Annotated in this window: 52 protein-coding genes (2 of these 52 running past the window's edge); 41 read left to right on the plus strand and 11 right to left on the minus strand. The window is 66.6% G+C overall.

The window, feature by feature from the left end:
* From alaS to nusB, 10 genes are all read left to right on the plus strand, one after another.
* A protein-coding gene (gene alaS / locus ASG86_RS16375; protein WP_056336619.1) for an alanine--tRNA ligase crosses the window boundary here: on the plus strand, positions 1-1,061 show its 3' portion. It extends 1,618 nt beyond the left edge of the window; only the last 1,061 of its 2,679 coding nucleotides appear in the window; its start codon lies beyond the left edge, outside the window; its stop codon occupies positions 1,059-1,061.
* 7 nt (positions 1,062-1,068) lie between these two features.
* Complete coding sequence (gene ruvX / locus ASG86_RS16380; protein ID WP_056336622.1) at positions 1,069-1,668, plus strand: Holliday junction resolvase RuvX; 600 nt, start codon at positions 1,069-1,071, stop codon at positions 1,666-1,668.
* Positions 1,665-3,317 carry an endolytic transglycosylase MltG gene (gene mltG, locus ASG86_RS16385; protein WP_056336625.1) on the plus strand — a complete coding sequence of 551 codons (1,653 nt, stop codon included), beginning with the start codon at positions 1,665-1,667 and terminating at the stop codon, positions 3,315-3,317. The genes ruvX and mltG overlap by 4 nt, the downstream gene beginning before the upstream one ends.
* A complete protein-coding gene (locus ASG86_RS16390; RefSeq protein WP_056336628.1) occupies positions 3,314-4,174 on the plus strand; it encodes a shikimate dehydrogenase in 861 nt (286 codons plus the stop codon). The genes mltG and ASG86_RS16390 overlap by 4 nt, the downstream gene beginning before the upstream one ends.
* A gap of 23 nt (positions 4,175-4,197) precedes the next feature.
* Positions 4,198-5,397 carry a chorismate synthase gene (aroC, locus tag ASG86_RS16395; RefSeq protein ID WP_056336909.1) on the plus strand — a complete coding sequence of 400 codons (1,200 nt, stop codon included), beginning with the start codon at positions 4,198-4,200 and terminating at the stop codon, positions 5,395-5,397.
* Entirely contained in the window at positions 5,397-5,966 is a 570-nt protein-coding gene (locus ASG86_RS16400; RefSeq protein ID WP_056336632.1) for a shikimate kinase, read from the plus strand. The genes aroC and ASG86_RS16400 overlap by 1 nt, the downstream gene beginning before the upstream one ends.
* Positions 5,963-7,054, plus strand: coding sequence for a 3-dehydroquinate synthase (gene aroB, locus ASG86_RS16405; RefSeq protein ID WP_056336636.1), 1,092 nt, complete (start codon positions 5,963-5,965; stop codon positions 7,052-7,054). The genes ASG86_RS16400 and aroB overlap by 4 nt, the downstream gene beginning before the upstream one ends.
* Complete coding sequence (locus ASG86_RS16410) at positions 7,054-7,572, plus strand: hypothetical protein (protein WP_056336639.1); 519 nt, start codon at positions 7,054-7,056, stop codon at positions 7,570-7,572. Before aroB ends, ASG86_RS16410 begins: the two co-directional genes overlap by 1 nt.
* A 171-nt stretch (positions 7,573-7,743) precedes the next feature.
* Entirely contained in the window at positions 7,744-8,307 is a 564-nt protein-coding gene (gene efp, locus ASG86_RS16415; protein ID WP_018769313.1) for an elongation factor P, read from the plus strand.
* The gene (gene nusB / locus ASG86_RS16420; protein WP_056336642.1) at positions 8,307-8,717 is read left to right on the plus strand and encodes a transcription antitermination factor NusB; all 411 of its coding nucleotides are present in this window, start codon (positions 8,307-8,309) and stop codon (positions 8,715-8,717) included. Before efp ends, nusB begins: the two co-directional genes overlap by 1 nt.
* A 67-nt stretch (positions 8,718-8,784) precedes the next feature.
* On the opposite strand, the gene ASG86_RS16425 is transcribed toward nusB, so the two are convergent.
* On the minus strand, positions 8,785-10,062 hold the full coding sequence (locus ASG86_RS16425; protein WP_056336644.1) for a PrsW family intramembrane metalloprotease: 1,278 nt from the start codon (positions 10,060-10,062) through the stop codon (positions 8,785-8,787).
* 178 nt (positions 10,063-10,240) lie between these two features.
* Between ASG86_RS16425 and pyrR the strand changes: the two genes are divergently transcribed.
* The 13 genes from pyrR (at position 10,241) to ASG86_RS16490 (ending at position 25,354) form a co-directional block, all read left to right on the plus strand.
* Positions 10,241-10,828, plus strand: a complete 588-nt coding sequence (gene pyrR / locus ASG86_RS16430; RefSeq protein WP_056336647.1) for a bifunctional pyr operon transcriptional regulator/uracil phosphoribosyltransferase PyrR — start codon at positions 10,241-10,243, stop codon at positions 10,826-10,828.
* Positions 10,825-11,850, plus strand: a complete 1,026-nt coding sequence (locus ASG86_RS16435) for an aspartate carbamoyltransferase catalytic subunit (RefSeq protein ID WP_056336651.1) — start codon at positions 10,825-10,827, stop codon at positions 11,848-11,850. The genes pyrR and ASG86_RS16435 overlap by 4 nt, the downstream gene beginning before the upstream one ends.
* A complete protein-coding gene (locus ASG86_RS16440; protein ID WP_056336655.1) occupies positions 11,850-13,190 on the plus strand; it encodes a dihydroorotase in 1,341 nt (446 codons plus the stop codon). The genes ASG86_RS16435 and ASG86_RS16440 overlap by 1 nt, the downstream gene beginning before the upstream one ends.
* Entirely contained in the window at positions 13,190-13,708 is a 519-nt protein-coding gene (locus ASG86_RS16445; protein WP_056336658.1) for a PH-like domain-containing protein, read from the plus strand. Before ASG86_RS16440 ends, ASG86_RS16445 begins: the two co-directional genes overlap by 1 nt.
* The gene (gene carA, locus ASG86_RS16450; protein ID WP_056336662.1) at positions 13,689-14,990 is read left to right on the plus strand and encodes a glutamine-hydrolyzing carbamoyl-phosphate synthase small subunit; all 1,302 of its coding nucleotides are present in this window, start codon (positions 13,689-13,691) and stop codon (positions 14,988-14,990) included. The genes ASG86_RS16445 and carA overlap by 20 nt, the downstream gene beginning before the upstream one ends.
* Positions 14,990-18,304, plus strand: coding sequence for a carbamoyl-phosphate synthase large subunit (gene carB / locus ASG86_RS16455; RefSeq protein ID WP_056336665.1), 3,315 nt, complete (start codon positions 14,990-14,992; stop codon positions 18,302-18,304). The genes carA and carB overlap by 1 nt, the downstream gene beginning before the upstream one ends.
* Positions 18,297-19,175, plus strand: a complete 879-nt coding sequence (gene pyrF / locus ASG86_RS16460) for an orotidine-5'-phosphate decarboxylase (RefSeq protein WP_056336668.1) — start codon at positions 18,297-18,299, stop codon at positions 19,173-19,175. The genes carB and pyrF overlap by 8 nt, the downstream gene beginning before the upstream one ends.
* 110 nt (positions 19,176-19,285) lie before the next feature.
* The gene (gene mihF, locus ASG86_RS16465) at positions 19,286-19,603 is read left to right on the plus strand and encodes an integration host factor, actinobacterial type (RefSeq protein ID WP_200831400.1); all 318 of its coding nucleotides are present in this window, start codon (positions 19,286-19,288) and stop codon (positions 19,601-19,603) included.
* A 44-nt stretch (positions 19,604-19,647) separates the two neighbouring features.
* Complete coding sequence (gene gmk / locus ASG86_RS16470) at positions 19,648-20,241, plus strand: guanylate kinase (protein ID WP_056336674.1); 594 nt, start codon at positions 19,648-19,650, stop codon at positions 20,239-20,241.
* Positions 20,242-20,256: 15 nt separating this feature from the next.
* Positions 20,257-20,517, plus strand: coding sequence for a DNA-directed RNA polymerase subunit omega (gene rpoZ / locus ASG86_RS16475; protein WP_003800778.1), 261 nt, complete (start codon positions 20,257-20,259; stop codon positions 20,515-20,517).
* 38 nt (positions 20,518-20,555) lie between these two features.
* On the plus strand, positions 20,556-21,788 hold the full coding sequence (gene coaBC, locus ASG86_RS16480) for a bifunctional phosphopantothenoylcysteine decarboxylase/phosphopantothenate--cysteine ligase CoaBC (protein ID WP_056336676.1): 1,233 nt from the start codon (positions 20,556-20,558) through the stop codon (positions 21,786-21,788).
* Between the two features lie 135 nt (positions 21,789-21,923).
* On the plus strand, positions 21,924-23,159 hold the full coding sequence (gene metK / locus ASG86_RS16485) for a methionine adenosyltransferase (RefSeq protein WP_056336680.1): 1,236 nt from the start codon (positions 21,924-21,926) through the stop codon (positions 23,157-23,159).
* Between the two features lie 110 nt (positions 23,160-23,269).
* Positions 23,270-25,354, plus strand: a complete 2,085-nt coding sequence (locus tag ASG86_RS16490; RefSeq protein ID WP_056336683.1) for a primosomal protein N' — start codon at positions 23,270-23,272, stop codon at positions 25,352-25,354.
* Between the two features lie 29 nt (positions 25,355-25,383).
* On the opposite strand, the gene ASG86_RS16495 is transcribed toward ASG86_RS16490, so the two are convergent.
* The 4 genes from ASG86_RS16495 to ASG86_RS16510 are packed head-to-tail and all read right to left on the minus strand — an operon-like array spanning position 25,384 to position 29,249.
* Entirely contained in the window at positions 25,384-26,460 is a 1,077-nt protein-coding gene (locus ASG86_RS16495; RefSeq protein ID WP_056336686.1) for a glycosyltransferase family 4 protein, read from the minus strand.
* Positions 26,457-27,386 carry an alpha/beta fold hydrolase gene (locus tag ASG86_RS16500; protein WP_056336689.1) on the minus strand — a complete coding sequence of 310 codons (930 nt, stop codon included), beginning with the start codon at positions 27,384-27,386 and terminating at the stop codon, positions 26,457-26,459. The genes ASG86_RS16495 and ASG86_RS16500 overlap by 4 nt, the downstream gene beginning before the upstream one ends.
* 8 nt (positions 27,387-27,394) lie before the next feature.
* A complete protein-coding gene (locus ASG86_RS16505) occupies positions 27,395-28,264 on the minus strand; it encodes an aldo/keto reductase (protein ID WP_056336692.1) in 870 nt (289 codons plus the stop codon).
* Between the two features lie 19 nt (positions 28,265-28,283).
* Entirely contained in the window at positions 28,284-29,249 is a 966-nt protein-coding gene (locus ASG86_RS16510) for a sugar-binding transcriptional regulator (RefSeq protein WP_056336912.1), read from the minus strand.
* A 126-nt stretch (positions 29,250-29,375) separates the two neighbouring features.
* On the opposite strand from ASG86_RS16510, the gene ASG86_RS16515 reads away from it, so the two are divergent.
* The 3 genes from ASG86_RS16515 (at position 29,376) to glpK (ending at position 33,590) form a co-directional block, all read left to right on the plus strand.
* Complete coding sequence (locus ASG86_RS16515; protein ID WP_056336695.1) at positions 29,376-31,199, plus strand: glycerol-3-phosphate dehydrogenase/oxidase; 1,824 nt, start codon at positions 29,376-29,378, stop codon at positions 31,197-31,199.
* A gap of 130 nt (positions 31,200-31,329) precedes the next feature.
* Entirely contained in the window at positions 31,330-32,034 is a 705-nt protein-coding gene (locus tag ASG86_RS16520) for an MIP/aquaporin family protein (RefSeq protein ID WP_056336698.1), read from the plus strand.
* Positions 32,035-32,075: 41 nt separating this feature from the next.
* A complete protein-coding gene (glpK, locus tag ASG86_RS16525; protein WP_056336701.1) occupies positions 32,076-33,590 on the plus strand; it encodes a glycerol kinase GlpK in 1,515 nt (504 codons plus the stop codon).
* Between the two features lie 113 nt (positions 33,591-33,703).
* On the opposite strand, the gene ASG86_RS16530 is transcribed toward glpK, so the two are convergent.
* Positions 33,704-35,242, minus strand: a complete 1,539-nt coding sequence (locus ASG86_RS16530) for an FAD-dependent oxidoreductase (RefSeq protein ID WP_056336704.1) — start codon at positions 35,240-35,242, stop codon at positions 33,704-33,706.
* Positions 35,243-35,533: 291 nt separating this feature from the next.
* On the opposite strand from ASG86_RS16530, the gene leuS reads away from it, so the two are divergent.
* The 5 genes from leuS (at position 35,534) to holA (ending at position 43,205) form a co-directional block, all read left to right on the plus strand.
* Entirely contained in the window at positions 35,534-38,059 is a 2,526-nt protein-coding gene (leuS, locus tag ASG86_RS16535; RefSeq protein ID WP_056336707.1) for a leucine--tRNA ligase, read from the plus strand.
* An 86-nt stretch (positions 38,060-38,145) separates the two neighbouring features.
* Complete coding sequence (locus tag ASG86_RS16540) at positions 38,146-39,147, plus strand: DegV family protein (protein WP_056336710.1); 1,002 nt, start codon at positions 38,146-38,148, stop codon at positions 39,145-39,147.
* 48 nt (positions 39,148-39,195) lie between these two features.
* Positions 39,196-40,125, plus strand: coding sequence for a ComEA family DNA-binding protein (locus ASG86_RS16545; protein WP_056336714.1), 930 nt, complete (start codon positions 39,196-39,198; stop codon positions 40,123-40,125).
* A gap of 294 nt (positions 40,126-40,419) precedes the next feature.
* Positions 40,420-42,255 carry a ComEC/Rec2 family competence protein gene (locus ASG86_RS16550; protein WP_235565212.1) on the plus strand — a complete coding sequence of 612 codons (1,836 nt, stop codon included), beginning with the start codon at positions 40,420-40,422 and terminating at the stop codon, positions 42,253-42,255.
* Complete coding sequence (gene holA / locus ASG86_RS16555; protein ID WP_056336716.1) at positions 42,189-43,205, plus strand: DNA polymerase III subunit delta; 1,017 nt, start codon at positions 42,189-42,191, stop codon at positions 43,203-43,205. Before ASG86_RS16550 ends, holA begins: the two co-directional genes overlap by 67 nt.
* A gap of 88 nt (positions 43,206-43,293) precedes the next feature.
* Here holA and rpsT read toward each other — a convergent pair whose 3' ends face one another.
* Together rpsT and ASG86_RS16565 are read right to left on the minus strand one after the other, a co-directional pair.
* The gene (gene rpsT, locus ASG86_RS16560) at positions 43,294-43,554 is read right to left on the minus strand and encodes a 30S ribosomal protein S20 (protein WP_043454339.1); all 261 of its coding nucleotides are present in this window, start codon (positions 43,552-43,554) and stop codon (positions 43,294-43,296) included.
* Between the two features lie 169 nt (positions 43,555-43,723).
* On the minus strand, positions 43,724-44,269 hold the full coding sequence (locus tag ASG86_RS16565) for a type II toxin-antitoxin system PemK/MazF family toxin (protein WP_056336720.1): 546 nt from the start codon (positions 44,267-44,269) through the stop codon (positions 43,724-43,726).
* A gap of 172 nt (positions 44,270-44,441) precedes the next feature.
* Here ASG86_RS16565 and lepA point away from each other — a divergent pair, with 172 nt between their 5' ends.
* The gene (gene lepA / locus ASG86_RS16570; RefSeq protein ID WP_200830534.1) at positions 44,442-46,298 is read left to right on the plus strand and encodes a translation elongation factor 4; all 1,857 of its coding nucleotides are present in this window, start codon (positions 44,442-44,444) and stop codon (positions 46,296-46,298) included.
* 25 nt (positions 46,299-46,323) lie between these two features.
* Positions 46,324-47,553, plus strand: a complete 1,230-nt coding sequence (gene hemW, locus ASG86_RS16575; protein WP_056336727.1) for a radical SAM family heme chaperone HemW — start codon at positions 46,324-46,326, stop codon at positions 47,551-47,553.
* Here the strand turns inward: hemW and ASG86_RS16580 are convergent, their stop codons facing one another.
* Both ASG86_RS16580 and ASG86_RS16585 read right to left on the minus strand, forming a co-directional pair.
* A complete protein-coding gene (locus tag ASG86_RS16580) occupies positions 47,554-47,964 on the minus strand; it encodes a DUF4870 domain-containing protein (RefSeq protein ID WP_056336732.1) in 411 nt (136 codons plus the stop codon).
* Positions 47,965-48,116: 152 nt separating this feature from the next.
* Positions 48,117-48,968, minus strand: a complete 852-nt coding sequence (locus ASG86_RS16585) for a DUF3097 domain-containing protein (protein ID WP_056336734.1) — start codon at positions 48,966-48,968, stop codon at positions 48,117-48,119.
* Positions 48,969-49,139: 171 nt separating this feature from the next.
* Here ASG86_RS16585 and hrcA point away from each other — a divergent pair, with 171 nt between their 5' ends.
* The 3 genes from hrcA (at position 49,140) to ASG86_RS16600 (ending at position 52,153) form a co-directional block, all read left to right on the plus strand.
* Positions 49,140-50,153: a heat-inducible transcriptional repressor HrcA gene (hrcA, locus tag ASG86_RS16590; RefSeq protein ID WP_056336737.1), complete on the plus strand. Its 1,014-nt coding sequence runs from the start codon at positions 49,140-49,142 to the stop codon at positions 50,151-50,153.
* A gap of 87 nt (positions 50,154-50,240) precedes the next feature.
* The gene (gene dnaJ / locus ASG86_RS16595) at positions 50,241-51,368 is read left to right on the plus strand and encodes a molecular chaperone DnaJ (protein WP_056336740.1); all 1,128 of its coding nucleotides are present in this window, start codon (positions 50,241-50,243) and stop codon (positions 51,366-51,368) included.
* A gap of 2 nt (positions 51,369-51,370) precedes the next feature.
* Positions 51,371-52,153, plus strand: a complete 783-nt coding sequence (locus ASG86_RS16600; RefSeq protein WP_056336742.1) for a 16S rRNA (uracil(1498)-N(3))-methyltransferase — start codon at positions 51,371-51,373, stop codon at positions 52,151-52,153.
* Here ASG86_RS16600 and ASG86_RS16605 read toward each other — a convergent pair.
* Positions 52,140-53,057 (minus strand): GerMN domain-containing protein, encoded by a 918-nt coding sequence (locus tag ASG86_RS16605; RefSeq protein ID WP_056336745.1) that lies wholly within the window; start codon positions 53,055-53,057, stop codon positions 52,140-52,142. The genes ASG86_RS16600 and ASG86_RS16605 overlap by 14 nt on opposite strands.
* Positions 53,058-53,453: 396 nt before the next feature.
* Here ASG86_RS16605 and ASG86_RS16610 point away from each other — a divergent pair, with 396 nt between their 5' ends.
* From ASG86_RS16610 to ASG86_RS16630, 5 genes are all read left to right on the plus strand, one after another.
* A complete protein-coding gene (locus ASG86_RS16610) occupies positions 53,454-54,542 on the plus strand; it encodes a PhoH family protein (RefSeq protein ID WP_056336918.1) in 1,089 nt (362 codons plus the stop codon).
* Positions 54,539-55,012, plus strand: coding sequence for an rRNA maturation RNase YbeY (gene ybeY, locus ASG86_RS16615; protein ID WP_056336747.1), 474 nt, complete (start codon positions 54,539-54,541; stop codon positions 55,010-55,012). Before ASG86_RS16610 ends, ybeY begins: the two co-directional genes overlap by 4 nt.
* On the plus strand, positions 55,009-56,340 hold the full coding sequence (locus tag ASG86_RS16620) for a hemolysin family protein (protein WP_056336751.1): 1,332 nt from the start codon (positions 55,009-55,011) through the stop codon (positions 56,338-56,340). The genes ybeY and ASG86_RS16620 overlap by 4 nt, the downstream gene beginning before the upstream one ends.
* On the plus strand, positions 56,324-57,283 hold the full coding sequence (era, locus tag ASG86_RS16625; protein WP_056336755.1) for a GTPase Era: 960 nt from the start codon (positions 56,324-56,326) through the stop codon (positions 57,281-57,283). Before ASG86_RS16620 ends, era begins: the two co-directional genes overlap by 17 nt.
* Before the next feature lie 220 nt (positions 57,284-57,503).
* Positions 57,504-57,671, plus strand: the beginning of a protein-coding gene (locus ASG86_RS16630) for an LCP family protein (protein WP_235565216.1). The gene runs 1,299 nt beyond the window's last position; the window shows 168 of its 1,467 coding nt (coding positions 1-168); its start codon is at positions 57,504-57,506; its stop codon lies off the right edge, out of view.

Here is a 57,671-nt window from a genome sequence, read left to right on the forward strand (position 1 = left end):
TGAAGGGCCTGAGCGTCCACAAAGCGATCGTCCGCGAAGGCGAAATCGGCGCTGACTCGCTGGTGCGCGCCGCCGTCGACCGCGAACGCCGCCACGCCGCCGAGCAGGCACACACCGGTACGCACATCGTGCACGCCGCCCTGCACCAGATCCTTGGCCCGGAGGCCACCCAGCGCGGATCCTTCAACAAGGCAGGCTACCTGCGCTTCGACTTCGCCTGGGGTGAGGGCCTGAGCACCGCCACCCGGTCCGAGATCGAGGAAGTCTCCAACCTTGCCATCCGCAACAACTACGCGGTGGAAACGAAGATCATGGGGCTGGCCGAAGCCAGGGCCATGGGTGCCATGGCCCTCTTCGGCGAGAACTACGGCAGCGAGGTGCGCGTGGTGGAGATCGACGGCGCCTGGTCGCGCGAATTGTGCGGCGGCACCCACGTTGCCAACACCTCGCTCATCGGAAGCCTCTCCCTCCTGGGTGAGCAGTCCGTGGGCTCAGGAAACCGCCGCGTGGAAGCATTCGTCGGCATGGAGGCCTTCCGCCACCTTGCTGCCGAGCGCGCCCTGGTGACGGAGCTGACGGACCTGCTGAAGGTGCCGTCCGGCCAGCTCGCCGACAGGATTTCCGCGACGCTTGCCAAGCTGAAGGCCACCGAGAAGGAACTGGACCGGCTCCGCAAGGAACAGCTGGCTGCTTCCGCCGCGCAGCTGGTCAACAGCGCCCAGGATGCCGGCGGCGTCAAGGTGCTGGCCCACGACGCGGGCACCGTCAGCGGTGCAGACGACCTCCGCGGCCTGGCCCTCGACCTTCGCAACCGGCTCGGCTCGGCGGCCTCCGCCGTGGCCGTGGCCGGCGTCGCCAACGACCGCCCGCTGATCCTGGTGGCCACCAACGAGGCAGCCAGGGAAGCCGGCGTCAAGGCCGGGGCCCTGGTCCGCGTCGCTGCCGGAGTGCTCGGCGGTGGCGGTGGCGGCAAGGACGACGTCGCCCAGGGTGGCGGAACCGATGCCGGAAAGGTCGGCGCTGCCCTGGCAGCCGTCGTCGACGCCATTTCCAGGCGCTAATCCAGTCATGACCAATCCTGTTGCTGCCGGCGGCTACCCCCTGGGCGTCAAACTGGGGGTGGACGTCGGCACCGTCCGGGTGGGGGTGGCGGTCTGCGACCGCGACTCCATCCTGGCCACGCCGTACAAGACCCTTGACCGGAACGCGAAGAAGAACTCGGACGTGCGCGTCATCGCCGGCCTGGCGGAGGAACTTGGCGCGGTGCAGGTCATTGTCGGCCTGCCCAGGACCATGAAGGGCGAGGAACATGCCTCCGCAAGGATGGCCACGGACTATGCGCTGCTCCTCGCGGCCGAGTTTTCACGACGCGGGCTTGCCGTCCCGGTGAACCTCGTGGACGAACGCCTCAGCAGTGTCACGGCCCACCGGAACCTGCATGAAGCTGGCATGAGCAGCAGGGACCACCGTAAAGTAGTTGATCAGGTCGCGGCGGCAGGTATTCTTCAGCACGCCATCGACATGCAAAAAGCCAGGGGAGCGGATGTCGGCTCACGCGTGACAGCGCCATCCCCGTCCGTGGCCCAGGGGACCGGTGGGGTGGACGAATCCGTCCGCGCCACCCCCGCAGACACGGCACAATCTTCAGATAATGGAAGGCAACAGTGAGCCCTGCCAACATTGACGACACCTCCGGCCCGCTGGATACCGGGGGCGGGAGGCCGTTGACCCGCAAGGAACTGCGGGCACGGGAGAAGACCCACACCGGTGGGCAGGACACCGTGCCCGAGCACGCCTACGAAACCGGCGACGTCCCGCCGCCCCCCGCCGCGCCGCCGGCCGCCGCGTCTCCCGCAGCGGAGCCGTCGTTTGCCCCGCTGGCCCGCACCGGCGACGTTCCGGCGGCTCCGGTTACGCCGCCGTCCATCCAGGATGAACAGCCTGCCGGGCCTCCCCATGGACACGATGCAGCCGCCGATAGACCTGCCGCGCTTGACCACCACGACGACGTGGCGCACCAGGACGACGTCCCGCACGACGACAACGTGGCGTACCAGGAGGCGGAAGTCCAGTACGCCGGCGTACACCACGAAGCGGACCTCCACCACGGAGCCGGCGCGCACGACTACCGGGAAGTGCACGACGACCATGGCCACCACGCCGCTGCATACGACGAATACCACCACGACGAACACCACCAGGACGCGGACCACGGACTGCTTCCCGGCTCATCGGCAGCCCAGGTAGTGCCGCGCCCATCGAAGAAGGTCCGGCGCCGCCGCAGGCTGCTGGCCCTGTTCCTGACGCTCATCGTCTTCGTGGCCGCCGTGGCCGTGGGAGCCCAGTTCCTCAAGCCCCTTCTCGGTAACGGCAAGCCGTCAGACTTCCCTGGTCCCGGCACGGGTGAGGTCCAAGTAACGGTGGAAAGCGGCGAGGGAACCCGTTCAGTAGCCACCGACCTGGAAAACAAGCGTGTTGTTGCCAACGCCGACACCTTCATGCAGGCGTTCCATGCATCCGGTGCCACCCTTGCGCCGGGCGACTACATCTTCAAGACCGAGATGAAGAATGCGGATGCGGTGAATGTGCTGGCGGGCAAGGACAGGACGAAAGTCATCTACTTCGCCCTCAGCGCGGGCCTGAGGATCAGTGAATCCCTGCAGTCGATCTCGGAGGGATCCGGAATCTCCGTACAGCAGCTGCAGGCCCTCAGCAACCAGCCGGCTCAGTTTGGCCTTCCCGCCAACGCCAAGAACCTCGAAGGCTACCTGGCACCCGGGGAATACCGTTTCCCGCTGGGAACCCAGGCCAAGGACATCCTGCAGGCGCTGGTGAAGGCCACCACGGATGAACTCGTGTCCCAGGGCATTACGGACCCGGCCAAGCAGTACCAGGCCGTCATCGTGGCCAGCATCGTCCAGGCCGAGGGCGGCCAGGCCGACTACGGCGACGTAGCCGGTGCCATTTACAACCGGCTCAAGCCCAATGACCAGACAGGCGGCTTCCTCCAGGTTGACTCCGCTGTCACCTACGGCCTTGGTACCCGCAGCTTCAACTTCACGGATGAACAGCGCCAGGACAAGTCCAACCCCTACAACACGTACGCTAATCCGGGGCTGCCCCCGGGCCCCATCGGTTCCCCCGGCAAGACCGCCATCGATGCAGCCGCCCGGCCCAAGTCCAATGATTACCTGTACTGGGTGACCATCAACTTGGACACCAAGGAAACCAAGTTCGCCAAGACCCTGGCTGAGCACAACGCATACGTGGAGCAGTACAACGCCTGGTGCCAGGCCAACGCTGGCCGCTGCACATGAGCCTGCGGGCTGCCGTCCTGGGCCACCCGATCAGCCACTCGAAATCCCCGGCGCTGCATCTGTCGGCGTACGGACAACTGGGTGCAGGGATCAGCTATACGGCCATCGACGTCACCGAGGAGTTGCTGCCGTCTTTCATGCGCCAGATCCGGCACCAGCCTGGCTGGCGCGGGCTCTCGGTCACGATGCCGCTGAAGACGGCAATGCTCGGCTTGGTGGACGAGGTGCGGGGAGTTGCCCGGACCCTGGGTGTGGTGAACACCGTTACCTTCGAGGAGTCAGCCGGCGGAACCAGGCTGGTGGGCTCCAATACGGACGTCACCGGCATCGTCAACGCCCTTTGCCACGCCGGGACCCCGGCGGCACCTTCGGCAGTCATCCTGGGAGGCGGAGGGACGGCTGCGTCGGCGGTTGCTGCCCTGAAGGAACTCGGAACCGGAACCGTACAGCTGTTCGTCCGCGATGCCTCGCGGACAGCGGACGTCCGCGCGGCCGCGGACAGCCTGGGGGTTGCCCTGGAGGTCCATTCCCTGACGGAAGCCGCCCGCCCCACCTCGGAAGCCGACGTCGTGATTTCCACCCTGCCGCCCCATGCGGCAGACGGACTCGCAGCGGAACTCGCCGCCCTGAAGACAACCACGCCGGGCGTGCTGCTGGATGTTGCCTACGATCCCTGGCCCAGCCTGATTGCCTCGGTATGGCAGGCCGGCGGCGGCCGTGTGGTGCCTGGCCTGGAGATGCTGCTGTACCAGGCCGTGGAGCAGGTGCGGCTCTTCACCCGTCGCGGGGAAGACGTTAACGCAGCTGTCATAGATGTGATGTGTGACGCAGTCGGCCTTGCCCGGCGGGCGTTCTGACCGCCCTACGTGGCAGGATGGAAATTATGCGTTGGTTGACTGCCGGTGAATCCCATGGCCCGGCTCTGATGGGAATTATTGAGGGCGTCCCCGCCGGTGTGGAAATCACCAGCGGGCACATCGCAGACTCCCTGGCCCGCCGCCGTCTTGGCTACGGCCGCGGTGCGCGGATGAAATTCGAACAGGACGTCGTGACGATCCTCGGCGGAGTCCGGCACGGCATCACCCAGGGCGGCCCCGTTGCCATCCAGGTGGGCAACACCGAATGGCCCAAGTGGGAGCAGATCATGTCCGCCGACCCCGTGGCCGCCGAACTCCTCGCCGACCAGGCCCGCAACGCGCCCCTGACGCGGCCCCGCCCAGGACACGCGGACTTCACCGGCATGCAGAAGTACGGCTTCGACGAAGCCCGTCCGGTGCTTGAACGCGCCAGCGCCAGGGAAACGGCCACCCGCGTGGCGCTGGGCACCGTGGCGGCACAGTTCCTCCGGCACCTCGGCATTGAACTGGTCAGCCACACCGTATCCATCGCCAGCGTGACGGTCCCGGAAGGCCGCCCCCTGCCCGTACCCGGCGATGTCATTGCCCTGGATGCCGACCCCCTGCGCTGCTTCGACCGCGAAACCTCGGACGCCATGGTGGCCGAGGTGGACGCCGCGCACAAGGAAGGCGAAACCCTGGGCGGCGTCGTGGAGGTCCTGGCCTACGGCCTCCCGCCGGGACTTGGCAGCTACGTGCACTGGGACCGCCGGCTGGACGCCAGGCTCGCAGCCGCCCTGATGGGCATCCAGGCCATCAAGGGCGTGGAGGTCGGCGACGGCTTCCTCACCGCTGCCCGCCGCGGTTCCGCCGCGCATGATGAAATCGTCCGCGACGGCGAGGGCACGATTGTCCGTGCCAGCAACCGCGCCGGCGGCATTGAAGGCGGCATGAGCATCGGGGACGTCCTGCGCGTCCGCGCGGCCATGAAACCCATCGCCACCGTACCGCGCGCCCTGCGGACCATCGACGTCAGCACCGGCGAACCGGCCAAAGCCCACCACCAGCGTTCGGACGTTTGTGCAGTTCCGGCCGCCGGCGTGGTGGCCGAGGCCATGGTGGCCCTGGTCCTCGCCGAAGCTGTCATCGAAAAGTTCGGCGGTGACTCAGTGGCGGAAACCGCACGCAACATCAAGGGTTACCTGGACAACATCCCGGCATCCCTGGACTCGATCGGCCAGTAGTGCTCCACCGCAGCAATACCGGACCTGTTGGCGGCCGGCCGATCGTGCTCATCGGCCCCATGGCCGTTGGCAAATCAGCCATCGGACAGCAACTGGCACAGCAGCTGGGCGCCCGGTTCGTTGACACGGATGCCGTGATCGTTGCCGGTCATGGATCCATTGCCGAAATCTTCGCCGGCCGCGGTGAACACGCCTTCCGGGAAATCGAGGCACGGACCGTGGCCCACGCCGTCGAGGAAGCCGAGGGAACCCCCACGGTTATCTCTCTGGGCGGGGGAGCGGTGCTGGACTCCGGGACGCAGCAGCTGATCAGCCGCTGCACGGTGGTGTACCTGGAATGCGATGCCGAAACGGTGGCGGACAGGATTGCCCGGAACTCCGGCAGGCCACTCCTCGCCGGCGACGCCATGGGCCGCTGGACAGCAATGTTCGCCACCCGCAGGCCGGTCTACGAGCGGCTGGCCGACATCACCCTCGACGTCCGCCACGGCTCGATACCCGAGCTCGGCGGCCGGCTGGAAGCAGCACTGCGGAACCACGCAGCTGCCAAACAGGAAGTTGAAAAGTGAACACCCAATCAACAGTCATCAACGTCACCGGCGAAGGTGCCGGCAACAACTACGGCGTCGTCGTCGGCCGCGGCCTGCTTGGTGACCTTCCCGCGCTTCTCGGGGAGCGTGTCCGCCGGGTCCTGGTGATCCACCCCCGCGCCCTGCGCCTTACCGGTGACACCGTCCGCGATGAACTCGCCGCCGCCGGCTTCACTTCCCTCACCGCCGAAATCCCTGACGCCGAAGAAGGCAAGCACATCCAGGTGGCAGCATTCTGCTGGCAGGTCCTGGGCCAGAACGACTTCACCCGCTCGGACGCCATCGTGGCCGTCGGCGGCGGGGCAGTGACCGATCTTGCAGGCTTCGTCGCCGCCACCTGGCTGCGCGGGGTCAAGGTCATCCACATGCCCACCAGCCTGCTGGCCATGGTGGACGCCTCCGTTGGCGGCAAGACCGGCATCAACACCGCCGAGGGCAAGAACCTCGTGGGGGCCTTCCACCCGCCGGCCGCCGTCCTGGCGGACCTGGATACCCTGGACACGCTGCCGAAGAACGAGATCATTTCCGGCCTGGCGGAGGTCATCAAGTGCGGCTTCATTGCCGATCCCGCCATCCTGGACCTGGTGGAAAAGGACCCGGCAGCTGTGGTGGACCCGCGCTCCGCGGAGCTCAGGGAACTCATCGAGCGGGCCATTGCCGTGAAGGCAAAAGTGGTTTCCGAGGACCTCAAAGAGTCAGGGCTGCGGGAAATCCTGAACTACGGGCACACCCTGGGGCACGCCATCGAACTGGTGGAGCGGTACTCCTGGCGGCACGGCGCCGCAGTGTCCGTGGGCATGATGTTTGCAGCGGAACTTGCCCGCAGCGTGGGGCGGCTCAGCGACGTCGACGCCGACCGGCACCGGAGCATCCTGGAAGGGCTTGGGCTCCCGGTCACATACCGCCGGGACCGCTGGCAGGGCCTGCTGGACGGCATGCGCCGGGACAAGAAGTCCCGCGGGGACCTGCTGCGGTTCGTGGTGCTTGACGGCATCGCCAAACCGGGCATCCTTGATGTCCCGGACACCTCGCTCCTGTTTGCTGCCTACCAGGAAATCGCCTCCTGATGCAGGGAGACATGAGCGGCACCTCCGACTGGCCCGAGGCAGGGTTCCCGGGAATCCGGATCAACCCCGATACCCTGCTGCCCCAGATCGTCAACGAGGATGTGGTGGGGGAGACCTTGGCTGCCTCAACGGACCCCGCCGACCATATCTTCGTGCTCCTCGTCCAGGGCCACGCCTCCGAGGCCGCCGAATTGCTGGCCGAGGCACGCTTCAAGGACCCCGAATCGTTCCTGCTTCGCGTGTTCGAAGCCGAGGTGCTCAGCGTCACGCACCGCATGGACCGGGCCATTGGGCTGTTCCGCCAGCTCCTGGCTGAAGCGCACGGCACGCCGCGTGAAGCACTCGCCCTGCAATACCTGGGCCGGACACAGTACGCCGCCGGCCAAACCTCGGCTGCGGTTGAATCCTTCACCCGGGCGCTTGACCTGCGCGTTGCGCAATCGGCCGATGCCGCGCAGATTTACTCGTCCACGGTGGCGCTCCAGCGGGCCAGGGACGTCCTGGACCTGGCCTGCTAGGGCGCAGGCATCGGCCACGGAAAGGCCGGGCCGGATTTACCGGTAGAATGGTTGTGGAATTTTTGCATCCACGCGATTTTTGACAAACACGTGCAGGCGGGCCGTTACGGCGTGCCCGCCCGGCATACAGCATCTGACCACGCGGCCAGACAAAGAAACCAGAGGAAACCAGTGGCAACCACTAACGACATTAAGAACGGAACGGTCCTGAAGCTTGAGGGCCAGCTCTGGAACGTCATCGAATTCCAGCACGTCAAGCCCGGCAAGGGCGGCGCCTTTGTGCGGACCAAGATGCGCAACGTGATGTCCGGCAAGGTTGTTGACAAGACCTTCAACGCCGGCCTCAAGATCGAGACCGCCACCGTTGACCGCCGCGACTACCAGTACCTGTACCAGGACGGCGCCGACTTCGTCTTCATGGACACCTCCGACTACGACCAGATCACCGTCTCCGGTGCCACGGTTGGCGACGCCACCAACTTCATGCTCGAAAACCAGATGGTCAACATCGCCATCCACGACGGCAACCCGCTCTACATCGAACTGCCGCCGAGCGTCGTCCTCGAAATCACCTACACCGAGCCGGGCCTGCAGGGCGACCGCTCCTCCGCAGGCACCAAGCCTGCCACGCTGGAAACCGGCTACGAGATCCAGGTTCCGCTGTTCATCGAGAACAACACCAAGGTCAAGGTGGACACCCGCGACGGCAGCTACCTGGGCCGGGTCACCGAGTAGTGAGCGCCCGCGGTAAAGCCCGCAACAGGGCACTGGATGTTCTGTTCGAGGCGGAGCAGCGCTCTGTTTCGGCGTTCGACGTGCTTCGCGCACGCCGGGAAAAGACTGACCAGGTGGTCAACCCCTACACCTTGGAGATCGTCGAAGGCGTCGTGTCCCAGCAGGCAGCCATCGACGAGTTCCTGGAGACGTACTCGCAGGGCTGGAGCCTGGAGCGGATGCCGTCGGTGGACCGCATCATCCTGCGGATCGGCACTTGGGAGCTTCTTTACAGCGACGACGTCCCGGACGGTGTGGCGGTCAGCGAGGCGGTAGCGCTGGCCAAGACACTGTCGACGGACGAGTCCCCGCAGTTCATCAACGGTCTGCTGGGCCGGCTGCAGCAGCTGAAGCCTTCGCTGCTCGCGTAGCCTTTCCACCACGCAACAGGGCCCCGCCATTTCGGCGGGGCCCTGTTTGCGTCCCAGCCGGTGCGGCTCAGCCCGCTACGGCCGCCCGCAGGGATACGATGCGCTGGAGCTGCTGCCTTTCCTCGGCCTGGTGCAGCGCAACGTCCCGTCCGCTCAGGATCCGCTGGCGGGTATTGGCGAGCTGGGTGGCCGCCTTCACGAACTGTTTCATCTGGTGCTTCCTGCCCGAACCCGCAGCCCATGCCAGAACCGTTCGCCTGCCGCCCCGGGTGGCCAGCAACTGGACTTCGGCCGGCGTGAACCAGCCGGCTGCGGAGTACTCCATCAGCCGCTGGCGGGTCAGGCGGTTCTCGGCTACCCGCAGGAAGATGATGCCGCCCACTGCCAGGAGGAAGATGGGCACCTGGACCAGGATGTAGTCCAGCAGGAATCCCTGGCCCATGCTGTTCCACCTGTTGTGCAGGAACATGGCCGGCAGCAGCCCCACGAAAAAGGCGCCCATCGAAGCGCCGGTGTGCCAGCGCCTGGCAGCGAAGCCCATGATCAGGCCGGTGGTCCCGGTGAAAATCGCATGGGCGAACGGGGACATGACCCCGCGGAGGAAGAAGACCTGCGCAAAGTCGCTTGCCGGAGATGCCGATTCCGCGATGGCCCTGCCGAAATAGAGGATGTTTTCGGTGAAGGCGAATCCGCCGGCGATGGTGAAGGCGAACACCACGCCGTCTACCGGTCCGTCGAATTGCCGGCGTGCCGCCAGGAGGAGGATGAGCAGGCCAAGCGACTTGGCGAATTCCTCGACGATGGGTGCCTGCACGGTGGCCATGTAAGTCTGCAGGTCGGGCTCGTCGGTGAACTGGAAAGCGATCACAAAGAATGGCTGGATGAGCAGCGTCACGGCAACGGACACTGCAGCACCCCATGTGAAGGCAAAGAACAGCAGCCGCTTAGGTTCAGGTTCCCACCTGTCGATGATGTGCACCGCGGCCAGGACCACCGACAGCGGGATCAGCGACGCCACGAAACCAATCAGGAAACCGCCGGCGCCGGTGTTGGAGAGCAGGAACGGCACCACCAGGAAAAGGCTCATGAAAGCCAGGACGGCGCCGGCAACCGTCAACCCCACCAGCCCGCTGCGGGTCCGCGACGCCTGAAGGGCCGCGCCCTGCGCGCCCGGCGGCACCAACACCGCCATCGGCCCGCCCTGGTGTCCCGGCGCCGCGCGGTAGTTTTCGGGCTGCACATGCCCCATCCAGCTGGGGTTGGCCTGCTGCGGCAGGGGACCGGTGGCACCACGGTAGGGATCGTCGGGGAGTCCGGAGGAAGGCTGCTGCGGATACATCGGCATACCCGAAAGCCTAAGCGGGGGCCACCGCAGCACAAAGGACCCGGGCCTTCCGGCCGTCGGGGTGTGACCATCACCGCTTCCCCAAGGGCCGGCCAGGCAGGGACCGTGTGGTAATTTTGAACAGCAAACATTCCTTTTTTAATTCCGTCCTGTGAGGCGGGGAAAGGGGAGACGAGCGTTGACTTCTGTCACCAGCGCACCGGTTCCAGCCAGGGTTGTCCTCAGCCAGGCGGACATTGACCGGGCCCTCACTCGTATCGCCCACGAGATCCTCGAAGCCAACAAGGGATCCCGCGACCTTGTCCTGTTGGGAATTCCCCGCCGCGGCTATCCGCTGGCTGTCCGTTTGGCCGAAAAAATTGCCGCCGCAGACTCCACCGTTGATGCCGCTGCCATAGTGGGCCAGCTTGATGTCACCATGTTCCGCGACGACCTCTCCCACCAGGGGACACGGCCGCCGTACCCCACCAGGCTGCCCCGCACGGGCATCGACAACAAAGTGGTGGTCCTGATCGACGACGTCCTGTACTCCGGCCGCACCATCCGTGCCGCCCTGGACGCGCTGGTGGATCTTGGCCGCCCCCGCATCGTCCGGCTGGCAGTCCTGATCGACAGGGGCCACCGTGAACTTCCCATCCGTGCTGACCACGTGGGCAAGAACCTGCCCACATCCTCCGCCGAAAAGGTCCGGGTCCGGCTCGAAGAAACAGACACCTCCGATGCCGGAACCCCGGTCAACGAAGTCGTGATCGAGGGCGGCGCATGAAGCATCTCCTGTCCACCGAGGACCTCAGCCTTTCGAACGCCATCCGCATCCTGGACACCGCCGAGGAAATGTCGGCCGTGGGGGAGCGGGAAGTGAAGAAGCTTCCGGCCCTGCGCGGACGCACAGTGGTCAACCTCTTCTTCGAGGACTCCACCCGCACCCGGATCTCCTTCGAGGCCGCCGCCAAACGCTTGTCTGCGGACGTCATCAACTTCGCCGCCAAGGGATCCTCGGTATCCAAGGGCGAGTCCCTCAAGGACACCGCCCAGACCCTGTCGGCCATGGGCGCCGATGCCGTGGTCATCCGGCACTGGGCCTCCGGAGCTCCACACCGGCTGGCCGCAACCGACTGGATCGACGCCGCCGTGATCAATGCCGGCGACGGCACCCATGAACACCCCACCCAGGCCCTGCTCGACGCCTTCACCATGCGCCGGCACTGGGCCCGCCTCGCCGGCACCGGTTCCGAAGGGACAGACCTCAAGGGCATGCGGGTAGCCATCGCCGGCGACGTCCTGCACTCCCGCGTGGCGCGGTCCAACGTGTGGCTGCTCCGGACCCTGGGAGCCGAAGTCACTTTGGTGGCGCCGCCCACTCTGCTGCCGGTCGGCGTCGACAAATGGCCCTGCAGCGTCAGCTACGACCTGGACCAAACCCTGGCAAACGGCGTGGACGCCATGATGATGCTCCGCGTCCAGGGTGAACGCATGAACGCGTCGTTCTTCCCCAGCACCCGTGAGTACTCGCGCCGGTGGGGCTTCGATGACAACCGCCTCCGCGCCCTGGACGACCTGGGCATGACGGACACCATCATCATGCACCCCGGACCCATGAACAGGGGCCTGGAAATCAGCGCCGCCGCCGCGGATTCGCCCCGCTCCACCGTCCTGGCCCAGGTCCGCAACGGCGTGTCCGTGCGGATGGCCGCACTGTACCTGCTGCTCTCCGGGGATACCCGGGAACCAGCCCCCCACCGCGTCCCGGCTTATGCCGCCGCCCCGTCCACCAAGGAGAGCAACTGATGGCAGGCAACACCGGAACCTACCTGATCCAAGGCGCGGCCATCCTGGGCGGTGACCCTGCGGACCTCCTGGTCCGTGACGGCATCATCGCCGAGATCGGCACCGGCCTGGGCGCCGACGGGGCCACAGTCATCGACGCTGCCGGCCTGGTGGTCCTGCCCGGCATGGTGGACGTGCACACGCACCTCCGCGAACCGGGCCGCGAAGACGCCGAGACCGTGGAGACCGGAACGCGGGCAGCGGCCCTGGGCGGCTACACGGCCGTGCACGCCATGGCCAACAGCACCCCCGTCGCGGACACCGCGGGCGTCGTGGAGCAGGTTTACACGCTGGGCCGGGCCGCCGGTTGGGTGGACGTCCGCCCCGTCGGCGCCGTTACGGTCGGCCTGGCAGGAGAGCAGCTGGCCGAGCTGGGCGCCATGGCGGATTCCCGCGCCAGGGTGCGGATGTTCTCCGACGACGGCATCTGCGTCCACGATCCCGTGCTGATGCGCCGCGCGCTGGAATACGTCAAGGCGTTCGACGGCGTGGTGGCCCAGCACGCGCAGGAACCGCGCCTCACCGCCGGCGCCCAGATGAACGAGGGCGACGTTTCCGCGGTCCTGGGCCTCACCGGCTGGCCCGCGGTGGCCGAAGAGAGCATCATCGCCCGCGACGTCCTGCTGGCCCAGCACGTGGGGTCCCGCCTCCACGTGTGCCATGTGTCCACCGCCGGCTCGGTGGAAATCATCCGCTGGGCCAAGGAACGCGGCATTGACGTTACGGCCGAGGTCACCCCGCACCACCTGCTGTTGACCGATGACCTGGTGCGCAGCTACGACCCTGTGTTCAAGGTCAACCCGCCGCTGCGCACCGATGCCGACGTCCAGGCATTGCGCGCCGGCCTGGCAGACGGGACGATCGACGTTGTGGGCACGGACCACGCACCGCACCCCAGCGAACACAAGGAATGCGAATGGGCGCAGGCAGCCATGGGCATGACCGGGCTTGAAACCGCCCTGTCCGTGGTCCAGCACGCCATGATCGAGACCGGCCTGATGACCTGGGCGGACTTCGCCAGGGTCACCTCCACCGCAGCCGCGAAGATCGGCCGGCTGGACGACCAGGGCCGGCCCATCGAAGCCGGGGAACCCGCCAACATCATCCTCGTGGACCCGGCGGCACGCTGGACGGTGGACCCCTTCCAGATGGCCACGATGGGCCGCAACTCGCCGTTCAAGGGCAGGGAACTCCCCGGCAAGGTGGTGGCCACCTTCTTCAGGGGGCACCCCACCGTCCTGGACGGCGCACTCAACACGCCCCACCCGGATGCCGCCGCAACCCCAGCAGGCGCTGCCTGATGGACAAGATCCTTCCCGGACTTGCCATGCTGGCGGTGGTCGCCGTCGTGTTCGTCCTCCTCGCCGTCGGCTGGCGCAACCGCCTGAAGCGCCAGTCCGACGTCGAACAGTTGCCCCAGGTGCCCGCCGCACCCGGTGAGCCGATCGCCACCGCCGAAGGACAGTACGTGGCCACCACCACGGCCGGCGACTGGCTGGACCGGATCGCCGTGCACGGGCTGGGCATCCGCACCAACGCCACCCTCGCGGTGTACCCGCACGGCGTCCTCTACGAACGGTCGGGCGCGCCTGCCCTGTACATCCCCGCATCCGCCCTCACAGGTGTCCGCCAGGACAGCGGCATGGCAGGGAAGTTCGTGGAAAAGGACGGCCTGCTGGTTCTCGGATGGACGCTTGGCGCGCACGGACTGGACACCGGCTTCCGGACCCGCCGTGCCGCCGACAAAGACGTGCTTTACCAGGCCCTTCAGGATTTGATTTCGTCAGCCCCAGCGGCTGGTGCCACCAGTGGAAAGTAAGACAGTGAAAGCGAATACATTGACAGCAACCACCTCCGCTCCGGCAACGCTGGTCCTCGAAGACGGGCGCATTTTCCGCGGCACCAGCTACGGCGCCACCGGTACCGCCCTGGGCGAAGCCGTCTTCGCCACCGGAATGACCGGCTACCAGGAAACCATCACCGACCCGTCCTACGCCCGCCAGCTGGTGGTCCAGACGGCCCCGCACATCGGCAACACCGGCGTGAACGATGACGACGCCGAGTCCCGGCGCATCTGGGTGGCCGGCTACATCGTCCGCGACGCAGCCCGCCGGCCCTCCAACTGGCGCTCCGAACGGTCGCTTGACGAAGAGCTTGTGGCCCAGGGCATCGTGGGCATCCAGGGCGTGGACACCCGTGCCATCACCCGCCACCTGCGCGAGCACAAGACCATGCGCGCCGGCATCTTCTCCGGCGAGGCAGCCCAGGCTACGGACAAGGAACTGGTCGACGCCGTCCTGGCCAGCGCGCCCATGGAAGGTTCGCGCCTGGCCGAGGAAGTCAGCGTGGACGAAGCCTACGTGGTGGAGCCGAAGGACCACGGCTGGGAGGGTGAACCCCGCTTCACCATCGCGGCGATCGACCTCGGGATCAAGGCCATGACCCCGGTCCGGTTCGCCGAGCGCGGTGTCCGCGTCCACGTGCTTCCCGCCACCGCCACCCTCGAGGACGTCAAGGCCGTCAACCCGGACGGTTTCTTTATGTCCAACGGCCCCGGCGACCCCGCCACCGCCGACACCCAGGTCAAGCTCCTCCGCTCCGTCCTGGACGAAAAGCTGCCGTACTTCGGCATCTGCTTCGGCAACCAGATCCTGGGCCGCGCCCTGGGCTTTGGCACCTACAAGCTCCGCTACGGCCACCGCGGCATCAACCAGCCTGTGATGGACCGCCGCACCGGCAAAGTGGAGATCACCTCCCAGAACCACGGCTTTGCCGTGGACGCACCGCTCGACGGCGCCACGCAGGCCCCGGAGGCACGCTACGGCCGGGTGGAAGTGAGCCACATCAGCCTGAACGACGACGTCGTGGAAGGCCTGGCCTGCCTGGACATCCCGGCGTTCTCCGTGCAGTACCACCCTGAAGCCGCGGCCGGACCGCACGACGCGGCCTACCTGTTCGACCGCTTCATCGAGCTCATGGAAGGCACGCGGGACGGCAGGAACGCCAACCTTTCAAAGGAGCCCGTGGACGCCGCCCACCCGGCAGGCGCTGAATCGGCAATGCCGAAGAATTCCGACAACAAGACTGAGGACAAGAAGTAATGCCGAAACGTACAGATCTCAAGAGCGTCCTCGTCATTGGTTCCGGCCCGATCGTCATCGGCCAGGCCGCCGAGTTCGACTACTCCGGCACCCAGGCGCTGCGCGTCCTCAAGGAGGAAGGCCTGCGCGTCATCCTCGTGAACTCCAACCCGGCCACCATCATGACCGACCCCGAGTTCGCCGACGCCACCTATGTCGAGCCCATCACCCCCGAGGTGGTGGAGAAGATCATCGCCAAGGAGCGTCCCGACGCCGTCCTGCCCACCCTCGGTGGCCAGACCGCGCTGAACACCGCCATTGCCCTGGACAAGAACGGCGTGCTCGAGAAGTACAACGTGGAGCTCATTGGCGCCAACATCGCGGCCATTGAGCTTGGCGAGGACCGCGAGAAGTTCAAGGGCGTGGTGGAACGCTGCGGTGCTGAGTCAGCCCGCAGCCACATCATCCACACCATGGACGAGGCCCTCACGGCGGCCACCGACCTGGGCTACCCCATGGTGGTCCGCCCGTCCTTCACCATGGGCGGCCTGGGCTCTGGCCTGGCCTACAACGAGGAAGACCTGCGCCGCATCGTCGGCCAGGGCCTGCAGTACAGCCCCACCAGCGAGGTGCTGCTCGAAGAGAGCATCCTGGGCTGGAAGGAATACGAGCTCGAAATGATGCGGGACAAGAACGACAACGTGGTTGTCGTCTGCTCCATCGAGAACTTCGATCCCGTGGGCGTGCACACCGGCGACTCCATCACCGTGGCGCCGGCGCTGACCCTCACCGACCGCGAATACCAGAAGCTGCGCGACGTGGCCATCGCCGTCATCCGCGAGGTAGGCGTGGATACCGGCGGCTGCAACATCCAGTTCGCCATCGATCCCAAGACCGGCCGCGTGGTGGTCATCGAGATGAACCCCCGCGTTTCGCGCTCCTCGGCCCTGGCATCCAAGGCCACCGGCTTCGCCATCGCCAAGATCGCCACCAAGCTCTCGCTCGGCTACACCCTGGACGAGATCCCCAACGACATCACCCAGAAGACCCCCGCGTCCTTTGAACCCACCCTGGACTACGTGGTGGTCAAGGTTCCGCGGTTCGCTTTCGAGAAGTTCCCTGCAGCGGACGATACCCTCACCACCACCATGAAGTCGGTGGGCGAGGCCATGGCCATGGGCCGCAACTTCACCGAGGCCCTGCAGAAGGCCCTGCGCTCCCTCGAGCAGAAGGGCTCGCAGCTGGACTTCAGCAGCGTTCCCGAATGGGAAGTCGCCGAGCTGATCGAGAAGGCCAAGCGCCCCACCACCGAGCGCCTGCACCAGGTCCAGCGCGCCCTCCTGGGCGGCGCCACCGTGGAACAGCTCTTCGAAGCCACCAAGATCGACCCCTGGTTCCTGGACCAGCTCCAGCTGCTCAACGAGATCTCCCACGAAATCCGCCAGGCCGGCGCCCTGACCGCTGACATGCTCAAGCGCGCCAAGCGACACGGCTTCTCCGACGAACAGATCGGCGCCCTGACGCACAACTCCGAGGCAGTGGTCCGCGGTGTCCGCCAGGCACTGGGCATCCGCCCGGTCTACAAGACCGTGGACACCTGCGCCGCCGAATTCGCCGCCTACACCCCGTACCACTATTCGGCCTACGACGAGGAGGACGAGGTTGCGCTGCACTCCAAGCCGTCCATCCTGATCCTCGGCTCCGGGCCCAACCGCATCGGCCAGGGCATCGAGTTCGACTACTCCTGCGTCCACGCCTCCATGGCGCTGCGCAAGGCCGGCTACGAGACCGTCATGGTCAACTGCAACCCGGAAACCGTCTCCACCGACTACGACGTCTCCACCCGCCTGTACTTCGAGCCGCTGACGCTCGAGGACGTGCTGGAGGTCATCGCGGCCGAGGAACGCACCGGCGGCGTCATGGGCGTCTTCGTCCAGCTCGGCGGCCAGACCCCGCTGAAGCTCGCCCAGCAGCTGGCCGACGCCGGCGTCCCGATCCTGGGCACCTCACCGGAGGCCATCGACCTCGCCGAGCACCGCGGCGCCTTCTCGCGGGTGCTGGACAAGGCCGGCCTGGTGGCGCCCAAGAACGGCACCGCCGTCTCCTTCGAGGATGCCAAGAAGATTGCGGACGAGATCGGCTACCCGGTCCTGGTCCGCCCGTCCTACGTGCTGGGCGGCCGCGGCATGGAAATCGTCTACGACGAGCCCAACCTCTCCCGCTACATCGCCAACGCCACCGAAATCACCCCGGACCACCCGGTGCTGATTGACCGCTTCCTGGAGGACGCCGTCGAAATCGACGTCGACGCCCTCTACGACGGCACCGACATGTACCTCGGCGGCATCATGGAACACATCGAGGAAGCCGGCATCCACTCCGGTGACTCCGCCTGCGTCCTGCCGCCGATCACCCTGGGGAGCAACGTCGTCGAACGCGTCCGCACCGCCACCCGCGCCATCGCTGAAGGCGTGGGCGTCCGGGGCCTGATCAACATCCAGTTCGCGCTGGCCTCGGACGTCCTGTACGTCCTGGAAGCCAATCCCCGCGCCTCCCGGACCGTGCCGTTCGTGTCCAAGGCCACCGGTGTCCAGATGGCCAAAGCCGCAGCCCTCATCGGCACCGGCGTGACCATCGGACAGCTCCGCAGCGCCTACAAGATGCTGCCGGAAACCGGTGACGGCTCAACGCTGCCGCTGGACGCGCCCGTCGCCGTCAAGGAAGCCGTGCTGCCGTTCAGCCGGTTCCGGACCCTCGAGGGCAAGGTGGTTGACTCCCTGCTCGGTCCCGAGATGCGTTCCACCGGCGAGGTCATGGGCATCGACAAGCACTTCGACACCGCCTTCGCCAAGAGCCAGGCAGGCGCCAACAACGCCCTGCCCACCGAGGGCAAGGTGTTCGTCTCCGTGGCCAACCGGGACAAGCGCTCGGTGATCATGGGCGTCAAGCGGCTCTCGGACCTCGGGTTCGAGATCGTCTCCACCGGCGGTACCGCCGACGTCCTGCGCCGCAACGGCATCCAGGCCACCCCGGTCCGCAAGGTCGCAGAGGGCAGCAGCGCCGAGGGTGAAGGCACCATCGCGGACCTCATCGTGGCCGGCGAGATCGACATGGTCTTCAACACGCCTTCGGGCGGCGAAGCCCGCAGCGACGGCTACGAACTGCGCGCCGCGGCAACGTCCATCGGCATTCCGTGCATCACCACGGTGGCCGAGTTCAACGCCGCCGTCCAGGCGATCGAAGCCATGCGCACCTACGAGTGGTCTGTCACCAGCCTGCAGGAGCACGCCGCCGCACTGGCAGAGTCCCAGAAGGCGGCCCTGCAGCATGCCTGAGCAGGCCTCAGCCAACAGCCCCGCATCCGCCGCCGGCCGGGAGTCCTTCGGCTCCCGGCTCGGCGCGGCCATGGCCGCCCGCGGTCCGCTCTGTGTGGGCATTGACCCGCACCCGGCGCTGCTGAAGAGCTGGGGACTGGACGACGACGCCGCCGGGCTTCGGCGCTTTTCCCTGACGGTCCTGGAGGCGGTGGCTCCGCTCGCTGCCGCGGTAAAGCCGCAGGTGGCACTTTACGAACGCCACGGGTCAGCCGGCATGGCGGTGCTGGAGGAAATCCTGGCCACGGCCCGGGACGAGTCTGTCCTCAGCATCGCCGACGCCAAGCGCGGCGACATCGGTTCCACCATGGCCGCCTATGCCGACGCCTGGCTGCGGGACGAGTCCCCGCTGGCGGCGGACTCCGTCACGCTGAGCCCCTACCTTGGCTTCGAGTCGCTGCGCCCTGCGCTGGACCTCGCGGCCGAAACCGGGCGCGGTGTCTTCGTGCTGGCACTGACCTCCAACCCTGAAGGAGCTTCGGTCCAGCACGTTGGCGGAAGGGATTCGGTGGCGCGCAGGATCACGGCAGCGGCAGCTGCGGAAAACTCCCGGTACGGGGGCAACCTGGGGTCCGTGGGCCTGGTGGTCGGCGCCACCGTGGGGTCGGCATTGACGGATCTGGATATGGATCTCGCTGCCGTCCGCGGCCCCATCCTGGCGCCCGGCCTGGGAGCGCAGGGGGCCACGCCGGCGGACCTTCGGGCCACGTTCGGCGACGCCTACCCGCTGGTCCTGGGAACCTCCAGCCGCGACATCCTGTCGGCAGGTCCGCAGGTCGGCGGACTGCGGGAGGCGGCCCTGCGCACGCTGGACGGGCTGCGCGGACAATAGGGTGCAATTGCCTGGATGCATTGATTCGGGCTGCACCAAAGGGTAGTTTCAGGACAGGTCCAAGGGCGGCCGCCCTTGGATGAAATCCGCCGAATCCGGGGGTGTCCGTGATGGTCCTGCGACCTCTATCCGCATCTGAACGGGCCGACGCCCTGGGCAAGGCAGCAGCGGCCAGGGCTACCCGTGCCGCAGCCAAGGAAAGCCTCCGGAACGGCGACAGGTCCGCGGCGGACATCATCAGCTCCGCCCTTGAGGACGACGCCCTGGCCCGCATGAAGGTCTCGGAACTGCTCGAGGCCCTTCCCGGCATCGGGAAGGTGCGGGCCGCGGCCATCATGCAGCAGCTGGGCATCGCGGCGTCCCGCAGGGTCCGGGGCCTGGGCATCCACCAGCGCCGGGCGCTGGTAGATTTTATAGACGAGCATTGAGGCAGGCGGCGCCTGTCTTTTCCCAACTGCGGCAAAAGGAATACGTGAGCAAGAAACCTGGACTGACAGTCCTCGCAGGTCCGACGGCTGTTGGCAAAGGCACCGTGTCCACCTACATCCGTGACAACTACCCCGAAGTCTGGCTTTCCGTTTCGGCCACCACCCGGGCGCCCCGGCCCGGCGAGGTGGACGGCGTCCACTACTTCTTCAAGACCAAGGACGAGTTCGAGCAGCTCATCGCGGACGGCGAACTCCTGGAGTGGGCTGTCGTCCACGGGCAGAACACCTACGGCACCCTGAAGAGCACGGTGAACCAGGCCATCGCAGAGGGCCGCTCGGTGCTGCTGGAGATCGACCTTCAGGGTGCACGCCAGGTCAAGGAAGCCGTTCCGGACGCCCAGTTCGTCTTCCTGGCCCCGCCCACCTGGGACGAGATGGTCCGCCGGCTGGTGGGCCGCGGCACCGAAACACCCGACGAACAGCAGCGGCGCCTGGAAACCGCTAAACTGGAACTTGCTGCTGAACCGGAGTTCGACCACACCGTCATCAACGACGACGTCCGCCGGGCAGCGGACGAGCTTGTTTCACTCATGGGGCTGACACCGCATCCACACCTGCCGGAACCGTCAGCCCGCTAGGAATTTGGAGAATTCGTGTCCACGAACCTTGAAGGCATCATCAACCCGCCGATCGACTCGCTGCTCGAAGCAGCCGACTCCAAGTACGGCCTGGTGATCTTCGGTGCCAAGCGTGCTCGTCAGATCAACGCCTACTACGCCCAGCTGCACGAGGGCCTGTTCGAATACGTCGGACCCCTGGTCGACACCAAGCTGAACGAAAAGTCGCTGTCGATCGCACTGCGCGAGATCAACGAAGGCAAGCTGGTTTCCACGCCGATCGAAGCCGCAGAGTAATCCTGCCGCTGAACTGACTTGCTGTTGACGGAGGTCACGTGCGCATAGTCCTCGGAGTCGGGGGAGGGATCGCCGCCTACAAGGTGGCATCGCTCCTCCGGCTTTTTACTGAAGCCGGCCATGACGTCACGGTGGTTCCCACTGAGGCGTCCACCCGCTTCATCGGAACTGCCACCTGGGAGGCGCTGTCCGGAAACCCGGTCAGCAACAGTGTTTTCGATGACGTGCACCTGGTCAACCACGTGCGCCTCGGCCACGAGGCAGACCTGGTGGTGGTGGCACCCGCCACGGCGGACCTCCTGGCGAAGGCCGCCACCGGCCAGGCCGGGGACCTGCTCACCAACACCCTGCTGATGGCCCACGGTCCGGTGCTGTTCGCCCCCGCGATGCACACCGAAATGTGGCAGCATGCCGCCACCCGGGCCAACGTGGAAACGCTCCGCAGCCGCGGGGCCGCTGTCCTGGAGCCCGCCTCGGGCAGGCTGACAGGCGCCGACTCGGGGCCCGGCAGGCTTCCGGAGCCCCAGGTGATCTTCGACGCAGCCATGGCCCTGCTGCAGGGACAGGGCGACTACCAGCTGCCCCTAGCAGGCCGCACCGTCACCATCAGCGCCGGCGGAACCCGCGAACCGCTGGACCCCGTGCGCTTCCTCGGCAACCGCTCCTCCGGCAAACAGGGGGTGGCACTTGCCGTCGCAGCACGCAACGCGGGCGCTTCCGTACGGTTGCTGGCAGCCCACATGGACGTTCCACCGCCGGCGGGCGTGGAAGTGGTGCGTGTAGAGACGGCCCTGGAACTCCGGGAAGCCGCACTGCACGCCGCTGCCGTGTCCGACGTCGTCATCATGTCCGCAGCCGTGGCCGATTTCCGCCCGGCCGAAGTCTCGGACACCAAGATCAAGAAGCGGGACGACACCGCCGATCCCGTCATCACCCTGGTCCGCAACCCCGATATTTTGCAGGAGCTTGTGGAGCAGCGCACCGCCGGTGCTGCCGCAGCCGGACAACTCATCGTGGGTTTCGCCGCCGAAACCGGGGACAGCCAGGGCGACGTCCTGGCCTACGCGGAAGCAAAACTGCAGCGGAAGGGCTGCGACCTGCTGGTGGTGAACCACGTGGGGACGGACAAAGTCTTTGGCCAGGACTCCAATTCGGTCGTCATCCTCTCGCGCTCCGGCTCCGAACCACAGGAAGCTTCAGGAACCAAGACAGAGGTTTCGGAAGCCATCATCCGCCGCATCAGCTTTGAACTGAACCGTGTTTCTTTGTGATCTGAACCAGGTTTCCTTCAGCTGAACCTGTTCCGCCCCCCGCCTGAGGTGTTTCCGGCCACCTTTGCTTAGCACGGGGACATCTACAGACTTCTCCCTGACGGGAGTGCCGACACCAACCAGTAAGGTAGTTGAGTGACTTTACCGCTGCACCTTCCCCAGACCCATGGGGCCACGCCCTCCGCGCTCCGGCTGTTCACGTCCGAATCGGTCACTGAAGGCCATCCGGACAAGATCTGCGACCAGATCAGTGACGCTATCCTGGATGCGCTGCTGGCCGCGGACCCCGAGTCCCGCGTGGCCGTGGAGACCATGGCAACCACGGGCCTGGTGCACGTGGCAGGCGAAGTCACCACCGACGCCTACGTCGAAATCCCGCAGATCGTCCGCGAGACCATCCTGGGCATCGGGTACGACTCCTCGGCCAACGGCTTCGACGGTGCCCGCTGCGGCGTGTCAGTCTCCATCGGCCAGCAGTCCAACGACATCGCCGGCGGCGTTTTCAACTCCCTTGAGGCACGCGAAGGCCGCCAGGAGGACGACTATGACCTCCAGGGTGCCGGCGACCAGGGGCTGATGTTCGGCTATGCCAGCGACGAAACCCCCTCCTATATGCCCACGCCCATCTGGTTGGCCCACCGGCTCTCCGAACGGCTCACCGAGGTCCGCAAGACTGGCCTGCTGCCGTACCTTCGCCCCGACGGCAAGACCCAGGTGACGGTGGGCTACGACAAGGACGTGCCCGTGTCAGTGGAAACGGTGGTGATTTCCAGCCAGCACGCCGAGGGCGCGAGCCTGGAGCAGCTGCGCGCGGACCTCGCCGCCGTGGTCATTGAACCCGTCCTCGCCGGCGCCAACCTCGACATCTCCCGGGCGGCAAACATCCTCAATCCGGCCGGCGAATTCGTGATCGGCGGCCCGGTGGGCGACGCCGGCCTCACTGGCCGGAAGATCATCGTTGACACCTACGGCGGCATGGCCCGCCACGGCGGCGGTGCCTTCTCCGGCAAGGACCCCTCCAAGGTGGACCGCTCGGCCGCCTACGCCATGCGCTGGGTCGCCAAGAATGTGGTGGCGGCCGGACTTGCCAAGCGCGCCGAGATCCAGATCGCCTACGCCATCGGCCAGGCCCGCCCCGTGGGAACCTACGTTGAGACCTTCGGCACCGAAACAGTGGATCCTGCACGTATCAGCGCCGCCATCGCGGAGATCTTCGACCTGCGCCCCCGCGCCATTATCGACGCCCTGGACCTGAAGCGGCCCATTTACGCCAAGACTGCCGCGCACGGGCACTTCGGCCGGGATGAGCCCGACTTCACCTGGGAACGCCTGGACCGGGTGGACGAGCTCAAGGCATTCTTCAACGCCTAGTCCGGTCCCGCCCAGGGCGGAAGCACAATCACCCAGGCCGGAAGTCCAATGTCAGTGCCCGGTGCTTGGCTGTTCCTGTCCAACCCGGTCGCTGAACGGAGGTAACTGCCATGGCTCCTGACAGTTCCGTCCAGCCGTCCCTGCTGCAGGGTTTCCCCACACGGCAGACGCCGGGTGGCCTTGACCTGGCGGAGCAACTTCCCGTGGCGCGGGTCCTCATTGAGTCCCCGCTTCCGCATCTGGACCGCCCCTTCGACTACTCCGTCCCGGCCGCGCTTGACCAGGCAGCGCAGCCGGGAGTCCGGGTCAAGGTCAAGTTCAACGGCCAGGACCTCAGCGGATTCCTCCTTGAACGCGTGGCGCAGTCCGACGCCGGGCACACCCTGGTGCCCCTGGCAAAAGTCGTCTCCCCGGTTCCGGTCCTCACGCCCGCCGTCAGGGACCTTGCCGACGCCGTCGCTGCCCGGTATGCGGGGACGGTCAGCGATGTGCTGCGCCTGGCGGTTCCACCGCGTGTCGCCAGGCTGGAAAAGGATTACCCGGAAGTCCTGGACGCCGCGGAGGGGGAGGGCGCCCAACCCACGCCCGCCACGTCCGGCTCTTCAGCCTGGACCGCCTACCGCACCGGTGCCGCGTTCCTCCGGCATCTGGCCGCCGGGGGATCGCCGCGCGCCGCCGTCAACCCACTGCAGGGCTACGGTCCCGCCGGCTGGCCGGCCATGCTCGCCGAGGTCGCTGCTGCAGCTTACGCCTCCGGCCGGGGCGCACTGCTGGTGGTTCCCGACTACCGGGACCTCGACCGGCTGGAGCAGGCACTAAAGGACCTGGTGCCTGGGACAGCCGTGGCCAGGCTCACGGCCGACGACGGCCCCACGCCCCGGTACCGGAGCTTCCTGCGCCTCCTCGCAGGAAAGGCCACCATCGCCATCGGTACGCGCTCGGCCGCCTTCGCCCCCGTGCGGCACCTGGGGCTCGTCGCGTGCTGGGACGACGGCGACGACCTCCACATCGAGCAGCGCGCACCGTACGCCCATGCCCGGGAAGTCCTGCTCCTTCGGGCCGAGCAGGAAAATACTGCCTGCCTCCTTGCAGGGCATGCACGCAGCACCGAGGTCCAGCGGTTGGTGGAAGCCGGGTGGGCCGTCCCGGTAGCAACCGAGCGCGCCACCGTCCGCAGGACTGTTCCACGTGTCCTCAGCACTGCCGACAGCTTCGAGCAGGAACGGGACCCGCTGGCAACCATCGCGCGGCTGCCGCACGCGGCATGGCAGGCCGCCAAGGAGGGTCTCGAGCGCGGCCCCGTCCTGGTCCAGGTTGCCAGGGCAGGGTACGCGCCCTCGCTGGTGTGTGAAGCATGCCGGGAACCGGCCCGCTGCGGTAACTGCCAGGGACCCCTGGCGCTGGCCGGCACGTCCGCCCTGCCGCAGTGCCGGTGGTGTTCCACCCCGGCCCCGGACTGGAAGTGCTCCCACTGCGGCGGCCGGCGGCTTCGGAAAGGGGCCACCGGAGTCCTGCGCACAGCCGAGGAGCTTGGCCGGGCGTTTCCCGGCACAACGGTCATCACCTCTTCAGGGGACCAGGTGAAAGCCGCGGTGGGCACTGGCAGGGCGCTGGTGGTGGCAACGGTGGGGGCCGAACCGGTCGCGGAGGCCGGGTATGCCGCCGCCCTGCTGCTGGACGGGGATTCCCTGTTGCGCCGGGAAACCCTCCGCGCGGGCGAAGACACCGTGCGCCGCTGGTTCAACGCCGCTGCCCTGGTGCGCCCCGCCCCGGACGGCGGGCTGGTGGTGGTCACGGCAACGGAGACCGCCGGCACCGGCGCCCTGCTGCGGTGGGACCCGGCCGGCTATGCGCAGCGGGAGCTGTCCCTGCGCGTGGAGCTGCAGCTTCCCCCGGCGGTGCGGATCGCCTCCGTCACCGGGCCGCGTGCCGCCGTCGAACACTACACCGGTGCCGTGGAAGCGGACCTTGCCCGCGCGGGCATAACAGTCCGCGCTGCGGGGCCGGCGCCGCTCCTGCTGACGGCACCGCCCTCCGGCAGGCGCTCGGCCGAGGACGTGCGGACGCTGCTCTTCTTTTCTTACGGCCAGGCCACCGCCGTCGTCCGTGTCCTGCGGGTGACCCGGGCAGCAGTGGCCGCCAAACGGGCCACGGACCCGGTGCAGCTGCGCCTGGACGGTGTTGACGTCCTGTAAGTGTTGACGTCCTCTAAGTGGTGACGCCCTTAGCGGTGCCTTTTCGCCACTACCTCGTGCGCCGCGTCCACCAGTTGGCGTGCCGACTCATCCCAGCTGAACTCCGCTGCCCGGGCCAGGGAGCGGCGCGACATCTCCTGCCAGTGCTGCTCATCCTGCAGCTGCCGCACAGCGTCCGCGAACTGCCCGGGCGACTCCGGATCCACGTAGAGGGCGGCGTCGGATCCCACTTCGCGGAAGATCGGAATGTCGCTGGCGATCACCGGGGTCCCCACCGCCATGGCCTCCACGAGGGGAAGGCCGTATCCCTCGGCCCGGGACAGGCTCACCAGTGCCGTTGCCCGCCGCAGCAGCCCGTCATACTCCGCGTCGGTTACGCCGTTGTGGAACACCACGGCGGCGCCCGGCGGGACGACGCGTTCCAGTTCCGCCCGGCGCTGCGGCGTGATCCGGCTGAGCAGGTGCAGCGTGTAGCCGGGCAACCCGGCCATGCCCGCCACCATGGTTTCCACGTTCTTGTAGGGCATGAACGAACCCATGTAAATGATCGTTTTGTCCGCACCGTCGCCCGGGTTGCGTGGTTCCTGCGCCGGCTGGGGAGCGTTCGCGATAATGCGTACGGGCCTTTTCGTCAGACGGTACTTGGCCATCAGGGCCTCGGTGGTCCGGCTGATGGTGGCCACGGTATCGGCCCGGTCGAGCAGGAGCCGCTGCGGCCAGAACGCCTTGTGGTACAGGCGCCACAGCACCCTGACGGGGGCCGGCAGGAACCCCGGGGGAGCGGGGTGCTCATAGTAGATGAGGTCGTGCAGGGTGAGGATCAGCCCGTACTTCCGTCCCCAGGTGCCCATGGTCTGCATGGGGCACACCACTACGTCCGCCCCGAGGGCGTTAATCTTCCGGGCAACGAAAAGTTCCATCGGTGACAGCGGGCTGCTGATGAGCGTGTACGGCACGTCCGGGAGGAGTGCGAGCTGCCGGACGTCGGAAACCAGCATGGAAACGTCAGCGATCTCCGCCGTGGCAGCGATCAGGCTGGCGCCGTAGCGGCTGATGCCGTCGTGATGGTCGGTACGGGTGAAACGTGCATCAATGACGATCTTCACGCGGGATGGTCCTTCAGGAAGCTGCGGATGAAGCGGGCGGCCGGCTCCGGCGTTTCATAGTGGATCAGGTGTCCGACGCCGGGAATCACCTTCAGCTCCCCGTCCGGAAGCCGTGACAGGAGGCTGTGCTGGCTGGGGAGGGTGGCGATCTCATCCTTTTCACCCGCGATCAGCAGTACGGGCAGGTCCAGTTTTCCGGCTACCTCTGCCACATGGTGACTGACGGAGGCGGTGAACGACTCCAGCAGGCTGTCCCGGTCCGCGAAGGAACTGAAGTACGCGTGGTGCTGGCCGTGTATGAAGGCCCTCAGGTCCCTGTCACGGGTCTTGGCCATGGTCTCGCTCATCACCCGCACAATCAGCCGGTTACGCAGCAGGGCCAGCCCCGGCCCTTGCGGGAGCCGTGCCGCCAGCCGGTAGTACAGCACCGCCAGCCGGGTCATGACGCCCTTTGGCCCTTCCAGCGCCGGAGCAGCGATGGGGTTGATGAGGATCAAGGGACGCACGGCCGTGGGGTTGTTGGCTACGAAGTGCGCAGCCACGATGGATCCGAACGAGTGTCCCAGCAGCACCGTGTCCGGCCCCAGGCCCTGGGAAGCCATGAAGTCAGTGATGAACGCCCCGTAGCGCTCCACCGAGTGCGGCCCCCGGGCAAAGGCCCCGGACCTGCCAAAGCCGGGAAGGTCCGGCATGATGAGGCGCATCTCCGGCAGCTGGTCCGCGACGCGCAGGAGCCCATGATGGTCGCCGCGGAACCCATGGACCACCAGGATCGTGCGGGTCTCCGGCGTCTCCTTCAGTGGCTCATAGGTCCAGTAAGCCACCGTGCCGCCGTCGATGGTCACGGTGGACGTGGAGGTGCGGGCGGAAAGTTCCGGGCTCAGGTAGGCAGGCGCGGGGGAGGTCCCCGGGTTAACGGTGTCCATGCGCCGGCCTAGTTGACGTTGTCCGGATGCGATCCGGTCCGCTGCCCGCGGTCCAGCGCTTTGATGGCCAACAGATCACGTTCGGAGAGCTCGAAATTGAAGACGTTGAGGTTCTCCCGGATTCTTGCTTCGGAGCTGGCCTTGGGAATGGCGATGTGTCCCAGTTGCATGTGCCAGCGAAGGATCACCTGCGCAGGCGTCCGCCGGTGCTCGGCCGCGCAGGCCTGGATGACGGGGTCGGCCAGCACCTGGCCGCGGCCAAGCGGGCTCCACGCTTCCGTGTGGATGCCCAGTTCCGCATGCTTGCCGCGAAGCTCTTCCTGCTGCAGCCACGGGTGCAGTTCGACCTGGTTGACGGCCGGGACCACTTCGGCGCTTTGGAGCAGGCGGTCAAGATGCGCCGGCTGGAAGTTGCTGACACCGATGGCACGGACCCTACCTTCCCGGTACAGAGTTTCCAGGGCCCGGTAAGTTTCCGGGAACAGTCCCCGCCGCGGGCAGGGCCAGTGGATCAGGTACATGTCCACGTAGTCCAGGCCCAGGTTGACCATGGAATCGTCGAACGCCCGCAGCGTCGCGTCGTAGCCGTGATGGTCGTTCCACACTTTGGTGGTGATGAAGATGTCCTCCCGGGTCAGGGAGGGGGACAGCTCCCCGGACCCGCCGCTGCCGGTCCCGTCGCCCAGCTGGGAACTGATGCCGCGGGCCACTCCGGTTTCGTTCCCGTACATTGCGGCGGTATCGAAATGGCGGTAGCCAGCGGCGAGCGCGGTGGCCACCAGGCCTTCCGCGTCCGCTGCCGGCACCTTGTAGAGCCCAAAGCCGAGCTGGTCTATCAGCACGCCGTTGTTCAGGCTGAGCCGGGGTGAGGTTCTCATGGCAACGACTCTACCCACTTCAGCTGGTCAGTCCCTCGTAATCGACCAGGCGCCGTGCGGTGGCTTCGTCCAGGATCAGGTCGGTGGCCAGCCTGGCTGCCAGGGCTCCGCGTAGGCCGTTGATCTTGGAAACCCCCGACACCACGCAGATCCTGCGGCGCACCTGGCGGAGCTGGGCAAGCGCCGGCCCCGTGGACCTTTCGTTAAGGACGATTCCGTCAGAGGAACCGTCGGCCCGGAAAAAGACAGTGGCAACGTCGCCCACCACGTCCGACGTGGCCAGTGCGTTCAGGTCGTCCTCATCCAGGTACCCGCCCGCGTAGACGTGGCTCGGATAGTCGGCGTGGACCGAACCCACACCGAAAATGGCGATACTCATTTTGGCCTGCAATTCCAGGACGCGCTGCACGCTGCGTTCATTCCACATGGCCGTCTTGGTGGCGGCATGGTCGAAGAAGGCCGGGACGGGGAACTGCTCCACCCGCGCCCCGTAGGCGCTGCCGAACCTGCGCATGATGTCGCTTGCGTAGGTGATGCCCGTAGTGTGCATGTTTCCGGCACCATTGAGCTGGACGATGACGCTGTCGTGCGTGATCTTCCTGGTGAGGTGCCGGCTGACGGCACTGAGCGTCGATCCCCAGGCCACGCCAATGATGGCGTTCGAGTCCACCAGCGGCCCAATGGTGCGTGCCGCCTGCATGGCGACGCGGTCCAGCGTTTCGGCTTCATTAAGCGTCCCAAGGATGGGGACCACGTGGACGTCCAGGTTGTACCGGCGCCGGATCATCCCCTCCAGCTCGGGGCCGGTGTCCAGCGGGTTGCGGATCTGGATTTGCACCAAACCGGATTCCCTTGCCGAGGACAACAGCCGGGAAACCGTGGACCGGGAGGTATGCAGTTCACGGGCAATCGCGTCCATGGTCAGGTCCTGCAGGTAATACATTTGTGCAGCTCGGAGGGCATCTGCGTCCCGTGAAAGTGCCATCTCAGTTCCCTTCTGCACGTTCGTGCATAGTCCTTGACTCCATTTTCCATTTCTCCGAACAATAGAGCAGAACGGCGGCGCCATCCAGCGGTGACCGCATCATCACAAAGCCCCAAGGGAGTCGTTTTGGGACCCAAGGATTCAACTGTTCAACCCTCTGCTTCAGCGCCCCGGCCCGGGGCGGAACGCCCGTCTGTCCACAGCCTGCGGCGGCGGCCGCACGCGAAAGTACTGGTGGTGGGCGGTGGCATCAACGGCGTGGGGACGTTCCGTGACCTGGCATTGCAGGGCGTGGACGTGGCACTGGTAGAGCGCGGTGACTACTGCCAGGGAGCAAGCGGCGCGTCCTCGCACATGATCCACGGCGGCATCCGCTACCTGGAAAACGGCGAGTTCCGCCTGGTCCGCGAGTCCGTGGTGGAACGCAACCGCCTCCTGCGGATTGCCCCGCACTACGTCAAGCCGCTGCAGACAACCATCCCGATCTTCAGCACGTTCTCCGGTGTTCTGTCGGCGCCACTGCGTTTCCTGACCCATAAGCAGCAGGGCAAGCCGAAGGAGCGCGGCGCGTTCCTCATCAAGGTGGGCCTCAGCCTCTACGATTCGTTCTCCAGGGACGGCGGGACGGTTCCGCGGCACCAGTTCCGTACCCACAAGGCGGCCCTCCAGGAACTGCCCGCCCTGCGGCCGGACGTCAAGTACACCGCCACCTACTTCGATGCTTCGGTCCACAATCCCGAGCGTCTGACCCTGGACGTCCTGCAGGATGGCGAAAAGGCCGGCCGGCCGGGGACCCCGGAGAGCACCAGCGCCCAGGGCGATACGGCCCGGGCCAGCAACTACCTCTCGCTGCAGTCCATGTCGCCGGTTCCCAACCCGGGGACCGGGCGGGGAAGTACCGTCCGCCTTCGTGACGAACTCACCGGCGAGGAATTCGACTTCACGGCGGACATCATCATCAACACCACCGGCGCCTGGGTGGACCTCACCAACGGTGCAATGGGCGCGGCATCATCCTTCATGGGAGGCACCAAGGGATCCCACATCGTACTGGACCACCCCGGCCTCCTCGCCGCCTGCCGCGGCCGGGAAATCTTCTTCGAGCACACCGACGGCCGGATCGTCCTGATCTACCCGATGGGGGACCGTGTCCTGGTGGGCACCACGGACGTTGACGCGGACATGTCGGAGGACGCCGTCTGCACCGATGAGGAAATCCAGTACTTCTTCGACCTGATCGGCCACGTCTTCCCCTCCATCGACGTCACCCCTGACGACATCGTCTACACGTTCTCGGGCGTCCGCCCCCTGCCCAGCCATGACGCAACCCAGCCCGGCTTCGTCTCCCGTGACTACCGCATCGAACGCCGCACCTCCGCACCCGACGGAAGCGGCGCCGTCGTGCTGAGCCTGGTGGGCGGCAAATGGACCACCTTCCGCGCCCTCGCAGAGCACCTCACCAACGAGGTCCTCAGCGAACTGGGCGTGCAGCGCAAGGTCTCGACAGCGCAGCTGCCCATCGGCGGCGGCGCCGGTTTCCCTGCCGACGAAGCCGGCGTGCAGAAGTGGATCAAGGCGCACATGGCTCCCGGGCGCGATGCAGACCGCACGGCCGGGTTGCTGACCCGCTACGGGACAAGGGCAGAAGAGGTCATCGCCTACCTCGATGCCGAGCCTGACCACGCGCTGCGGTCCACCCGCGAACTGAGCGTCCGCGAACTGGAATTCATGGCGGCCAATGAGCAGGTGGGGCACCTTGTGGACGTCCTCATCCGGCGTACCTCCCTGGCCTTCCGCGGGCTGGTTACCGGAGAACTCCTCAATGAAGTGGCGGAAGTTCTGTCCGTCCCGCTCAAGTGGGATGCGGCAGCGCGCGCCGCTGAGATCAAGCACGCACAGGACGTGCTGCAGCGTTTCCACCGTGTGGAAACGCACAGCCTGGTCGCCTAAGGCCAGGTTTCCGGCCGGGGCGTTACGGCGTCCCGGCCACACGGTCCTTCACCCGCGGAGGACCGACAACTAAACAAAGAAATGGAGTCAAAGATGAATAGTCTTCCTCTCCGAAGTCTTTGGCACGGGCATGCTGACCCTGTTGGGTTGCGGCGTCGTTGCCAACGTGGCTTTGCGGGGGACAAAAGGCAACAGTGGCGGCTTCCTGATGGTCACCTGGGGATGGGGCATTGCCGTCTTCTGTGGTGTCTTCGTCGCCGCCAAGTCGGGCGCACACCTGAACCCTGCCGTCACGCTCGGCCTGCTGCTCAATGGCAAGGCTGAGTATGCGCCGGGAGTCACCGTAGACTTCGCTTCCACCCTCACCTACTTCGGGGGCGAGATGGTGGGTGCATTCCTCGGCGCCGTGGTCTGCTGGCTGGCCTACAAGCAGCACTTCGACGACGAGCCGGAGCCTGCAGGCAAGCTCGGTACCTTTTCCACCGGCCCTGCCATCCGGTCCACCCCATGGAACCTGATCACCGAAATCATCGGTACTTTTGTGCTGGTCTTCGTCATCCTCACCCTGGGCGGTACCCCCTCGGGGCTCGGCCCGCTGGCAGTGGCGCTGCTCGTCGTCGGCATCGGTGTTTCCCTCGGCGGCCCCACCGGCTACGCCATCAACCCTGCCCGTGACCTGGGACCCCGCATCGCCCACGCAGTGCTTCCCATCAGGGGCAAGGGCTCCAGCGACTGGAGTTATGCCTGGATCCCGGTGGTTGGCCCGCTTGTAGGCGGCGCCCTGGGCGGACTCGTCGCCCGGATTGTCCCGATCATCATCACGGCCGCTTCCTGACCCGTACTCACCACAGCCATTAACAAGACAAGGACGTCATCATGAACCAGTACGTAATCGCCATCGACCAGGGCACCACCAGCACCCGCGCCATCATCTTCGACCACAGCGGCGCCATTGTCTCCTCCGGCCAGATGGAACACGAGCAGATCTTCCCGCAGGCAGGGTGGGTGGAGCACGACGCCACGGAGATCTGGAACAACACCCGTGAGGTCATCGGCTCAGCCCTCTCCAAGGCGAACCTGACGCGGCACGATATTGCCGCCGTCGGAATCACCAACCAGCGCGAAACCGCGGTGGTGTGGGACAAGACCACCGGCAAGCCGGTGTACAACGCCATCGTGTGGCAGGACACCCGAACCCAGGACATCGTGGACGACCTGGGCAGGGATGGCGGCGCGGACCGCTTCAAACAGAAAGTGGGCCTGCCGCTGGCCACCTACTTCTCCGGCACCAAGATCAAATGGATCCTGGACAACGTTGACGGCGCGCGGGAAAAGGCGGAGGCCGGGGACCTGGTCTTTGGCAACACCGACGCCTGGGTCCTGTGGAACCTGACCGGCGGCGTGGACGGCGGCGTCCACGTCACCGACGTCACCAACGCCTCCCGGACCCTGTTCATGGACCTCGAAACGCTGCAGTGGGACGACGAAATCCTGCGCATCTTCGGCGTGCCCCGCAGCATGATGCCGGAGATCAAGTCCTCCTCGGAGGTGTACGGCACCGTCCACAGCTCCCAGCTGCTCCGCGAGACGCCGGTGGCGGGCATCCTTGGCGACCAGCAGGCCGCGACCTTCGGGCAGGCCGCCTTCGACGCCGGCGAAGCGAAGAACACCTACGGCACGGGCTGCTTCCTGATCTTCAACACGGGCGAGGAAATCGTCCATTCGAAGAACGGGCTCCTCACCACGGTGGGCTACAAGCTGGGCGATGCCAAGCCGCACTACGCCCTCGAAGGTTCAATTGCCGTCACTGGCTCCCTCATCCAGTGGCTCCGCGACAACCTTGGCATGATCAGCAGCGCCCCTGAGGTGGAAACCCTGGCCGCGTCCGTCAAGGACAACGGTGGCGTGTACATCGTCCCGGCGTTCTCCGGCCTGTTCGCCCCGTACTGGCGTTCGGATGCCCGCGGTGCGATTGTTGGCCTCACCCGGTTCGTCAACAAGAACCACATTGCCCGGGCGGCGCTGGAAGCCACCGCGTTCCAGACCCGCGAGGTGCTGGATGCAGTGAACGCGGACTCCGGCGTGCCGCTGAGTGAGTTGAAGGTCGACGGCGGCATGGTGGCCAATGACGCGCTCATGCAGTTCCAGGCGGACATCCTGGGCGTCCCGGTCATCCGCCCCAAGGTCATTGAGACCACGGCACTGGGAGCTGCCTACGCGGCAGGACTGGCCGTCGGTTTCTGGAAGGACCTCGGGGAATGCTCCGCCAACTGGTCCGAGGACAAGCGCTGGGAACCGCAGATGGACAAGGCTGAACAGGACCGCCAAATGCGGCTTTGGAAGAAGGCCGTCACCAAGTCCATGGAGTGGGTCGACGAGGACGTGCGGTAGCCTCCGACCGTCACGGGGCCGCCCTGCCGATCCGGCAGGGCGGCCCCTGCCGTTTCCGCCCAGGTGCCGGGTGTCACATGCAGGGTGTCCCAAGGCGTCGGAGGTGCAGGGCGTTAGGGGGCAGGCTGCTGCGGCAGGTCCTCGGTGGCCGGTCCCTGGATGACCTTCCCGGCCACGTCGAACCTGGAACCGTGGCAGGGGCAGTCCCAGGTGCGTTCTCCCCGGTTGAAGCCCACCGTGCAGCCCAGATGGGTGCAGATGGCCGATACGGCGTGGATGCCTCCGGCTTCGTCCCGGAAACAGGCGGTGCTTGCCCCGGAAATTTCAACCACCGTGCCGTCATTGGGAGCCAGGTCCGCTATCTGCCGTGCGGCGTCGTCCGGGCGGGTCCGGTCACTGTTCCCGGTGCCGGCCGGCGTTGGTGCCCTGGCACCTTCCGGCCTTGTCCCCGTCGGTGATGGCGCGCGGTTGCTGTCAAACAGGGGGGCCCAACCGTTGGGTGTGCCATTGAGCAGGTCTGCCAGCATCAGGGCGGCGGCGGTACCGTTCGTGAGTCCCCATTTGCGCAGGCCCGTAATGACGAAGGCATGGCGGCTGTCCGGATTCAGCCGACCGACATACGGCAGTCCGTCAAGGGGCATCGCGTCCTGGGTGGACCAGCGGTAGGCAACGGGTCCGGTGCCGAATTGGCTGCGCGCGAAGGCTGCCAGGCTGGCATGGCGCGACGCCGGATCGACGCGTTCGCCGGCAGGGTGGCCCTCGCCGCCGGTCAGCAGATAGGTCCGCCCGTTCAGCTGGACGGTCAGCAACGACCGCATGGGCTCACCGGCACTGATGAAGGTGGCGTCCAGGGCAGGGGCGTCCAGTGGCGCGGCAACGATATAAGAGCGGTGCGGCGGGCACAGTGCTTCGAACCGGCCATGGTCTCCGAAGGGAACATTCGTGGCAACGATTGCATCAGCTGCCAGCACAGTGCCGCCTCTGGCAGCAACCTTCACCCGGGTTCCCTCCTGAAGGTCGTTCGCGCGGGTCCCTTCAAAGACGAAGCTGCCCTCCCCGTCCACCCTGGCGGCGAGCCCCTGGAGGTACTGAACGGAGTGAATCTGGGCCTGCCGGTCAAACCGGACGGCGCCCGCCACAGGGAACGGCAGGGGTACTTCGGCTGTGAATGCAGCCGGAAGGCCGAGCCTGGCGGCGAGTTCGGCTTCCGCGCGCACCTCCGGGAGGGCGTCCCCACTGGCGGCGAAGGTGTAGTTGGCAACCCGGCGGAAACCGCAGGAGATGCCTTCCGCCGCCACCACCGCGGCGATGTGCTCCACGGCGGCCTGGTTGGCGCGTCCATAGATTCCGGCGGCGTTCCTTCCGTGGGTTCGGTCCAGCTCCGTGTACGCCAGGCGGTGCAGGGACGTCACCTTGCCGGTGGTGTGGCCCGTGACGCCGGTGCCGATACGGCCTGCCTCGAGGACGGCCACCGAGCGCCCCGAGCGCTTCAGGGCCAGTGCTGCCGTCAGGCCGGCGATGCCGCCCCCGATCACTGCCACGTCCACTTCGACCGTGCCGCGCAGCCTGGGAAAGTCGGTGCCGCCGGCGGTTGCCAGCCACAAGGACAGGGGTACCCCTTCCGCGAAGCCGGCGGCGGTTGCCTCTGACATCGTGTGCCGCCTCCCTGCGTTGTGGGACGATCATGAGCGCTTCCCGCGGGTAATGCAACGGGGGGCCCGCCCGTGGCTGCGGCGGTCGGCGTGGGGGTGCGCTAAAGTAGATCCATGCGTGCGATCCTTCTGCTTAGTTAGCCGCCGGCTCCGACTATCGGACAGCTGAGCGGCAGCCCCTCCCTTGGCGAGGGGCTTTTGTGTGTCCGGGGCATGTGCGCCGGACCGGCAGCAGGAGGATCAGGCCGTTATGGCAGCACAGATGCCGTAACAGAACAGAAGAGGGCAGCAGTGGGCGTTCAGCCGGAGACAGAGACCGGAACAGCAACAACAGTATCGGCGGAGCCTGAAGAGGGCACCTACAGTTTCACCGCCATGGAGGCCAAATGGCCCCAGGTGTGGGAAGACCTCAAGGTCTTCACCCCGGTGGATGACGGGTCCCGGGAGCGCCGCTACGTGCTTGATATGTTCCCGTACCCGTCCGGCGACCTGCACATGGGCCACGCCGAAGCGTTCGCCATGGGTGACGTGGTGGCCCGCTACCTCCGCCAGAAGGGGTACGACGTCCTGCACCCTATCGGTTGGGATTCCTTTGGCCTGCCCGCGGAGAACGCCGCCATCAAGCGCAACGCCCACCCCAGCGAGTGGACCTACACCAACATCGACACCCAGGCGGCGTCCTTCAAGCGGTATGCCATTTCCGCCGACTGGTCGCGCCGCCTGCACACGTCGGATCCCGAGTACTACCGCTGGACCCAGTGGCTGTTCAAGCGCTTCTACGAGCGCGGCCTGGCCTACCGGAAGAACTCCCCGGTCAACTGGTGCCCCAAAGACCAGACCGTCCTGGCCAACGAACAGGTTGTTAATGGCGCCTGCGAGCGCTGCGGCACCACCGTGACCAAGAAGTCGCTGAACCAGTGGTACTTCAAGATCACTGATTACGCCGACCGCCTGCTGGACGACATGGATGAGCTCCGGGGCCACTGGCCCGAGCGCGTCCTGGCCATGCAGAAGAACTGGATCGGCCGTTCCGAAGGCGCACACGTCAACTTCGTGATCGAAGCCGACGGCGGCAAGCCCGCCAAGGAGGTTACGGTCTTCACCACCCGCCCGGACACCCTGTACGGGGCAACCTTCTTCGTGGTGGCTGCCGACGCGCCGATCGCCGTCGACCTTGTTACGGACGAGCACGCGGCCGCCCTGGACGAATACCGCGAACAGGTCAAGGCGCTCTCGGAGATCGAACGCCAGTCCACCGAGCGCGAAAAGACCGGCGTCTTCACCGGCCGGTACGCCATCAACCCGCTCAACGGGGAGAAGCTGCCGGTGTGGGCAGCGGACTACGTGCTGGCCGACTACGGCACGGGCGCCATCATGGCCGTGCCCGCCCATGACCAGCGTGACCTGGACTTCGCCCGCGCCTTCGGCCTGCCGGTCCGCGCCGTCCTGGACACCGGCGAGGAGGATCCCGCCGTCACCGGCACGGCCACCGCGGGGGAGGGAACCCTAATCAACTCCGGTGAGCTCGACGGCCTCCCCAAGGCCGAGGCCATCCCGGCCGCCATCGCCATGCTGGAGCGGCAGGGCACCGGCGAGAAGTTCGTAAACTTCCGGCTCCGCGACTGGCTGCTGAGCCGGCAGCGGTTCTGGGGCACTCCCATCCCCATCATCCACTGCCCGTCCTGCGGGGAAGTCCCGGTACCGGACCACCAGCTGCCGGTCACGCTGCCTTCAAACCTCCGTGGCGAGGACCTGGCCCCCAAGGGCACCTCGCCCCTGGCGGCTGCCGAAGAATGGGTCAACGTGGAATGCCCGTCCTGCCACGGCCCCGCAAAACGGGACACGGACACCATGGACACCTTCGTTGACTCTTCGTGGTACTTCCTGCGGTTCGTTTCCCCGCACTACACAGAGGGCCCCTTCGATCCGGAGAAGATCAACGACTGGATGCCGGTGGGCCAGTACGTCGGCGGTGTGGAGCATGCCATCCTGCACCTGCTGTACGCCCGCTTCTTCACCAAGGTCATCCACGACCTGGGCATGATCGACGCCGACGAGCCGTTCAGTGCCCTCCTGAACCAGGGCCAGGTGCTCAACGGCGGTAAGGCCATGAGCAAGTCGCTGGGCAACGGTGTTGACCTTGGTGAGCAGCTGGACAAGTTCGGCGTGGACGCGGTCCGGCTGACCATGGTCTTCGCTTCCCCTCCGGAGGACGACGTCGACTGGGCTGACGTCTCGCCGTCGGGCTCTGCCAAGTTCCTGGCACGCGCCTGGCGCCTGGCCCAGGACGTAACCAGTGGGCCCGGTGTGGACGCCACCACCGGCGACCGTCCCCTGCGTTCGGTAACGCACCGCACCATCGCTGACGCCGCTGAGCTGCTGGACGCCAACAAGTTCAATGTTGTGGTGGCCAAGCTGATGGAACTGGTCAACGCCACCCGCAAAGCGATCGACTCCGGCGCAGGAGCGGCGGACCCGGCGGTGCGGGAAGCTGCCGAGGCTGTCGCGGTGATCCTCAGCCTCTTCGCGCCGTACACCGCCGAGGATATGTGGAACCTGCTGGGGCATCCGGCGTCGGTAGCCAATGCAGGCTGGCCCGCGCACGACCCCGCGCTCCTGGTCCAGGACACGGTCACCGCCGTTGTCCAGGTACAGGGCAAGGTCCGCGACCGGCTGGAGGTGTCTCCGGACGTCTCCGAGGATGAGCTCCGCGAGCTGGCCCTCGCCTCGGAAAACGTCCAGCGCGCCCTGGACGGCCGGGGCATCAGGACAGTCATTGTCCGTGCCCCTAAGCTGGTCAACATCGTTCCGGCATAACTGCTGCACCCGCAGCACACACCGGCCGTCGGAGGATTTCCGGCGGCCGGTGCCAACTGAGCCGGACACTGTCTCCAGGAGGCCCCTTGCCTGACAGTAATGCCGCCTCGTGGCCATGGGTCCGTTCACGGCTGTCCGGCCTCCGTCCCGGCGCCAGGCCGGGGACCAGACATGCCGGCGCCCGCGCCGAGGTGCGCACCGCCGTGGTTACCGACTCCGCAGCTGCCCTGCCTGCGGACTATGCCGGCAGCCTTCCGCAGGACGGCATCCTTACCGTGACACCCATGCCAGTCATGGTGGGCCCGGAAATCTATGGCGAGGGCGAAGACGACATCCTGGAGACCATCGCCGTGGCGCTGGCCGCCGGAACCCAGGTCAAGACATCCAGGCCATCACCAGGGCAATTTGAACAGGCGTACCGCGCTGCCGAACGCCGGGGATTCGAGGCGGTGGTTTCGGTCCATATCTCGGGGGAACTTTCCGGCACCGCGGACGCTGCCCGGCTGGCTGCGGCCAGGGTGGGGATCCCGGTGGAAGTGGTGGACACCCGAACCGTCGGAATGGCGCAGGGGATGGCAGTGCAGGCCGCAGTGGAGGCAGCCGCCGCCGGTTCCGACTGTGCCGGGGTGGCCGCTGCCGCAGTGGCGCAGGCAGCCCGGACCAAGGTTTTCTTCTACGTCCCCAGCCTGGAACAGCTGCGCCGCGGCGGGCGCATCGGGGCGGCGGCCTCGCTGCTGGGCACCATGCTCGCCATCAAACCCATCCTGGCGGTCGACGGCGGCAGGATCGTCCCGTTGGAGAAGGTGCGCTCAGGTGCCAGGGCAGTGGCGCGCCTGGAGGAAATCGTGGTGGCCCAAGCGGCAGCGCGTCCGGCTGGGTCCGTGCGCCTGGCCGTCCATCACTTTGGTAACCCGGAAGAGGCGGAGAGCCTGGCTGCCAGATTGGAAGCGGCGCTTCCCGACTGCCCCCCGGCCCAGATCAGCTCCCTTCCGGCGGTCCTGGCTGCCCATGCGGGGCTGGGTGTGCTTGCGGTCATCGTGGGCAGGACCGCCGACGGGCCGGGGACCGGAGCGGCTCTTTCCACATAGCGCCTTTGGCTGCTGCCGGGTAACCGCCCGTGTTCCTAGGGTGGAGCTATGTCACGCCGGGATGCTGGAGCAGCAGGTCCGCAGGCGCGCCATGTGAGGGCCAGGCTCCGGGCAACCCTGGGGGAGGGAGCTTCCGGCCTCCTGGAGGATGGACCGGGCCTTGACGGTTTTGTGTACCGGGGTTCCGATGACCCGGGCGGAACAGGGGAAACAGGCGACCCGGGCGGAACTGAACCCGGCAGTGGCTCCGGGAACGGTTCCAGTGGGACGCCTTCGCTTCGGTGGCGTGTGGGGCTCCGTGTCGCCGTGCTGCTTGCTGCCCTGGCCGTTGCCGCGGCGTCCTGGTTTTGGTGGCAGGCCGGGGCGGCGGCTCCCGAGGTACTTCCCTTGAACGCTGCCAGTTCCGGCGGGCCTCCCCATGAAAGCTTGGCTGATGGGGACAGTGGGGCCGCCCAGGCCGGGACGGCAACGTCACCCGACGCCGGCAGCGGGCAGGGCGGCGCTGCGCCGGCCGGGGCAGTAGTGGTCCATGTTGCCGGCGCCGTGGCCAAACCCGGTGTCATCCGGCTCCAACAGGGCAGCCGCGTTGACGACGCCATCGCCGCCGCGGGCGGTGCGGCACAGGACGCAGACGTGAACAGGCTTAACCTTGCACTCGTCGTGGAGGACGGACAGAAGATCTACGTTCCGCAACACGGGGAGCCCCTGTCCGCCGCACCGGACGCCGCAGGGCCGGACGGCACGGACGGAGCTGGAACGGGAGCCTCCGGCACTGGATCTGTTAGTGGAAAGGTCAACCTCAACACAGCGGACGCCGCCACGCTGGACACACTGCCAAAGGTAGGGCCGGTGCTGGCCCAGCGGATCGTCGACTGGCGGAAGGAACATGGCTCCTTCAAGAGCGTCGAAGAGCTGGATGCGGTGGATGGAGTCGGGCCCAAAATGCTTGAAGCCCTGCTGCCACTGGTGACGGTCTAAGGCGCCATGGGAGCGGAACCGGGCGGGCGCCGCAGGGGCGCAGGGCAGGGAAGGGGTGGCCCCGCCACCAGCGGCGGAGGTGCACGCCCCAGTCCCTGGAACCGGTTCATTGAGTCCGCCGTGCACGGTGCAGGGGTGGATCCGCAGGCCCTGCCGCCGCCGGGGGCAACGGAGCGTTCGGAAACACCTTCCCCGTGGTCCCTGCCGGGAGTCCCATTGACACCACGGGTGCCGGCAAAACAGCGCAGGTCACTACAAGAGCAACCCCCGCTCCGGGCGCACCGGGCGCGTGCTGTGGGCTACGTCCGCAAGCGGCTGGCCAATAACGGCAAAGCCCGGGAAGAGGATGATTCCAGCCGAGGGGGACCACGCCGCCGCACAGACCTCCGCCTCGCCCTTCCGGCGGTGTCGGCCTGGGGCGCATCAGTGGCCGGGCTCTGGCTGCCGCCTGTGGGGCTGGCCGTCCTGTGCTCCGCACTGGCGGTACTGGGCGGCTTACTCCTTGTCCATGCAGCCAAAGGCGGACGGGCTCACAAGCCGTGCCCCGCCGTCGGCCGCGACGAACGGACCCGGCGCCGCAAAGCCAGGGGACGGAGCTTCCCGGCCACGCTGGGCGTCGCCCTGATGCTGGCAGCTGCCGCCGCAGCCCACTCTGCTACCTCCTCCAGCCAGCGGTTTGATGGGCCGCTGGCCGGGGCGGTCAACGCCGGCAAGTCAGCGGTCGTCGTCGTGGAGGTGGCGGGAAATCCGCGGGCCATGGCAGGCCCGGGCGGGTCCTCGGGACGGTGGTCCGTGCCGGTGTGGACGCAGGAACTGACCACCGGCGGCATGCTGGTGCGCACACGGGCCTGCCTCACCGTCATGGGTGGGCAAGGATGGGGCACGGTGGTGCCGGGGCAAACACTGCGTGCATCGGGCAAGCTGCGTCCTGCTGAGCCAGGGGAGCAGGAGGCAGGAACGCTGGCCGCTTCAACGGCTCCCCTCAAGGCCACGGGCGGCTCGGCATTGGAGGGATCAGCCCGGGAACTTCGGGGACGCTTTGTTTCCGCCTCCGCTTTCCTGGACCCTGATGCGCGAGGCCTCCTGCCGGGCATGGTCACCGGTGATACCAGCGCGCTGGACGAGGGACTGGACAACGCAATGAAGGCGGTGGGGATGACCCACCTGACAGCGGTCAGCGGGGCAAACTGCAGCCTCGTATTGGGGTCTTTGCTGTTGTTGGGCCGGCGGTTCCGGCTGCCCCGTGCTCCTGCCGCGGCCGCTGCCCTCTCCGGCCTGGGCCTCTTCGTGGTCCTGGTGGGACCCGACGCCAGCGTCCTGCGCGCAGCGCTCATGGGTGCCATTGGCGTGGCGTCCCTGGCCGGCGGACGGTCAGGGCGCGGACTGAGCTTCCTTTGCCTGGCTGTCATCGGGCTCCTGCTGGCCGACCCTGCACTGGGAACCAGCTTCGGCTTCCTGTTATCGGTCCTCGCCACGCTGGGTATCATTCTGCTGGGCGGGCCGATCATCGGTTGGATCCCCCTGGCCGTGCCCCGATGGGCCGCCGCCGCGGTGGCGGTTCCGCTGTCCGCACAGCTGTTATGCGGACCCGTCATCGTCCTCCTGCAGCCCCAATTTGCAACCTACTCGCTGGTGGCGAACGTCCTCGCCTCACCCCTGGTCACTCCGGTGACCCTGCTGGGAACGGCCGCGGTGCCCCTGGTGGTCCTGTTGCCGTGGGCTGGAACGGTCCTGATAGCCATGGCTGGAATGTTCTGTGCCGGCGTCTCCGCCATTGCCAGGTTCGCGGCACAGCTGCCCGGCTCCGCCCTTCCCTGGCCGGAGGGCCTGCCCGGGCTGCTGTCCATGGTGCTGTTATCAGCCCTGACCCTTTCCGCCGTATGGGCAGCTGCCCGGCCCCTGAGGCTTCTCCGGAAGGTCCGGGAAGCACACGCCGTCACGGTGGCCTTGCTCGGGCTGATGGAGCCGCGGCCGCAGCACTTCCCCCGCCGCCGCAGCTTGGACACCGGGCGCAGACGTGGCAGGCTGGGATACTGCAATATCACCTCCGGAAGGGACCTTCGATGGCCGTTGCGCAAAAGCGGGCAAGCCGCTCCCCGGCGTCGAACACAGCCTCCTGGCGGGACGTAGCCCCGGCAGCGATCGTGCTGGTGAGCGGGCCGGAAGAGTACCTTGGAATCAGGGCCATGGACAGGATCCGGTCCCAGGTCAGGGCGGCTGCGCCGGACGTCGAACTGAGCCGCATCAACGCCGCAGGGTATGAGGCCGGCGCCCTGACCATGCAGGTGAGCCCTTCCCTGTTCGGTGAAAGCAAGCTGATTGAAGTGGAAGCCGTGGAAGGGATGAACGACGCCTTCCTTGCCGACGCCCTCGCGTACCTGCAGCACCCGGAACAGGACGCCGTCGTGGTGCTTCGGCACGCCGGCGGGGTGCGCGGCAAGAAGCTCCTCGATGCCGTCAGGAAAGGCGGCTGGCCGGTTGTTGACTGCCAGCCGTTGAAGAAGGACGCCGACAAGGTGGCATTCGTCATGGCGGAGTTCAAGGCGGCCGGACGCCGCATCAACCAGGACGCCGTCCAGGCCCTGGTGAATGCCGTGGGCGCGGACCTCTCAGAACTCGCCGCCGCCTGCTCGCAACTGATCGCCGACGCCGGGAGCACTGTCACCACCGACACCGTGGACAAGTACTACGGCGGACGGATCGAGGCCACCGCATTCAAGGTTGCCGACGCCGCAATGGCAGGGAACGCCCCCGTGGCCCTGTCCACCCTGCGCCATGCCCTTGCCACCGGTGCCGACCCTGTGCCCCTGGTGGCAGCCCTCGCGTCGAAGCTGAGGACTGTTGCGCGGGTGGCCGGCGCCTCGGGATCCTCCGCCCAGATCGCGGCCGAACTGGGCATGCAGCCCTGGCTGGTGGAGCAGGCACAGCGCGACGTCCGCCGCTGGACCCCCGAAGGCCTGGTGCGCTCCATCCAGGCCACGGCGGAGGCCGACGCGCAGGTCAAGGGCCTGTCCCGGGACCCGGTCTACGCCGTCGAGCATGCCGTGACCGTGATCGCCATGTCAGTACAGGGCAGATAGCACACGCGCAGGCAGGTCCAAGATTAAAAGCGTGTGGCCGGTACCTTCCGGTACCGGCCACACCATCAGTTCGTGGGAACTGGAAACCTTAGAGTGCGTTGACCTTCTTGGAGATCGCCGACTTGCGGTTCGCTGCGTTGTTCTTGTGCAGAACACCCTTGCTGACAGCCTTGTCCAGCTTACGGCTGGCAGTAACGAGCGCAGTAGTAGCAGCTTCCTTGTCAGCGGACTCAACGGCGGTGTTGACGGCGCGGATGGCCGTCTTCAGCTCAGACTTGACTGCGTTGTTGCGCAGGCGTGCCTTCTCGTTGGTCAGGATGCGCTTCTTCTGGGACTTGATATTCGCCACGTGTGAACTCTCTTTGTAATGCGGAAATGGTCTAGAGGGCTTTCAGGCTGGCCTTGACTGAGCGGCGTGGGGATACCTATGGCGGCCAGCCATCAGTGACCGTCGACCTGCACGGACACACAGCAATAAAGAATAGCAGGTCAGCGGTGGCACTGGCCATTTGCGGCGCTCAGGTCCAGCCGTGTCGCCGGCGCAGCCCCGACGCCACTTTCTCAAACCGCGCCCTGTCCAGCACTGCGCCCTCCCGCCGGATGCTGTCCGGGCGGATCTGCAGGATGCGGTCCAGCCGTACTTCACTGGCCCTGCCCTGGCTGTCCCAGTCCCCGGCGCCAAGGTCAATGTACTCGGTGGACGCCGAGTCGGCGGGAACCCTGTCCCGGCTGGTCAGCATCAGCCCCAGGAGGAACGGCCCGTTATGCCCCACCAGCAGCACGGGCCGGTCCTTCCCCTTGCCATGGTCCTCTTCGAAGGGGACCCAGGCCCACACCACTTCGCCCGGATCCGGGTCGCCATCCGGCTGGGGGGCGTAGTGAACGGAGGCGCGTCCGTGGTAATCACCGGGATAGCTGGCCGACCTGTCGGGAACTCCGCCGCCGGATGCGGGGCGCCTGTTGCCCAGACTTTGGTCCCGCGCGAATGCGGACGTGTGCCGTTTCTGCAGTATGCGCAGGCCGCGGCGGACGGCGTTTCCTAGGGAGCGGAGATCGATGGCCATCGCGTAAGCCTAGCGGCGGTGGCTCCGCCGACATAGGTATACGGCCCGGTCAGGATGCGGTGCGTGCGTCCGGGACGTGGGACACTGGATGTTCAAGATGTGCGGCTGGACCGCTGGCGCCTTTTCGCGTGCCTGCCGGTGGCTGCAGAAATGCCAACAGTAAGGACCCTGCGTGTCTCCCATGGCCCGCACCGCACCGGTGCCCGCCGCGACAGATCCGGCCATTATTCGGAACTTTTGCATCATCGCGCATATTGACCACGGCAAGTCCACCCTGGCTGACCGGATGCTGCAGTCCACCGGGGTGGTTCAGGCCCGTGACATGAAGGCCCAGTACCTGGACCGGATGGACATTGAGCGCGAACGCGGCATCACCATCAAGTCCCAGGCGGTCCGCATGCCGTGGGAGGTTGATGGGGTCAGTTATGCGCTGAACATGATCGACACCCCCGGCCACGTGGACTTCACCTACGAGGTGTCCAGGTCGCTGGCGGCCTGCGAGGGCGCAATCCTGCTGGTGGATGCGGCGCAGGGCATTGAGGCCCAGACGCTGGCGAACCTGTACCTGGCCATGGAAAACAACCTCACCATCATCCCGGTGCTGAACAAGATCGACCTGCCTGCGGCGCAGCCCGAAAAGTACGCGGCCGAACTGGCCAGCCTGATCGGCGGGGATCCGGAGGACGTCCTGCGCGTCTCCGGTAAGACCGGCGTCGGAGTGGAAGCCCTCCTGGACAAGATCGTCCGCGACCTGCCTGCGCCGAAGGGCGACCCCGATGCGCCCGCCCGCGCCATGATCTTCGACTCGGTGTACGACACCTACCGCGGCGTGGTGACCTATGTCCGCGTAATGGACGGCATGCTCCACCCCCGTGAGCGCATCCAGATGATGTCCACCAGGGCCTCCCACGAGCTGCTGGAAATCGGCGTCAGCTCCCCGGAACCCACACCGTCCAAGGGCCTTGGCGTCGGTGAAGTAGGCTACCTCATCACCGGCGTGAAGGACGTCCGGCAGTCCAAGGTGGGCGATACCGTCACCAACCTGGCCAAGCCGGCAGCCCAGTCGCTCCCCGGCTACGCCGATGCCAAGCCGATGGTGTTCTCCGGCCTGTACCCGCTGGACGGGGCCGATTACCCCGTGCTCCGTGACGCCCTCGAAAAGCTCATGCTCAACGACGCCGCGCTGGTGTACGAACCGGAGACCTCCGCTGCGCTCGGCTTCGGCTTCCGCGTGGGCTTCCTGGGTCTCCTGCACCTTGAGATCACCCGCGAACGCCTGGAACGCGAATACAACCTTGACCTCATCTCCACCGCACCGAACGTGGAGTACGAGGTAACCCTTGAGGACAAGAAGGTTGTCCGGGTGACCAACCCCAGCGAATACCCCTCCGGCAAGATTGCCGAGGTCCGCGAACCTATGGTGTCCGCCACCATCCTGGCCCCCAGCGAATTCGTCGGCGCCATCATGGAACTTTGCCAGGCCCGCCGTGGCGTCCTGGGCGGCATGGACTACCTCTCGGAGGACCGGGTGGAAATCCGTTACCGCCTGCCGCTGGCTGAGATCGTGTTCGACTTCTTCGACATCCTGAAGTCGAAGACCCGCGGCTACGGCTCCCTCGACTGGAAAGCCGACGGTGAGCAGGTTGCCGACCTGGTGAAGGTGGACATCATGCTCCAGGGCGAACAGGTGGATGCCTTCAGCGCCATCACGCACCGGGACAAGGCGTATGCCTACGGCGTGATGATGACCGGCAAGCTCCGCGAACTCATCCCGCGGCAGCAGTTCGAGGTACCCATCCAGGCAGCCATCGGCTCCAGGATCATCGCCCGCGAAAGCATCCGTGCCATCCGCAAGGATGTGTTGGCGAAATGCTACGGCGGTGACATCTCGCGTAAGCGCAAGCTGCTGGAGAAGCAAAAAGAAGGCAAGAAGCGCATGAAGATGGTGGGTACCGTGGAGGTGCCGCAGGAAGCGTTCATCGCCGCCCTGACCACCGACGAATCAAAGGACAAGGCCAAGAAGAAGTGACCACCGCGCAGCGGGGGACCCGCTGATGCCCAGCGTTCTTCCCCTCGGTGACCCGGCGCCGTCGGACGGTCTGCTGCCTCCCCAGGCAGCGGTCGGTGCGGCGGACCGGGCCTTCGGCTTGTACGTCCACATCCCGTTTTGCGCCGTGCGCTGCGGCTACTGCGACTTCAACACGTACACCGCCACGGAACTTGGCGGCGGAGCCTCCCAGGATGCCTATGCCGGCACGGCCGCCGCAGAGGTGGCGATGGCAGCGAAGGTCCTCTCGGCGTCGGGCGTTCCTGCCCGCAAATTGGGCACCGTCTTTTTTGGCGGCGGCACACCCACGCTGCTGCCCGCGGATGACCTGGCCATGATCCTTCGGGCCGCCATCGACCAGTGGGGCATTGAGGACGGCGCCGAGGTCACCACGGAGGCGAACCCGGATTCGGTCACACCCGAATCCCTTGCCGTCCTGAAGGAGGCCGGTTTCACCAGGGTCTCCTTCGGCATGCAGTCCGCCGTTCCGCACGTCCTCAAGGTCCTGGACCGCACCCACACGCCGAGCCGCGTGCCGCAGGTGGTGCAGTGGGCGCGCGAGGCCGGACTGGCTGTGAGCCTGGACCTGATCTACGGGACGCCGGGGGAGTCGCTGGCCGACTGGCGCCACTCCCTGGAGACCGCGCTCTCCTACGGCCCCGACCACATCAGCGCGTACGCGCTGATCGTCGAGGAGGGCACCAAGCTGGCTGCGCAAATGCGCCGCGGCGAGGTTCCGGGAATCGACGACGACGACCACGCCGACAAGTACGAGCTCGCCGACCAGCTGATCACCGAGGCCGGACTTGGCTGGTACGAGGTCAGCAACTGGGCGCGGACTCCGGAGCAGGCTTGCCGCCACAACCTCGCCTACTGGCGGGGCGACGACTGGTGGGGAATCGGCCCCGGCGCGCACTCCCATGTGGGCGGGGTCCGCTGGTGGAACGTCAAGCACCCATCGGCCTATGCGAACAGGCTGTCACAGGGGCTTTCACCGGCCGCCGGCCGCGAAACCCTGGACGCGGAAACCAGGAACATGGAGCGGGTCATGCTGGAAGCGCGCCTGCAGTCCGGCCTGGACGTCTCGACGCTTAGTGCCGGGGGACGGCATGAGGTGGCCGGGCTTATCGCCGACGGCCTGGTGGATCCTGCCGCTGCCTTCCGCGGGCGGCTGGTCCTGACCTTGAAGGGCAGGCTCCTGGCAGACGCAGTGGTACGCCGGGTCCTGCCGGACTGACTACTTGATCCAGCGCAGGTTGTACTGGTAGCGGTGCGGCTGGCCCCGGTTGACGTGGATCCCGGCGGCGACGGAGAAGCAAGTGAGCGCCACCCAGATCAGCGTGGCAATAACCGCGAAGATGTTCCCGACATAGGGAATGAACACCAGGATGTTGGCCAGCACGGCGGCAATGGTGGGCGGCAGGCTGAAGTTCAGCGCTTCCTTGGACTCCTGGGCGGTGAACGGCCCGCGGTCACGGAAGATCAAATAGATCAGCAGTGACGGGATGCAGCCCAGGATCCCGCCGAAGTGCGCGAGCGTTGCCCACTGGCGGTCTTCGCTGGCCGTCAGCGGCAGGGCATTGGCGGGGACGCCATGGTACTCGGAACGGCCCTGGCCGTCCCTGTGATCACGTGCGTTTTCTGCCACAGTCTGTTCCTTCGAAGGTGCAAGTGGTGCTGGGTACGGATCCCGGCGCGTGCAGTGCGTGAAAACGCGTGCAGGGCCGGAAAAATGCTGCAGTGCCTCACATAAGGAACCGCACTACCAAGAATACTGGGTCCCGGCCGGCCTTCCGCCCTTCAGGGCACGGTCAGGAAATCGATCACTTCTTCAACCCTGCCCAGCAGGGATGCTTCGAGGTCGGCATACGTGCGTACGGCGCCCAGCAGTTTCTGCCACCCAAGGCCGATGTCTTCCTTGGTCGCGTGGGGCCAGCCGAAGGCTTTCAGGATCCCGGTCTTCCAGTCCTGCCCGTGGGGTACGGCAGGCCATTTGTCGATCCCAAGGACAGCGGGACGGATCGCCTGCCATACGTCCACGTACGGGTGTCCGACGATCAGGACGTTCCCGGCGGCACCCGGGGAGGCCATGACGGCTTCCGCGATGCGGGACTCCTTGGAATCGGGTACCAGATGGTCCACCAGGACGCCGAGCCGCCGGCCGGGGCCGGGCCTGAAGTCCGCCACGGCTGCGGCGAGGTCGTCAATACCGTGCAGGGGCTCGACGACGATGCCTTCCACCCGGAGGTCATCTCCCCAGACTTTTTCCACCAGTTCGGCGTCGTGCTTGCCTTCCACCCAGATCCGGCTGGCCTTGGCTACCTGGGCGCGCTGCCCGGCCACCCGTACCGATCCCGAGGCCGTCCGTCCCGCTGCCGGACCGGCGGCGGCAGGCCGTGGCGCCGGCGGCATCAACCGGATGGGCTGGCCCTCAAGCAGGAAACCGAAGCCAAGACGGAAGGAACGGGACTTACCCCGCCTGTCCTCCAGCGCCACCACATGCATTCCACCGGATTTCTCCACCCGCGTCACGGCACCCACCCAGCCGGACTGCACTTCCTCGAGCACCATGCCGCGCTCCACGGGAACCTCAGGCAGTTCCGTCCGTGCGGGAGCCGATATGCCCCGTGGGCCCCAGTTCTGGTAATCCATGGATTCGATCCGCCTAGCGCTAGGTCCTCAGCACCGGAATTTCGCCCGGAGCGGTACCAATGCTAACAACGGGCCGAGGCATAATAGACTGTTAGCACTTGGGCATGTCGAGTGCTAACAGTGGGTTGCATCGGGAGGGGCATGCGCCCCGAACCATGGAGGAGGTGGAGAGTGAGCGAGCCACGCAAGCTGGAAGTACTGCGGGCCATCGTGGAGGACTACGTCCACTCCCGCGAACCGGTTGGGTCAAAAGCCCTGGTGGAGCGGCATCATCTTGGTGTTTCCAGCGCCACCATCCGCAACGACATGGCCGCCCTGGAGGATGAGGGGCTGATCACCGCCCCGCATACCAGCGCCGGCCGGATTCCCACCGACAAGGGCTACCGGCTCTTCGTCGACCAGATCTCGGCTGTCAAGCCGCTGTCGGCAGCCGAGCGCCGCGCCATCCAGTCCCTGCTCGAAGGCGCGGACGACCTCGACGACGTGCTGGAACGTACGGTCCGACTGCTGTCCCAGCTGACCAACCAGGTGGCCGTGGTGCAGTATCCGCACCTGAGCAGGGCACTTGTCCGCCATATCGAATTCGTCCTGCTCGCCCCCCGCAAGGTCCTTGTAGTCCTGATCGCCAACAGCGGCAAGGTGGAGCAGCGGGTGATCGACGTCGGGCAGGATCTTGGCGACGACGCTCTGGCTGAACTGCGCACCCGGTTCCTTGGCGCGCTGGGCGGAACACCGCTGAGTCAACTGGCCCAGGCTCTGCCCGCCGTCGTGGCCGCAACCCCGCACCAGCAGCGGCAGGCGGCACACGCACTGGCGATCGGGCTGGAGGGCCTGGCGCAAAACAGCCGGGAAGAGCGGATGGTCATGGCAGGCACAGCCAACCTTGCCAGGTCGAACGTGGACTTCCCCCTCAGCATCGGCCCGGTGCTCGAGGCGCTTGAGGAGCAGGTGGTGATGCTGCGGTTGTTGAGCGAAATGGCCCAGGACCACCGGGGTGTCGCTGTCAGCATCGGAAGGGAGAACCCGTACGACGGCCTTGCCGAGGCCTCCGTCGTGGCCACCGGTTACGGTCCGGACAGCGCCGCGAAAGTAGGGATCCTCGGGCCCACCCGGATGGACTATCCCACCACCATGGCCGCCGTCCGGGCAGTGGCGCGCTACCTTTCCAGGATTTTGGGGCCCTGACTCTCAACCGCCGGAGCCTGCTCCGGCCGGGAAGCAAGAGCCGGGCCGCCCAACTGAACGAAGTACAACAAGGAAGAGATACGAACTTTGAGCAGCCACTATGACGTCCTTGGAGTCTCACCCGAAGCTACGGGCGAAGAAATCAAAAAGGCCTACCGCAAGCTGGCCCGCACCCTCCACCCTGACGTAAACCCCGGAGCGGACGCGTCAGAACGGTTCAAGGCAGTAACCCACGCCTACGAGGTGCTTTCCGATCCCCAGAAGCGCCGGATCTATGACACCACCGGCAACGAGAACGGCACCGACAACGGCTTCGGCGGCGCAGGCTACGCGGGCCAGGGGTTCGCGTTCCAGGACATCTTCGACACGTTCTTCGGCGCCGGCGGAACCTCCGGTCCGGCCTCGCGTGTCCGGCGCGGCCAGGACGCCCTCATCAGCGTTCGGATCGATCTCCGTGACGCCGTGTTCGGCGTCAACAAGAAACTCGAAGTGGACACCGCCGTGGTCTGCCCCACCTGCGACGGATCCTGCTGCCGCCCCGGCACCCATCCCGAACGCTGCGACATCTGCGGCGGCAGCGGCCAGGTCCAGCGGGCCGTCCGCTCCATCCTCGGCCAGGTCATGACGGCCGCCCCCTGCGGCACCTGCGAAGGTTTCGGCACGGTCATCAAGGACCCCTGCAACGAGTGCAGCGGCCAGGGCCGTATCCGCAGCCGCCGGTCCCTGACCATCAAGGTTCCCGCCGGCGTGGCCACCGGAACCCGGATCCAGCTCTCCGGACAGGGCGAGGCCGGCCCCGCGGGCGGTCCGGCCGGTGACCTGTACGTGGAGATCCGCGTCAACAACGATGCCACCTACGTGCGGGAAGGCGACGACCTGCACGCCACCCTGCATATCCCCATGACGGCGGCTGCCCTGGGCACGGACGTCAGCCTGGAAACCTTTGACGGCACCCAGGAGATCGACGTCAAGCCCGGCACCCAGTCGGGGGAGATCATCACCCTGCGCGGCCTCGGTGTCACGCACCTCAGGGGATACGGCCGCGGCGACCTGAAGGTGCACCTCCAGGTGGACACTCCGGCGAGGCTCGACCCCGCCCAGGAGGACCTGCTGCGCCAGCTTGCCAAGCTCCGTGGCGAACAGATCACCGAGGGCAAGCTCGCTGCCAGCGGCGGCATGTTCGCCAAGCTCCGGGACCGGCTCGGTAACCTGTAGCGGTGAGCAATCCCGTCTTCTTCACGGCCGCCGGTGCGTTGAACGGCATGGCTGCCGGCCAACTTTTCGTCCTCGAGGGGGCGGAGGCGCGCCACGCCGTCACCGTCAAGCGTTTGTCCCCGGGCGAAGCGGTGGACATTGTCGACGGCGCCGGCACCCGGATGACCGGCAAAGTCGTCTCTGCTGCCCCCTCCGGCCTCGAGGTGGAGTGCGCGACCCTCACCGTTGAAGACAGGCCGGACGTCCGGCTGGTGCTGGTGCAGGCGCTGGCCAAGGGCGACCGTGACGAACTGGCCATCGAGACCGCCACCGAACTGGGCATCGACGCCGTCATCCCCTGGCAGTCCGAACGGTCCATCGTCCGCTGGAAGGGCGACCGGGCAGCCCGGGCGCACGCCAAATGGGAGTCCACCGTCGCCGCAGCCGCCAAACAAGCCAGGCGCGCCTGGATTCCCGAGGTGCGCCCCGCCGTCGACACCGCCGGGCTTTCGGCTGCCGTGGAGGCCGCCGACCTGGCTGTCATCCTGCACGAAGACGCCGTACGCCCGCTGCGCACGGTCCTGGAGGCGTGGCGGTCGAATGATGAAAGCGCCGCGCCCCGGGAAATCCTGCTGATCGTCGGTCCGGAGGGCGGCATCAGTCCGCGCGAAGTAACCAAACTCTGCGATAAAGGCGCCGTGACCGCCCTCTTGGGGCACCACGTCCTGCGGTCCTCCACTGCCGGGCCGGCCGCCGTCGTGCTTGCCAGCGACGTCCTTGGCCGCTGGACGGCTACCGGACCCTAAAGGACCTGGTGTCCTCGTTCCGGTCCGGCTCCCCTCCGGAACCGGCCTGGGCCATCCGCAGCACGTAATCGCCAGGCGGAAGGCTGAGGGCCAGCGTGAAGACACCGGCCTGCCCCTGTTCGGCCCCCGCCGTGGTTTCACCGGTGAGGAAGGGCGCCTTGCTGCCGCCGTCCGGTGACTGCAGGATCTGCCAGCGGAGCTTCGCCCCCGGGGACGTGCTGCGGCCAGTAATCTTGACGCTGCCCCCCGGGACCTCGGCGCCCTCCTGGGGGTCAATGATCCAGACCGGGGCCACCAGGCCGGCGGCACGGGTCATCAGCGCGCCCAGCTGGACGCTGCCGAACGCCACATAGTCGGTGTGGCCATCCACCAGGATGCGGACCCGGATCTGCTGGCCGGTGTCGATCAGGCCGGAACTGGCGGCAGCAGCGGTTGCCGTGTAGATCAGTTGCTGGATGGCGCGGGCAGCCATGTCGGCGTCGAGATTGCTGTTAAAGGCGTCGGCGGAGACATCCACGGTGATGACGTCCTTGCCCGAAATCGAGGTGGCCAGTTTGTCAGGGTTCTGCCACGGCGTGAAGAAGTCGGGGTCCAGCGGTTTCTCCGACATCATGGCCCGAAGGGCGCGGGTGACAGGGTTCTCCTGCTCCGGGACATCACGGAATTCCCGGTAAAGGAAGATGTTCCCGCCGCTGCGGCCGATCCAGTAGACCGGGGCTTTGTTGGAGGACTGCGTGGTTTCCAGCGGGGCGCTGGTGGAAAGCGTGTCCGGCATGGTGCCGCCCGTGGCCGGGACCGACGCGGCGGTACCGGTGGGGGCGGGACCGCCCTCGGCCGTGCAGCCCGCCAGGACCGGAACCAGGACCAGGATTCCTGCCAGGACGGCGGGGCGCAGACGGCCCATGGGTCGTCCAGCCCTTTCGGGCGCAGAGGTTTCCGGCACTGTCCTGCCCTTGTCCTTTCCTGGCGTGGCGGGCCGATCCCCCTGGCGGCCTGGTGTTCCAGCTGATGCTGGATTTCCAGCATTACACAGTGGCCAAGCCGCTCCGGCGCTCTTTGCCTCCTCGACGGCAACTGCAACGGGAACGATATGAGGCCGATATGAAGTTGATACCTAAGCCCGCGTCAGCGCCCTCCTTGTTGCTGTTCCGTGGCGGCCCGGTATCCGGCCAGGCCCCGTGCTGGCGTAAGATGGAGGGATCGCTGGGGCAAGGAGCACCGGGCAACGGGCGCCGGCATCAGCCACAGCAAACAAGTGATGTCGATCTTCGAGGGGACCACAGGCCTGCGGGCCAGCACCATGACTGAATCAGCGAATGGTAAGCGCCGGCTCAACACAGGCGACGGCAGTCCGGGGGAATTCCCGCACTCCCTGCCCGGCACCCGGACGGAAGTAGTCCTCTTTGAGAACACCGACCAGATGGTTCAGTCGCTCGGCAGCCATGATGAGGCGCTGCGGTTCATCGAAGAACAGTTCCCGGCCGTCAACTTCCATGCCCGCGGCAACGAACTGTCCATCAGCGGGCCCTCGGGTGACGTGCCCCGGATCATGCGGCTCCTCCAGGAGGTCCGCGGCCTGGTGGCCCGCGGCACAGTCATCACGCCTGCGGTGCTGCAGCAGCTGGTGTCCCTCCTGCGGACCCAGTCGCTGCAGAATCCCGTGGATGTGCTCACCCACGACATCCTCTCCAGCCGCGGCAGGACCATCCGGCCCAAGACGCTGAACCAGAAGAACTACGTTGATGCCATTGACGCCAACACTGTGATCTTCGGCATCGGCCCCGCCGGCACCGGCAAGACCTACCTTGCCATGGCCAAAGCGGTACAGGCGCTGCAGCAAAAAGAGGTCAGCCGGATCATCCTGACCCGCCCCGCCGTCGAGGCGGGGGAGCGGCTTGGGTTCCTCCCCGGTACGCTGAGCGACAAGATCGATCCCTACCTCCGGCCGCTGTACGACGCCCTGCACGACATGATGGACCCCGAATCCATTCCGCGCCTCATGGCAGCGGGCACCATCGAAGTGGCGCCCCTGGCCTATATGCGCGGCCGGACCCTTAACGACGCCTTCATCATCCTCGACGAGGCGCAGAACACCACGCCGGAACAAATGAAGATGTTCCTCACCCGCCTCGGGTTCGGATCCAAGATGGTGGTCACCGGGGACGTCACCCAGGTGGACCTGCCGTTTGGCACGCGTTCCGGACTCCGGATCGTCGAGGAAATCCTGCAGGGCATCGAGGGCGTGAGCTTCTCTGTCCTGGATGCCGCCGACGTGGTTCGGCATCGCCTCGTTGGGGACATTGTCAACGCATACAGCATCTGGGATGAAACCCAGCGGAACCGGGTCAAGCATTCAGCAAGCCGGGAAAAACGGGGGGAACACGCGTGAGTATCGAGGTGAACAACGAGTCCGGCGTCCAGGTGGAAGAGTCGGAGCTCGTTGCCCTGTCGCGGTACATTTTTGAGCAGCTGTACATCCATCCGCAGGCCGAACTGTCCATCCTCCTGGTGGATGAGCCAGCCATGGAGAAGCTGCACATCGAACTGATGGATGAACCGGGCGCCACGGACGTGCTCTCGGTGCCCATGGACGAACTGACACCGGGGACTCCCGACCGGCCAACACCCCAGGGCATGCTCGGCGATATCGCCATCTGCCCGCAGGTGGCGAAGGTCCAGGCCCGGAACGCCGGCCACTCCCTGCAGGACGAGATGCTGCTGCTGACCACGCATGGCATCCTGCACCTGCTCGGATACGACCATGCCGAACCGGAGGAAAAGGCCGAGATGTTCGGGCTCCAGCGGGAACTCCTGTCCGGCTTCACCGGCAAAGAAGCACCTGCCGAGACCACCCAGTGACGCAACTGCTCCTGGTCGCGGTGGCTCTGGTCTTCCTTGCCGTCGCGGCCCTGCTGACGGCGGCCGAAGCCGCCTTCAGTTTCCTTCCCCGGCACGACGCCGAAGAAGCGCTGCACAAGAGCCGCGGAACCGCCATGCGGCGCATCCTTGCCGAGCCCGTCGCCCACACCAGGGCGCTGCGGTTCTGGCGCGTCTGGTTCGAGATGGCTTCCGCGGTTGCCGTCGCCGTCCTGATCGCCAGCCTGCTCGACAACGTCTGGCTGGCCGGCCTGGTGGCCACCGGCATCATGGCCCTCCTGGGATTCGTGATCGTCGGTGTTTCACCCCGCCAGCTCGGCAGGCTGCACTCCACTGCCGTGGTCCGCTTCACCGCCCCGTTGGTCCGGTTCCTCACCAGCGTGCTGGGACCGGTTCCGGGCTGGCTTGTGGCCTTGGGAAGTTCGGCGGCCCCTGGTGCCCCCGGCGGTGACGACGCGTTCTTCAGCGAGCAGGAGTTCCGTGAACTCGTGGACCGGGCCAGCGAATCCGACATGATTGAGGACGCTGAAGCGGAGATGATCCAGTCCGTCTTCGACTTCGGCGACACCCTGGTACGGGCCGTGATGGTTCCCAGGACAGACATCGTCAGCATCGACGCCGGCTCCAGCCTGCACCAGGCCATGTCCCTGTTCCTGCGGTCGGGGTACTCCCGGATCCCGGTCATCAATGAAAACACGGACCATATCCTTGGGATCATCTATCTCAAGGATGTTGCCGCGGTAATCCACCAGCTGGGCACGGATCAGGAGCCGCCGCTGGTGGAGTCGCTGGCCCGTGAGGTGCGCTACGTACCGGAGTCCAAGCCCGTCAGCGACCTCCTGCGGGAACTGCAAAAGGAGTCCACCCACGTAGCCATCGTCATCGACGAATACGGCGGCACCGCCGGACTGGTAACCCTCGAAGACCTGATCGAGGAAATTGTCGGCGAGATCGTGGACGAGTATGACACCGAGAGCGCGGAAGCCGTCGCGTTGGGGGACGGGTCCTACCGTGTGAGCGCCCGTATGGGCATCGATGATCTCGGTGAGCTCTTCGACCTGGAAATCGACGACGACGAAGTGGACACCGTAGGCGGCCTCCTCGCCAAGGCCCTTGGCCGCGTTCCCATCGTTGGCAGCAGCGTGGAAGTGCAGGGCGTATCGCTGCGCGCGGACCGGCTTGAAGGCCGGCGGAACCGGGTCAGCCATATCATTGCGGCGCCGGTACCAAGAGTAGAGACTGACCTTGAAGGCCTCCTGGAAGAGGCCGAAGCAACCCAGCAGGGAGTTCCACGTGAGCAAGAAAAGTAAGGCTGCGGCTACGGACGACTTCGGCGGATTCCGCGCCGGGTTCTCGGTCCTCGTCGGCAGGCCCAACGCGGGCAAGTCCACCCTGACCAACGCGCTGGTGGGCAGGAAGGTGGCCATCACCTCCGCCAAACCGCAGACCACGCGGCACACCATCCGCGGCATCGTGCACCGCGAGGACGCCCAGCTGATCCTGGTGGACACCCCGGGCCTGCATCGTCCCCGCACCCTGCTCGGCAAGCGCCTGAACGATCTCGTCGCGGATACCCTCGCGGAAGTGGATGCCATCGGCTTTTGTCTGCCGGCCAACGAGAAGATCGGCCCGGGCGACAAGTTCATCGCTGCGCAGCTTGCCGCCGTCGGCCGCAAACCGGTCATCGCCATCGTCACCAAGGCCGACCTCGTGGACAAGCAGGCGCTTACGGAACAGCTCCTCGCCGTGGCGGCACTGGGCCGTGAGGTGCTGGGGGAGGACGGCTGGAAGGACATTGTTCCGGTGTCCGCCACTGACGGTTTCCAGGTGGAAACAGTTGCTGACGTGCTGATCAGCCATATGCCGCCGTCGCCTCCGCTGTACCCGGACGGCGAACTGACGGATGAGCCCGAGGCAGTCATGGTGGCGGAACTGATTCGCGAAGCAGCCCTTGAGGGTGTCCGGGACGAGCTTCCGCACTCCCTGGCCGTGGTGGTGGAGGAAATCGTGCCCCGGGAGGACCGGCCGGACGACAACCCCCTGTTGGACGTGCGCGTCAACCTCTATGTCGAGCGGCCGTCCCAAAAGGCCATCATCATCGGCAAGGGCGGCAGCCGGCTGCGTGAAGTCGGGACCAATGCCCGCAAAGGCATCGAAGCACTCCTGGGCACGCGCATCTACCTGGACCTCCACGTCAAGGTGGCCAAGGACTGGCAGCGCGACCCGAAACAGCTGGTCAAACTGGGCTTCTGATCCACTAGAAGAACGTTCACAGGAGCGCTGCAGGCAGGATTTCCAGACTGGACCACTAAAATGGACCGGATTTCGTATTTAGAGGAAGGTTCACCACGTGGGTCGAGGCCGCGACAGACGCGACAACGAGGCTGATTTGTCAGCCGAACCGGGGCCGGTATCCCGCCACGCGGACAGCCATGATGTGGGTGCCGCGCGGCACCTGGGCCCGCTGCGTGGGATGCCGCTGTGGCTCAAAGCCCTCACAGGTGTGGTGGCGTTGGTCCTGGTCGCCGGGATCGTCTTTGCGGGATTCTGGTTCTTCCGGCTCCAGGGCAACATCTCCAAGGCGCCGCTGAATGCGGGCGGCGAAAGCACCGAATCCCCCGGAAATGATGCCAAGGGCCGG

The sequence above is a fragment of the Arthrobacter sp. Soil764 genome, from assembly GCF_001428075.1.
GTDB lineage: Bacteria > Actinomycetota > Actinomycetes > Actinomycetales > Micrococcaceae > Arthrobacter.

Bases quoted from the DNA above. Each gene is read 5' to 3' on its own strand.
- ASG86_RS16545 (WP_056336714.1), top strand. From the start codon at position 39,196: ATGTCACGCCGGGATGCTGGAGCAGCAGGTCCGCAGGCGCGCCATGTG.
- ASG86_RS16390 (WP_056336628.1), top strand. From the start codon at position 3,314: ATGAGCCTGCGGGCTGCCGTCCTGGGCCACCCGATCAGCCACTCGAAA.
- ASG86_RS16565 (WP_056336720.1), bottom strand. From the start codon at position 44,269: ATGGCCATCGATCTCCGCTCCCTAGGAAACGCCGTCCGCCGCGGCCTG.
- ASG86_RS16425 (WP_056336644.1), bottom strand. From the start codon at position 10,062: ATGCCGATGTATCCGCAGCAGCCTTCCTCCGGACTCCCCGACGATCCC.
- pyrF (WP_056336668.1), top strand. From the start codon at position 18,297: ATGCCTGAGCAGGCCTCAGCCAACAGCCCCGCATCCGCCGCCGGCCGG.
- ASG86_RS16520 (WP_056336698.1), top strand. From the start codon at position 31,330: ATGCTGACCCTGTTGGGTTGCGGCGTCGTTGCCAACGTGGCTTTGCGG.
- ASG86_RS16440 (WP_056336655.1), top strand. From the start codon at position 11,850: ATGGCAGGCAACACCGGAACCTACCTGATCCAAGGCGCGGCCATCCTG.
- mihF (WP_200831400.1), top strand. From the start codon at position 19,286: ATGGTCCTGCGACCTCTATCCGCATCTGAACGGGCCGACGCCCTGGGC.
- ruvX (WP_056336622.1), top strand. From the start codon at position 1,069: ATGACCAATCCTGTTGCTGCCGGCGGCTACCCCCTGGGCGTCAAACTG.
- ASG86_RS16435 (WP_056336651.1), top strand. From the start codon at position 10,825: ATGAAGCATCTCCTGTCCACCGAGGACCTCAGCCTTTCGAACGCCATC.
- ASG86_RS16445 (WP_056336658.1), top strand. From the start codon at position 13,190: ATGGACAAGATCCTTCCCGGACTTGCCATGCTGGCGGTGGTCGCCGTC.
- ASG86_RS16610 (WP_056336918.1), top strand. From the start codon at position 53,454: ATGACTGAATCAGCGAATGGTAAGCGCCGGCTCAACACAGGCGACGGC.
- glpK (WP_056336701.1), top strand. From the start codon at position 32,076: ATGAACCAGTACGTAATCGCCATCGACCAGGGCACCACCAGCACCCGC.
- carB (WP_056336665.1), top strand. From the start codon at position 14,990: ATGCCGAAACGTACAGATCTCAAGAGCGTCCTCGTCATTGGTTCCGGC.
- hemW (WP_056336727.1), top strand. From the start codon at position 46,324: ATGCCCAGCGTTCTTCCCCTCGGTGACCCGGCGCCGTCGGACGGTCTG.
- ASG86_RS16510 (WP_056336912.1), bottom strand. From the start codon at position 29,249: ATGGCACTTTCACGGGACGCAGATGCCCTCCGAGCTGCACAAATGTAT.
- ASG86_RS16505 (WP_056336692.1), bottom strand. From the start codon at position 28,264: ATGAGAACCTCACCCCGGCTCAGCCTGAACAACGGCGTGCTGATAGAC.
- ASG86_RS16490 (WP_056336683.1), top strand. From the start codon at position 23,270: ATGGCTCCTGACAGTTCCGTCCAGCCGTCCCTGCTGCAGGGTTTCCCC.
- holA (WP_056336716.1), top strand. From the start codon at position 42,189: ATGGCCGTTGCGCAAAAGCGGGCAAGCCGCTCCCCGGCGTCGAACACA.
- ASG86_RS16500 (WP_056336689.1), bottom strand. From the start codon at position 27,386: ATGGACACCGTTAACCCGGGGACCTCCCCCGCGCCTGCCTACCTGAGC.
- ASG86_RS16530 (WP_056336704.1), bottom strand. From the start codon at position 35,242: ATGTCAGAGGCAACCGCCGCCGGCTTCGCGGAAGGGGTACCCCTGTCC.
- ASG86_RS16605 (WP_056336745.1), bottom strand. From the start codon at position 53,057: ATGGGCCGTCTGCGCCCCGCCGTCCTGGCAGGAATCCTGGTCCTGGTT.
- ASG86_RS16585 (WP_056336734.1), bottom strand. From the start codon at position 48,968: ATGGATTACCAGAACTGGGGCCCACGGGGCATATCGGCTCCCGCACGG.
- ASG86_RS16410 (WP_056336639.1), top strand. From the start codon at position 7,054: ATGCAGGGAGACATGAGCGGCACCTCCGACTGGCCCGAGGCAGGGTTC.